Origin of the sequence: Mycolicibacterium chitae (assembly GCF_900637205.1) — a bacterium.
Taxonomy (GTDB): domain Bacteria; phylum Actinomycetota; class Actinomycetes; order Mycobacteriales; family Mycobacteriaceae; genus Mycobacterium; species Mycobacterium chitae.
In genome coordinates this window covers 5,006,322-5,062,504 of sequence record NZ_LR134355.1, presented here as the reverse complement: position 1 = coordinate 5,062,504, position 56,183 = coordinate 5,006,322, and the positions used below count along the sequence as shown (strand labels likewise).

The window sequence follows — 56,183 nt, the reverse complement described above, 5'->3', positions numbered from 1 at the left end:
CGAACGCCAGGAACCCGGTGTCGGGCCCGGAGTGGCCGAAGATGTACTGGATGCGGCCGCGGCCCCGTTCGCGCTCGATCTCGCGCCACCGCGCGCCGCCGGGATGACGGACCCGCGAGGGGGCGGGAGCCCCCGAATCGGCGGGCTTGGCGGCCTTGTCCGGCGGTCGGGGACCACCGCGCGGGGCCCACGAGCGATCCCGAATGGAGTAGCAGTCCACCGGGATACGTTCCCCGTCGAGCTTCAGCTCACCGGTCACGCGCCCCAGCTGGTCCAGGTGCGTGTGTTCCATGAACGGTGGTTCGCCGGGGGTGAAACGGCGGGGATCGTGCACCCCCTCGAACCTGAGCCGAAGGGCGAAGTCCGACGCGTCGTCGGCATAGGCGATCTCGTAGTCGCGCAGCGGCCGGAGCATCGTGACGCTGAAACCGCCGCCGGGCACGGTGATGTCCCGCAGGTCTGGCGTGGGATCGTCGACCGGGATGTCGGTGGCCATCCGGAAGTAGCGCAGGTCGGGCTGGGCGGCGCCGGCGGGATCCCAGACGTAGACCCGCCACGTCACCGTGCCGCGATTGGTGTTGAACTGGGCGTGCAACCAGCCGCCGATCTTGCGTTCCGGCACGTTGAACGACCACCACGTGGTCTCGGCCCAGTACGGATTGTCGTCCGGCGACCGGTGGAAATTGTCGTCGGCGGGTTCGAACGGGGGGTCCGCGCTGATCTGCGTCGCCGCGGACGCCGGCCCGGTCGGGGCTGCACGCACCATTGCGCCATCCTAACGTAGAGGATACTAATTTAGGGATTAGTTGCGAGGATCGCGGAAGGGGCTCAGGCCGCCTTCTCGAGAATGTGGATCCCGCAGGTCGACCCCAGCCCGATCACATGGGCCAAACCGACTCGGGCGCCGTCGATCTGGCGGTCGCCGGCCTCACCGCGCAGGTGCTGGCAGACCTCCCAGACGTTGGCGATACCGGTGGCCGCGATCGGGTGGCCCTTCGACTGCAGGCCGCCGGAGACGTTCACCGGCAGTCGACCGTCGCGCCAGGGGGCGCCGCTGTCGAAGAAGTCGACCGCCCCGCCCGGCTCGCACAGCCCGAGATTGTCGTAGTGCACCAGTTCCGCGGTGGCGAAGCAGTCGTGCAGTTCCACCAGGTCCAGATCCTCGGGACCGACGCCGGCGGCCTCGTAGGCCTGGGTGGCGGCGTTGCGGGTGACGGTGTTGACGTTGGGCAGCACCTGGCACGCCTGTTCCCACGGGTCGGTGGTCAACACCGACGCGCTGACCTTCACCGCGCGACGGCGCTGCTCGGGGGACAGCGTCCGCAGGCGTTCGTCGCTGGCCAGGACCGCGGCTGCGGCGCCGTCGCAGTTGGCCGAGCACATCGGCCGGGTGTTCGGGTAGGCGATCATGACGTCGTTCATGATCTGTTCGGCCGACATCGCTTTGGTGTGGGCGGCCAACGGATTCAACGTCGAATGGAAGTGGTTCTTCTCGCTGATCCGGGCGAACAACTCCAGCGGTGTGCCGGAGTAGGCGTGCCGATGCAGGTACTGCATGCCGATCTGGGCGAACACCCCGGGCATCAGATCGGTACCGATCTGCCCCTCCAGGGTGGTGACCGCGTCGAGTCGACCGCTGGGCTGCCAGCTCTTCGCGTCGCCGCGGGCCTTGTTGCCGGCGCCCAGCATGCCGGCGCCGGCCAGCTTTTCCGCGCCCAGCGCCAGTCCGAGGTCGGCCTCGCCGGCCTTGATGGCCAGCATCGCGGTCCGCAGGGCGGTGGCGCCGGTGGCGCACGCATTGGCGACGTTGAACACCGGGATCCCGGTCTGCCCGAGTTGTTTCTGCACGGCCTGCCCGTAGCCCGGCGAGCCCAGCAGGTTGCCCGCCGCGAAGATGTCGATGTCGGCGACGCTGACCCCGGCGTCGGTGAGCGCGGCGCCGGCCGCGTCGACCCCGAGTCCTACCGCGTCGCGGTCGGGCCGCTTGCCGAACTTCGTCATGGCGATGCCAAGGATCCAAACGTCGGAGCTCATCGCGCGTCCTCTCCCGAAGCGACCGGCCGGAATCCGAACCCGACCGCGGTGCGGCCCTCGTCGTCGGTGCCGATGTCGAAGGTGGTCAGTTGCAGGGGCATTCCGAACCGGACCCCGGCGGTGTTCGGCTCGACGTCGACGATGTTGGCCCGCACCGAGATGCCGTCGCAGTCGACCACGCCCGCGACGTAGGGGACGGCCACCCCGGGGGCGGCCACCTCGACCACGGTGAAGGTCTCCAGCGTGCCGGTGGTCGCCACGGGCTTGGTGGCGAAGGAGGTGCCGAAGCACGACGCGCACGCATCGCGGCGGTCGAAGTAGTAGGCCGCGCAGTTGGTGCAGACCGCGACGTTGAGATGGGGCGGGTCGGCCAGTTCCAGATAGCCGACGATGGGGATGGGCATGGGGATGGTGTCGCTCATGGCGGGTAGTGCTGCCTTCCTGTGTGAAGGGTTCAGACCTGGCGGCCCGCGCCGGCCCAGTAGGAGTCGCGGATCTGGCGTTTGACCAACTTGCCGGCCTCGGTGCGCGGCAGGGCGGCATCGAAGTCGACGGTCCGGGGACACTTGAAGCTCGCCAGTCGGTCCCGGCAGTAGCCGATGATCTGGTCGGCCAGCGCGTCGGAAGGTTCGGTGCCGTCGAGCAACTCGACGACCGCCTTGACCTGTTCACCCCATTCGGGGTCGGGCACGCCGATCACCGCGACATCGGCGATGGCGGGGTGGCTGGCCAGCACGCCTTCCACCTCGGCCGGATAGATGTTGACCCCGCCGCTGATGATCATGTCCTTGGCGCGGTCGCAGATGAACAGGTAGCCGTCCTCGTCGAGATACCCCACGTCGCCGATGGTGAAGGCGGCGCCGCGGTGCACCGAGGCGGTCAGCGTGGCGTCGTTGCGGTACTCGAAGCTCTGCCCGTCGGTCCGTTCGATGTAGACATCGCCGATCTGGTCGGGGCCCAGTTCGTGACCGTCGTCGTCGAGGATCTTCACCCGCACGCCCCGGATCGGGCGGCCCACGGTGCCGGGCTTGGCCAGCCAGCGGTGCGGTTTGGCGACGGTCGCGGGCCCCTCGGTGCCGCCGTAGGTCTCCCAGATGACCGGGCCCCACCAATCCATCATTTCCTGTTTGACCTGGGTCGGGCATGGCGCCGCGGAGTGCACCACCGACCGCAGGCTGCTCAGGTCGTAGCGGTTGCGAACTCCCGCGTCCAGCTTGAGCATCCGGACGAACTGGGTCGGCACCATGTAGGCCGACGTCACGCGGTGGCGCTCGATGGCCGCCAGGGTCTGCTCCGGGTCGAACTTGCCGAGGATCGCCAGGGCCTGCCCGACGTTGAGGGCGCCCAGGTAGAAGCTCTGGCAGCCGGCGTGGTGCATACCGGTCGACACCAGGTGGGCCCCGTCGAAGGGGCGGAAGTCGAATGCGCGCCCGAAGACCGCCAGCGCGTTGGCGGCCTCGCCCGGATCTCGCCCGTCCAGCGGGCGCACGATGCCCTTGGGCTTGCCGGTGGTGCCCGAGGAGTACCGGATGGCGTCGCCCTGGGTGCGCTCGGCCGGCGGTGTCGTGGGCGCAGCGGCCAGGAAGTCCGCCTCGGTGAGGAATCCGGCGGCGGGCCCGCCCACCACGATCTCGAGCCCGATGTCGGTGGGTGCGGCCGTGAATCGGTCGAGGTAGTCGGCGTGCGCGACCAGGGCCACCGCACCCGAATGGGCCAGGATGGCGGCGAACTCCTCGGGGGACAGCGCGGTGTTCAGCGTCAGGTAGCGCAACCCGATCTCGCTGGTGCCCAGTTGCCAGATGACCGCGTCCACGTCGTTGGGCAAGGCGTAGGCGACCACGTCGCCCGGGCGCAGGCCGTGGGACTGCAGCGCGTTGGCCACGCGGTGGGCCGCGGCGGTCAGTTCGGCGAAGGTCAGCGTCCGACCGCTCGGCGACGCGACGATGGCCGGGGCCTCCGGGTGATCTTCGGCGATCCACCACACCCCGAGGCGTCGATCCCACGGATGCTGCATCCACCCTCCTCATTCAATTAGATAGAACAGTATCCTCAACTATCGAATCTGGGAAGACCCGGGTTCGACGGCAGGGTTCGACGGCAGGGCGGCGCGGCGCTCAGGTCGGCGGCGACGCGGTCGCGTTCATGTGCGCCCGCATCCGCATCACGGCCAGCTCGGCGTCACCGGCGCGCAGCGCCTCGGTGATGTCGCGGTGCGCCGGCTCGATGGCCGCCGGCTCCGAGATGGCGTTGACCCGCGGGTTCGCGGTGGCCAGCTGAGAGAAGAACTGCCAGCCCAGCCGCATCGTGACCCGGTGTAACAACTGCAGAGCCGGGTTGCCGGTGAGGCCGCCGAGCACCGAGTGGAAATCCTCGCCGCGGCTGAACGCCAGCGCGAAGCCCAGTTCGGATTCGGCCCGCAGGGCCTGGGTGAGGTCCGCGGCCATCGCCTCGAGCTCGGCGGCCGGGGCGGCGCGCAGCTGCTCGGCCGCACGCTCGGTCACCGCCAGCTCCAGGCCCGTGCGCAGGTCGCTGATGTGGCGCAGTTTGACGCCGCGCCGCCGCAGGTAGATGGCGATGATCTCGGCGAGCGCGGTGCTGTCCGGTTCGGCGACGAACAGGCCGCCGCCGGGACCCCGCCGGGTCAGCGCGATCTGGTGGTACTCCAGGATCCGGATGGCCTCGCGGACCACGGCCCGACTGGCCTGGTGTTTGTCCATCAACGCGGTCTCGGACCCCACGAAGTTGCCGGGGGCGGCGCCGCTGCTGATGATCTCGGTGAACAGCTGACGCGCCAGGGCCTCGCCGCGCTTGTCGCCGAGCGAGCCGGCCAGCGCGACGGCGGGGTCCAGCCGCTGCACGGTGTCGGGCTGGGCGCGGATGAAGTCCGCCTCGGCGCCGAGGTGGCGGCGCATCCGTTCGCGCGCCAGGCCGGGATTGTTGGTCAGGATCGCCTTGGCGATGGCATCGTGCGCCCGGCAGACGTCGCGGACCACCGACTCGGGCAGCGCCGCGCGGTCCGCGAAGTAGAAGTTGCTCACCCGGGCGAAGGTCTCGACGAACAGTTCCAGCACGGGGTTGGCGGTCAGCGCCGCGACGTGCGAATGCAGCAGGCGGTAGTCGGGGACCTCGCCGGCCGCCTCGCGTTCCAGCGTCCGCCGCAGCAGGGCCAGATCGCTCTCGCCGGCCCGCTGCGAGGCCAGTTCGGCGGCCAGTTCCTCGAGCAGGATGCGGGTGTCGAAGATCTGGTCGAGCGTGGCGTCGACCCGCAGCAGGTAGATGATCGCGGGGCCGATGACCGCGTCGATGTCGGGCTCGTCGATCACCAGGCCACCGCCGGTGCCCCGGCGCATGCGGGCCACCCGCTGGTGCTCCACCAGGCGCACCGCCTCGCGCAGGACGGCCCGGCTCACGCCGTACCGTTCCAGCAGTTCCGCCTCCGAGCCGAGGACCTGCCCGACGGGCCAGCCCAGCTCGATGACGTCGGCGACGATCTGCTCGGCGGCCCGCCCGGCGAGTTTGGCCTGCCGCGAATCGATTCGCGGCGCGATCATGTCCTGACTCACTGCGTCACCGGTAGGCCGGCCGCCCGTTGCGGCGCGGCGCGGCCCGCCGCTCGGCCAGCGGGGGGTTGCCGATGTGGGTGTAGGCCATGCCGTTCTGCAGCGCGGTGGAACGCGTCATGTCTAAAGATTCCCATATCGCGCGGATGGTGCCCTGGATCGCTTGCGGGTTGCGCGCCGCGATCTGGCCGGCGATGTCGTTTGCTCGGGCCCACAGATCGTCGCGGGCCACCACCTCCGACACCAGCCCGATGCGCAGCGCGGTCTCCGCCGAGATGCGTTCCTCGGTGCCCATCAGCGCCCAGCGCAGCACCTCCCCGAGCGGGACGCCGCGGTGCAGCATCCCGATCGGCTCCAGCGCGGAGACGATGCTGCCGTTGGCGTGCGGGTCGAAGAACGCCGCGTCCTCGGAGCAGATCACGATGTCGGACTCGTTGATCAGGTACTGGGCGCCGCCGGCGGCCAACCCGTGCACCGCGGTGACCACGGGTTTCCAGCAGCGGTGATGGATCTTCGGGGACACCAGCATCCCCGGGTCGAAGGTGTTCCACACGTTGCTCCGGAAGAACCAGCTGCCGTCGCCCTTGACGTCGACGCCGGTGCAGAACGCGCGGTCGCCGACGGCCCGCAGCACCGCGACGTGGATGTCGTCGGTGTCGCGCACCGTCTCCCAGGCCCAGGTCAACTCGGCGGCCATTCGGCCCGAAATGGCGTTCAGGGCGTCCGGCCGGTTCAAAGTGATGGTGGCGACGTGGTCCTCGACGCCGAATTCGATGGCCTCCAACGAGCCGATGCCCGGGGGTTCGGGGTCCAGTTCGTCGCGGGGGGTAGCGGGAATCATGGAAATCAGTGTACTAATAAACCGACGCCGAATGACGGGTAATGCGGGAGAGCGCGATGGAGCACCGGAACCCAGGGGTCGACAGCCCCAGCCGGCCCACCGCCGCCTACCGCCGGTCGGTCGGTGTACCCGAGGAACTCTGGTGTGGCGATTTCGAACTGAAGAAGGACGTGCGTGAGTTGGGGCTTCGATGGGAGTAACTATGTCCAAACGAGTTGGCACGCTGGAGATCACCCATCTCGGTAGTCGCGAGATGCTCGACACTCCACATGAGCGCTATGCGTATCTGCGTGCGAACGCCCCGGTGTCCTGGGGGACCGCGCCGCTGACGCTGCCCGGTAAGGGTGGCTTCCTGTTGACCCGCTACGACGACGTCAACTTCCTCTTCACCGATGAACGGTTCTCCACCGACATCATCAAGAACACCTCGGCGGGCAAGTACTCGTGGCTGTTGCCCCCGAGCATCCGGATGCTCACCCAGACCATGGTGTTCAAGGACGACCCCGACCACAAGCGCCTGCGCACGCTGGTGCACAAGGCGTTCACCCCGAAGCTCGTCAGGACCATGGCGCCCGATATCGCCAAGATCGCGGAGAAGTTGGCCGACGAGGTGGCCGTCAAACGCGAGGTGGACCTGGTCCACGACTACGCGGTTCGGCTGCCGCTGGCGGTGATCGCCACCATGCTCGGCGTCGCCGACAAGGACCGCGACCGGTTCCACGTGATGGTGGAGAAGTTGGGCACCGACACCGGCAAGCCCAGCGCCAGGCTGCGCAGTGCGGCGACCATGATGAAGCTGTCGAAGATGTTCGCGGAGATGATCGAGGATCGGCGGATCAACCCGGGCGAGGGTCTGATCTCCGAACTCGCGCGGGCCAACGAGGGCGGCGACCGGCTCACCCACAAGGAAACCGTCGCGATGGTGTTCCTGTTGCTGCTCGCCGGCCACGACACCACCGCCAACCTGATCGGTAACAGCGTCCTGGAGCTCGTGCAGAACCCGGATCAGTTGGAGCTGTTGCGGACTCAGCCGGAGTTGTTGGAGACCACGGCGCTCGAGGAGCTGCTGCGCTACACCTCGCCGGTGGCCGACGGCGCCGCGCGGGTGGCCATGGAAGATCTCGAGATCGCCGACGTGCCGATCCCCAAGGGCTCACAGCTGCTGGGGGTCATCACCTCGGCCAACCGCGACGAGGCGCATTTCGAAAACCCCCAGGCGCTGGATCTGACGCGAAAGCCCAACAAGCACTTGTCATTTGCCTCGGGAATTCACTATTGCCTGGGCCATCAGCTGGCCCGCCAGGAGGGCCGGATCGCCCTGGCCGCACTGCTGGAGCGGTTCAACAACTGGGAACTGGCGGTGCCGGCCGAGACCTTGCGCTACAAGCCCACGGTGACGCTGCGGGGCTTGACCAAACTACCGATACGGATGTACTGAGATCACCGGGAAGAGCAGACGATGACGCAGACCGACCAAACCCACGACTTCGATCACGCGATCAAGGACGAGGACATCGAGCGGGCCAAGCTGCTGCTCGGCATCGATGCCCCGATCAGCATCGATGAACATCACCGCGAGCTGAGCACCGACGCCATCCGCCAGTTCGCCATCGGCTACGGCGACGACAACCCGCTGTACGTCGATCCGGACTACGCCCGGGACACCCGCTGGGGTGGTCCGATCGCGCCCCCGATGATCCACTGCGCGCTGTCGCGCAAGATGCTCGGGGACCCGATTCCCGAGGACATCCGCAAGGCGACCCGGGGATTGTTCTCCGGCATCCACCTTTTCGTCTCCGGGCAGGACACCGAGTGGTTCCTGCCGGTGCGGCCGGGTGATCAGCTGTTCGGCTTCGGCGGCATGGAGACCACCGAGGTCAAGAACAGCGAGTATGCCGGTCGCTCCGTCATCCGGATCCGCCGCGTGGTGCGCATCAACCAGCGCGCCGAGGTCGTCGCGATCGAGCGCACCATCCTGATCGCCACCGAACGCAAGAAGTCCCGCGAGCGCGGCAAGTACATGAACCTCGAGCCGGGGACCTACACCGACGAGCAGATCGCCGAGATCGACGAGATCTACGCGGCCGAGGGGCCGCGCGGCGCCGAACCGCGTTACTACGAGGACGTCCAGGTGGGTGAGGCCCTGCCGAAGATGGTGAAGGGGCCGCTGACGCTGACCGACATGATCTCCTTCCATGCGGGCGGCTACGGGTTCGGTCCGTACGGAATCGGCGGCGCCCGAGTGGGTTACAAGAATCGGCAGCGCGTGCCGAAGTTCTACATCAAGAACGCCGCCGGCATCCCCGACGTGGCGCAGCGCCTGCACTGGGAGAACGAGTGGTCGCAGTCGATCGGCAATCCGATGGCCTACGACTACGGCGTGATGCGGGAGTGCTGGCTGACCCACTACCTGACCGACTGGATGGGTGACGACGGCTGGCTGGTGCGCCAGCACGACGAGATGCGCAAGTTCAACTACATCGGTGATACCCAGTTCATCACCGGCGAGGTGGTCGGCAAGCGCATCGAAAACGGTAACGGCGTCGTCGATGTCGAGTTCCGCGCCACCAGCCAACGCGGCGAGGTCACCGCGCCGGCAACCGCGACGGTCGCGCTGCCGAGCCGGGAACTCGGACCCGTCGTGCTGCCACTGCCGGACGAGGCCACTCGCCGCAAGGCCGTGGCGATGATGGAGCGCCACAACGAATTGGCGCACGGTACCAAGCGGTGACCCAGGTGGGCGGGGCCGCCGCGACGGTGGACACCGGCACCGACACGGTGCGGGCCGAGATCGTCGACCGGGTCGGCGTGATCACCCTCAACCGCCCCCACCGGCGCAACGCCCTGCACGTCGAGATCTACGCTGCCGTACCGAGTCTGCTCGAACGGTTCGCCGCCGACGACGACATCGGTGCGGTGCTCATCACCGGCGCCGGCGGGGCGTTCTGCGCGGGCGGCGATGTGCGCGACGGCGGGTCGGCCAAGCTGGTGGCCACCGACGATCCGGAGGACCTGGTGCGCACCCGCGCCGAACTCCTGACCGAGCACGCCCGCATGGTCACGCTGCTGCACGCCATGCCGAAGGTGACCATCGCGGCCCTGCCCGGGGCGGCGGTCGGTGCGGGCATGAGTATCGCGCTGGCGGCGGACCTGCGCATCGCCGCGCGTTCGGCGCGGCTGGTCCCGGGGTGGTCGAAGCTGGCCTTCTCCGGCGATTTCGGCGGTGCCTGGTTCCTCACCCACCTGGTGGGCCCGTCCAAGGCGCTGGAGTTGCTGATCACGGATGCACCGATCGACACCGAGGCCGGCACGCGGCTCGGATTGTTCAATCGGGTGGTCGAGGACGACGAGCTGCCCTCGGCGGCGCTGCGCTGGGCCGCCGAGATCGCCGCCGGCCCCACCTATGCCTACGCCGGAACCAAGAACAATGTGCTCGACGCCCGGCGCCTCCCGCTCGAGGAGGCGTTGCCCCTCGAGAGTGAGCGCATGGTCCGGTGCAGCATGACCCAGGAACACCGCGACGCGGTGCAGCGATGGATGGCCAACTCGGCCAAGACGAAGACGAGGAAATGAGCAAGCAGCCCAGGGTGATTCCGGAGGAGATCCGCACGTGGATCGGCGAGGTCACCGGTGCGCACCGGGTGGACACCAAGCAGGTGTCGGGCGGCGCCAGCCGACAGGCCTGGTTCGTCGACGCGGAGACCGAGGCGGGACCGCGCGAGCTGTTCCTGCGGTATGACCCGCGCGAGCCCACCCCGGGCGGCGCCTTTCATCCGCTGCAGATCGAGGCGGAGATCATCGCCGAATTGCACCGGCACGGTGTGCAGGTCCCGCGCGTGCTGGCCGCGCACCCCGTGGCCCAGGCGGTGCTGATGGAGCGCGTCGGCGGGGACACCTGGTTCCGGCTGATCAAGGATGAGGGAGAGCAGGTCCGCACGGCGCAGGACTTCATCGCCAAACTGGCCGCCTTGCACCGCATCGACGCGGGTGCGCTGAACATCCCCGGGTTGGGCCCCGCCGGCCCGGTCGCCGACCATGTGCGCGCGGAGATCGCGGCCATGCGCGCCCGCGTCGACCGCTATGGCAAGCCGGCGCCGCTGCTGCGGTTCTGCATCGACTGGCTGGAACGCAACATCCCCGACTACGACGGGCCCACCGTCCTGGTGCAGGGTGACACCGGGCCCGGCAACTTCATGTACTCCGGGGGCACCGTCACCGCGATAGTGGATTGGGAACTGGCACATTTCGGCGATCCCATGGATGACATCGCCTGGTTGTCACTGCGCACGGTGCAGGACACCTTCACCGACTTCCCGGCCCGCCTCGCCGAGTACGAGCGGCTCTCCGGGCACCGGATCGACGAAGACCGGGTGTGGTACTACCGCCTGTTCGCCGAGACCCGGCTGGCCTCGATCAGCCCCGCGACCGTCGACGTCCGGGCCTCGGCGCCGGCGGGCTCGCCGGACGCGGGCAACAGCCTGATCTACGGCATGCTGCACCGCCGGTTGCTGGTCGAGGCGCTGGCCCACGTGGTCGGCATCCCCGAGGTCTGGGTCGACCTGCCCGATGACGAGCGCGTCTCGGAGTACACCTCGGTGTACGACGCGGCGGCGGCCGCACTGTCCGGAGCGGTCGAGCGATCCGAGGACGTGCTGGCGATCCGCTACGTCAAGGGTGCCGCGCGCCTGGTGAAGTTCCTCGCTGAGGTGGACCGGGTGGGCGCGGAGGTCGATGCCGCCGAAATCGCCGAATTGGCAGGCTTTTTGAACAGGACACCGGCGTCGGTGTCCGAGGGTCGGGCCGCGCTCGCGGACCTGGCGGGTCGTGGCGCGCTCTCGGAGCACGACTACGTGGCGCAGCTGTGGCGCGGCATCAAGCGCGACGACTATCTGACCCGGACGGCCTCCGGCGCGTTGCGCCGTCGAAGCTGGCCGCCGCTCTCGCACGCAGAAGAATCCACCGAAGGAGATCAGGACCGTTGGGCATCGCAATCACTGAAGACCACCGCGAACTAGCCGACGTCGCACGGGCGTTCCTCGAGGCGCGCAAAGCGCGCAGCTCGGCACGCGCCTTGTTGGAGGCGAAAACCGAGGAACGTCCGGACTTCTGGGCCGAGCTGGCCGGCCTGGGCTGGCTCGGACTGCACGTGCCCGAGGAGTACGGCGGCGCCGGGGTCGGCCTTCCGGAGTTGGTGGCGGTGGTCGAGGAGTTCGGCGGCGCCGTCGCGCCGGGACCCTTCGTCCCCACCGTCATGGCCTCGGCGATCATCGCCGCGACCGGCAGCGCCGAGCAGCGGACGCGGTGGTTGCCCGGCCTGGTCGACGGGACGGTGACCGCCGGGGTCGGACTGGACGCGCAGGTCACCGTCGACGGCGACCGGGTCTCGGGTGACGGGCCGGTGGTGTTCGGTGCCGGCCTGGCGGATCTGTTGCTCCTGATCGCCGGCGACGACGTCCTGGTCCTCGACGCGGGCGCCGCCGGGCTCACCCTCGACGTGCCGGCCAACCTCGACCCCACCCGGCGCTCGGGCCGGGTGGACCTCGCCGGCGTCGCACTTGCCGGCGCCGACGTCATCGAGGGCGGGGCCGCGCTGGCGGTGGCCCTGGTGCGCACCATCGCGGCCGCCGAAGCCGTTGGCGGAGCGCAGGATTGCCTGGCCGCGGCGGTCGACTACGCCAAGGTCCGCGAGCAGTTCGGCCGGACCATCGGCACCTTCCAGGCCATCAAGCACCACCTGGCCAACATGTTGGTGGCCGCGGAGAAGGCCACCGCGACGGTGTGGGACGCGGCACGGGCGGGCGTCGACGGCTCCGGCGACGAGGAATTCGAGCTGATGGCGGCCGCGGCGGCCACCCTGGCCTTCGACGCCTACGTGCACAACGCCGAGCTGAACATCCAGGTGCACGGTGGGATCGGCTTCACCTGGGAGCACGACGCGCACCTGCATCTGCGCCGCGCGTTGACCACCCGTGGCCTGTTCGGCGGCCGGCGCGCCCCCGCCGATGTGTACGAACTGACGGGCAAGGGCGTGGTCCGGGCCAACTCGATCGACCTCCCCCCGGAGGCCGAGGAGGTGCGCAGCGAGACCCGGCGCGAGCTCGCGTCGTGGGCCGACCTGGACGACAAGCGGCTGCGGGAACGGATGATCGAGACCGGCTACCTGATGCCGCACTGGCCCAAGCCGTGGGGCCGGGCCGCGGATGCGGTGGAGCAGCTGGTCATCGAGCAGGAGATGGCCGCGGCCGGGATCACCCGCCCGGACCTCGGCATCACCAGCTGGAACGTCCTCACCCTGATCCAGCACGGCAGTCCCGAACAGATCGAGCGCCTGGTGGCGCCCGCGCTGAGCGGGGAGCAGGTGTGGTGCCAGCTGTTCTCCGAGCCGGGCGCCGGCTCCGACGCCGCGGCGGTGAGCACCAAGGCGGTGCGGGCCGAGGGCGGCTGGATTGTCAACGGGCAGAAGGTCTGGACCAGCGGTGCGCAATACTGCCAGCTGGGTCTGGCCACGGTCCGCACGGATCCGGAGGCGGCCAAGCACGCCGGCATCACCATGATGATCATCGACATGAGCGCACCGGGTGTCGAGGTGCGCCCGCTGCGGCAAATCACCGGGGCCTCCGAGTTCAACGAGGTCTTCCTCACCGATGTCTTCGTGCCGGACCACGATGTCGTCGGCACCCCCAACGACGGTTGGCGGGTCGCGCGCGCCACGTTGGGCAACGAGCGGGTGAGCATCGGCGGGGGCGGGGTTTCCGCCAGCAAGGGTGCGGTGGCCGCGATCGTCGATGTGACGCAGCGCTACGGCGAACGAGTGGCGGGCGCCGCCGAACGGGCGGGGCAGTTCCTGGCCGACGAACATGCGCTGCGGCTGCTCAATCTGCGCCGGGTGGCCCGCAGCGTCGCCGGTTCCGAACCGGGGCCGGAGGGCAACGTGACCAAGCTGCTGATCGCCGAGCACGTGGTGGACCGGGCCCGCCAGACGGCCGAGCTGTACGGACCCGACGTCGCGCTGCTCAACGCTCCCGCCAAGGTGGCCGGCCTGTTGGTGCTCGGTTCCCGGGGGATGACGATCGCCGGGGGCACCTCCGAGGTGACCCGCAATCAGATCGCGGAGCGGATCCTCGGGTTGCCCCGGGACCCGCTCATCAAGTGAGGCCGCGGTGGGTTCAGGGGGCGGGTGCGAAGACCGGGACGAACACCGTGTCGTGCTGTTCGAAGCGCACCCGCACCCGCATGCCCGTGGTGACCGCGGCGGGCTCCACGTCCACGATGTTGGCGACCAGGCGCAGATCGGACTGCTCGTCGAGTTCGACCAGGGCGATGACGAAAGGTGTTGGGACGGCGGGATTGAACTGCTGGTGGGCGACGGTGTAGGTGAACACCGTGCCGTTGCCCGACACCGCCTCGAACTCGAGGTCCGCGCCGCAGTCCCGGCACGTGGCGCGGGGCGGGTGCAGGTAGCGGCGACAGGTGGGGCAATGCGCGATACGTAGTTCGCCCGCGGCACCGGCGGTCCAGAACGGACGGGAGGTGTCGTCGAGTTCGGGCAGCACCCGAGGGGCGGGGGTCAAGGCCGGCGATTCGGGAGAATGCGTCACCCCCATAGAGTACACTGAATTAACTTGATTGACCGTTGAAGGGAATCGATGGTGGGTTCAGCACGAGCCGCCGTGATCTCGGGTACCGGGATCTCACAGGTCAAGCGCCGCAGCGGGATCCCCGCGCTGACGCTGACCGCGGAGGCCGCCACCGCCGCCATCGCCGACGCGGGCCTGACGCCCGCCGACATCGACGGCGTCAGCACGCTGGGGGATGTGCCCGCCGACGAGGCGGCCGCCCACCTGGGTCTCGGCGCGGTCGGTGAGTTCGGCGACCCGTTCGGGCCGAGCGGCCTGCTGCAACCCGTCGTGCAGGCCTGCGACGCCGTCACCGAGGGACGTGCCCGCCACGTACTGGTCTATCGCACGGTGCAGATGATGGGCGGCACCGCCGACGCCGGGCCGCCGAAGCGCGCCGGGGCCAAGTCGGATGCGGCCAAGAAGGCCGCCGCCGGAGCCGGGGAGATCGGCCAGCTGTTGGCCGCCCACGCCTACTCGGCGGCCAACTGGCTGGCCTTGCATTGCCGACGACACATGGATCTTTACGGCACCACCAAGGAACAGCTCGGCTGGATCGCGATCAATGCCCGGCGCAACGCCGCGCGCAATCCGCTTGCGGTGTACCGGGACCCGATCACCATGGAGCAGTACCTGAGCGCCCGCCCCATCTCGTCACCGCTGGGCCTGCTGGACTGCGACGTGCCCGTCGATGGGTCCATCGCGGTCGTGGTGTCCACCCCCGAGCACCGCGCCAACACCCCGCACGGGGCCGTGACCGTCGAGGCCACCGGCGGCGCCCCGGGAACCGGCGGCTGGACGGGCCGGCCGGACTATCCGAAGATGGCGGCCACCGACGCCGCCGCCGACATGTGGTCGAAGACCGACCTGCGGCCCGCCGACGTGGATGTCGCCGAACTCTACGACGGCTTCAGCTATCTGACCCTGGCCTGGTTGGAGGCGCTGGGCTTCTGCGGCGACGGCGAGGGCGGCCCGTTCGTGGCCGGTGGTGAGCGCATCGCCCCGACGGGCGAGCTTCCGCTGAACACCTACGGCGGTCAGCTCTCGGCGGGCCGGATGCACGGCTACTGGGTGCTGCACGAGGCGTGCCAACAACTTCGGGGCCGCGCCGGCCCGACCGCGCTGCCGCGCCGGCCCGAGGTGGCCGTGGTCTCCGCCGGCGGCGGCCCGATCGCGGGATGTGTGCTCCTGTCATGTTGACCGCCACCGTCGCCGACGAGATCCGCGCCGCCGCGCGGCAGTACCCCCGCACGCCCGTGCAGATCCACAGCGCCGTCAACCCCGACCGCACCACCCTGGGCGAGTTGTTCGACGAAAGTCGCCGGATGGCGGCCGGTTTGACCGATCTCGGGGTGCGCCCCGGCGACGTGGTGGCCCTGCAGTTGCCGAACTGGCGGCAGTGCTTCGTCGCGCACGCCGCCACCTGGTTGTGCGGTGCGGTGGTGTTGCCGATCGTGCCGATCTACGGCCCCGCCGAGGTGGCGTTCATCGTCCGGCAGTCCGGTGCGCGCGCGCTGATCCTCGCCCGCGAACTGCGAAACCGGGACGCCGGCGCCACCTTGAGCGCGGTGGCCGAGGCCGGGGGAGTGGACCTGCGCATCCTGGTCGGGGATCCGCTGCCGGGCACGGTGTCCTACGCCGAGTTGACCGACGTCGCACCCATCGGCTCGGACCCGGTGCCCGTCGACCCGGCCGACCGATGTCTGCTCGTGTACACCTCGGGCACCACGGCGCAGCCCAAGGGCGTGCAGCACACGCACGCGAGCCTGCTCGGTGAGATCCGGTCGATGGACGAAATACGCGCGGCCGGACCGGAACTCACCACGCTGTCGCTGTTCCCGTCCGGACACATCGCCGGGACGCTGGGCATCCTGCGGATGTTCTGCCGGGCCAACACCACGTTGGCGATGGATGCCTGGAACCCCGAGTTGGCGGCGCGGCTCATCGACCAGCACGGCGTGGCGGCCTCCGGCGGCGCGCCGATCCATCTCGGCGGCATCCTCGACGTCGCCGAACGGGACGGCCTGGACCTGTCCAGCCTGCGGGAGTTCACCACCGGGGCCGCCGGGGTGGCCGGCGCCCTGATCCGCCGGGCCGACAAGCACGGCGCGGGCGCCTTCCGCTGCTACGGATCCTCCGAACACCCCACCGTGAGTTCCGGCCGACCCGAGGACGCGCTGGACAAGCGCGCCGACACCGACGGCCGGATCACCCCCGGCACCGAGGTGCGCATCGTCGACGATGTGGGGCGCGATGTCGAAAGTGGGTGCGCGGGTGAGATTCTGACCCGCGGCCCCGATCAGTTCGTCGGGTACACCGGCGGGGAGCACACCGCCGCGGCCATGGTCGACGGCTGGTTCCGCACCGGCGATGTGGGCCGACTGGACGCCGAGGGCTACCTGACCATCACCGACCGGAAAAAGGACATCATCGTCCGCGGCGGCGAGAACATCTCCTCGAAAGAGGTCGAGGACGTCCTCAGCAGCCATCCCGCGATCGCCGAGGCGGCCGCGGTGGGCGCGGCCGACGCCACCTACGGGGAACGGGTCTGCGCGTTCGTCGTCGTCAACGCCGGACAGCGGTTCGGCCTGGTCGAGGCCGCCCAGCACTTCACCGAGTGCGGACTGGCCCGGCAGAAGACCCCGGAGCGGATCGTCGTCGTCGACGAACTGCCCCGGACCGCCAGCGGCAAGGTGCAAAAGCACCTGCTGCGCGCGCAATTGCAGGCAAGCAACCAACCAACGAACGCGAAGTGAGGATCTGTCAGATGGGGCGAGTTGAGGACAAGGTCGTACTGGTCACCGGCGCGGCGCGCGGGCAGGGCCGCCGCCACGCCGTGCGCCTCGCCGAGGAGGGTGCGGACGTGATCCTGTTCGACATCTGCGGCGACATCGAACACAACAGCTACCCGCTGGCCACCGAGGACGATCTGCAGGAGGCCTGCCGCGAGGTCGAAAAGGCCGGGCACCGCGTGGTTTCCGCCGCCGTCGACGTCCGTGACCGGGCCGCGCTGCAGGACGCGCTGGCCGCCGCTGTCGCCGAACTGGGCAAGCTCGACGTGGTGGTGGCCAACGCCGGCATCTGTCCGCTGGGCGACGGACAACCGATCGGGGCCTTCGCGAACGCCTTCGACGTCGACTTCCTCGGCGTGGTCAACACCGTCCACACCGCGCTGCAGCACCTGACGGCCGGGGCGTCGGTGATCACGGTGGGTTCGGTGGCCGGTCTGCTGGCCGAAAAGGCCGGGCCCGGCGGGGCGATGGGCCCGCAGGGCACCGGCGGTGCCGGCTACAACCTGGCCAAGCAATTCATCGACAAGTACACGATGGCGTTGGCGGGTCAGCTGGCCCCGCTGTCGATCCGGGCGAACGTGATCCATCCGACCAACGTCAACACCCCGATGCTGCACAACGAGCAGATGTACAAGATGTTCCGGCCCGACCTCGAACATCCGGGCCTCGACGACGCCATCCTGACCTTCCCGATGATGCAGGGCATGCCGATCCCGTTCGTGGAGCCCGAGGACATCTCGAACGCGGTCTGCTACCTGGCCTCCGACGAGTCGCGGTACGTCACCGGTGTGCAACTCAAGGTCGACGCCGGCGCCAGCCTGAAGTTCTGACGGGGCGTGCCGATGAGGTGGGGATTGCCGTGGCCGGGCGCAGAATTGGCCGCCGACGCCGAACGAGCCGGCGCGGAAGCGTTCTGCGCCGGTGAGTTCGCCGACGCCAACGCGTATGTGACGGCCTCCGAGATGGCCCACGCCACCACCGTGGCCCGCTCCGGGCCGGGCATCGCCTACGCCTTTGCGCGGTCCCCGTTCGTGCATGCCGCCGCCATGCGCCAGTTGCACAAGATCGCACCGGGCCGCGTCTTCCTCGGGCTCGGTGCCGGGACGGCGCGGATGAACCGGGACTGGTTCGGCGTGGACTCGTCACACCCGGCGCCGCGGATGCGGGAGCTCGTCACCTGCATCCGTGCGTTCCTCGAGGCCGAGGACGGCCAGCGGATCCGGTTCGACGGCGACTACTACTCGCTGGACGCGGCGGTGCGCGCACCGGTGCTGGGCCGCCTCGAGGTGCCGATCCTGCTGGGCGCCTTCAACATCCACATGCTGCGCACGGCCGGCGCGGTGGCCGACGGGGTGCTGGGCCACGGCCTGTTCACCGACCGTTGGTGGGACGAGGTCGTCGACCCGCAACTGGCCCTCGGTGCGCAGCGGGCCGGCCGCGACGGCGCCGAGTTGTTGCGGTGGGGTTGGGTGATCACCGCCGTCGACGACGAGAACCCCGAGCGCGCGGTCGAGGAAGCCAAGCGACAGATCGGCTTCTACCTGACCGTCAAGACCTATGACGCGTTGGTCGAGTTGCACGGCTGGCAGGACCAGGTGGCGGCCATCCGCGCCGAGTTCACCGGCGGGGACCCGCGCAACCTCGGCCGCCACGTCAGCGACGAGATGCTGCGGGCGATGGCGGTCTGCGGGGACCGCGCGCAGGCCCGGGAGATGCTGGCCGAGCGCACTCGGCTACCCGACCTCGGATTCCTCTCGCCACCAGGGTTTCTGGTGAGCCCACGGCGCCGGAGATTCTACGGCGCACAAACAGCCGAACTGTTCGGACAGATTGGAGCGGTGCAGTGACCACAGAACAAACCACCAGACCCGAGTCGGAGAACTTCGACCGGCTCTGGACCGGCGCCAAGGATGCGCCGCCGATCGTCTGGCTGGCCCGCCTGGGCGCGGTGTTCGTGATCTTCCAGACCTATGTGTATCTGCGGTGGGTCTTCTCCGACCGGTTCGCGCCGTCGCCGAACGGACCCGACGAGATCCCCGGCTCGACGATGGCCTGGATCCGGTTCTGGGAGATCGGCTGTCTGGTGCTCGGCGTGGTCCTGTTCTGGTGGATCATCCGAAAGATGCGCCGCGAGCGGCAGTTCCCCACGCTCGGCGTGTTCGTCTTCGCCTGGCTGCTGGCGGCCTGGCAGGACGTCGGCGTGAACGCGGTCCGGCCCGTGTTCGGCTACAACGGCGGCTTCTTCAACATGGGCACCTGGGGCGAGTTCATCCCGGGGTGGGTGGAGAAGGGCAACGAGAACCCGCAGCCCATCATCTACTTCCTGGCCAGCTACATCGTCCTGACACCGCTGGCGATCATGGGTATCGACAAGCTCATCGAGACGGTGCGCAAGCGGTTCCCGCGGATCAACAAGGCCGGCGTGATCGTGTTCATGATCGCGCTGTTCACGTTCCTGTGCATCACGCTGGAGCAGTTCTTCCATCGGATCGGCGCGTGGCACTACCTGCGGGTCAACGACGACTGGTCGATCTTCACCGGCACCATGTACCAATTCCCGTTGTACGAAGGGGTGTTCTTCGGCGGGGTGGTGACGGTGCTGTCCATCGGCATCTACTGCTTCCGGGACAACGACGGCATGATGATCACCGACAAGGGCATCGACCAGATCCGCTCCACGCGCTGGCTGCCGGTGATCCGGATCCTGGCGCTGACCGCGGTGTTCAACCTGATCATGATGGTGTTCATGCTGGGCTTCAACTTCATCAACCAGCACGCCAATATCCAACCGGCCGAGGATGTTCCGAGCTACGTGCACCACGGGATGTGCGGCATCGACCCGAACCCGCCGTGCCCGGTGCAGCCGTGACCGAGGCAGCGACGCGCTAGCGATGCAGATTCGTCAGTGGGTCGATTCCGGGCGGCCGGCGGTGATCCTGCATCCCGCCGGCCACCGGATCAGCTTCGCCGAACTCGAGGCGCGGGCCAATCGCCTGGCCCATCACTTCCGGGCGGCGGGACTGCGCGAGGGGGACACCGTCGCGGTGCTCATGGAGAACAACGAGCACATGCACGCGGTGATGTGGGCGGCCCGTCGCTGCGGGCTGTACTACACCACCATCAACACTGCCCTGACCGCCGCCGAGGTCGCCTACATTCTGGTCAACAGCGCGGCCAAGGGCATCGTCTCCGCGCGGGCCCGGCGCGCGGTGTGCGCCGAGTTGGCGGCGCACCTACCGGACGGGCTGCCGGATCTGCGACTGTTGGCCGACGACGATCTCGACGGCTGGCAGCGCTATCCGGAATGCGTGGCCCGGCACCCGGATACGCCGATCGCCGACGAGTCCGAGGGCGACCTGCTGCAGTACTCGTCGGGAACGACGGGGCGGCCCAAGGGGATTCGGCGGGAGCTGCCGCAGTGCTCGCCGGAGGCCGCGGGCATCATGCTCAGCCCGCTGCTCAACGCGGCCGGCATCGACGGCGACGCGGTGTACCTGAGCCCGGCGCCGCTCTATCACACCGCGCCGTCGTACTGGTCGATGTCGGTGCAGGCGCTCGGCGGCACCGCGGTGGTGCTGGAACGCTTCGACGCCGAGCAGGCCCTCGCCGCCATCGAACGCTATCGGGTCACCCACGGGCAGTTCGTCCCGACCATGTTCGTCCGGATGCTCAAGCTCGACCCGGCCGTCCGGGACCGCTATGACGTGTCCAGCCTGCGACGCGTGGTGCATGCCGCGGCGCCGTGCCCCACCGAGATCAAGCGGCAGATGATGCAGTGGTGGGGTCCCATCGTCGACGAGTTCTACGGCTCCTCGGAAGGGGTTGGGGCGTCGTTCATCCGGGCCGAGGAGTGGCTGGCCCACCCGGGGTCGGTCGGTCGCCCGCTGGGTGGGCGGGTGCACATTCTCGGCGAGGACGGAGCCGAGTTGCCGCCCGGGGAGCCCGGCGAGATCTTCTTTGAGGGGGCGGCCCGGTTCAGCTACCTCGGGGACGCGGCCAAGACCGCGGCCGCGCACAACGCCGACGGCTGGGTCAGCGTCGGCGACATCGGTTACCTGGACGACGAGGGCTATCTGTATCTGACCGACCGCCGACACCACATGATCATCTCCGGTGGGGTCAACATCTATCCGCAGGAGGCCGAGGACCTGCTGATCAGCCACCCCCTGGTGCTCGACGCCGCGGTGTTCGGCATCCCCGACCCGGCCATGGGACAGTCGGTGAAAGCCGTGGTGCAGACCGTGGATCCGGCGTCGGCCACCGGCGAGTTCGCCGCAGAGCTCGGCGCGTGGCTGCGGGACCGGCTGGCGCACTACAAGTGCCCGCGCTCCATCTCCTTCGCCGCGCAGTTGCCCCGCACCGAGTCCGGGAAGCTGCTGAAGGCGGGTCTGGTGGCGCAGTACGCCGACGAGTTGGTGCCGCAGCGGTAAGGCCACTCAGGCCGGGTCGTCCGCGCGTTGCCGGGCGAGGGCGACGGCCCCCTCCCCGGTGAGTAGCCACAGCGTCGTGAGGCTCTCCACGAGTTCGTCGTGGGTGACGCGCGCGCGGCCGTCGAGGTAGGCCAGCACGGCGTCGGCGGTCCCGCCGATCATGAACGCCGGCGCCACCTGCGCCAGCGGATCGGATTCGAGGCGCACATCGTGCACCGTGCGCGCGTGCCCCACCAGCACCGCCGTCAGGCGGCGGATCACCCGGGCCCGATGCCGATGCTGGGCCGTCGAGCCCACCGCGACCCCGCCGAGCAGCACCCGGGCCCGACGGGGATCCTCGGTCAGCGTGCGCACCACCGCGGCGACCGCGCTCCGCGCCTGCTCCTCGACCTCGTCGGTCGCGCCCAGGGCGGCCAGCGCCGCGGTTTGCACGTCCTCGGCGATGTCGTCGATGGACGCGGCCGCCACCGCGTCGAGGTCGGTGAAGCCCTCGTAGAAGTAGCGCTTGTTCAGACCGGCTGCCGCGCACAGCTTCTCGACGGTCACCAGGCGCCACTCGCCGTCGGTCATCAAGTCGATCGCGGCGTCGATCAGGCGAGCCCGGCGTTCGGCGCGCCGCGCGGCCGCGGGCTGACCGCGATAACTCCGCGCCGCCGGGGCGTCATTCCTTGACAACCGTCTCACCTATCTGGCACCGTTCTGTACCAACAATCTGGAACCGAAATGTACCAGAATTGCGTGACTCGCAGGAGGTCAGCATGACCGCCCTATTGCCACCGGTGAACGCCACGGCCAAGCACCGACTGCAATCCGCCGCGGCCGCGGTGACCGCGCGCTATCCCAGCCACGAACGTCCGCTGGCCGCGCCACCCCCGGGATCGGGGCTGCGGCCGGTGCTGGGCACCTACGGTTTCCCGGTCCTCGGTCACATCCTGAGCACGCTGGCCGATCCGCTGCAGTTCGCCCGCGATCGCTATCAGCGCTACGGCCCGGTGTGGTGGGCCGGCGGGGTCGGTTTCCGGGTGGTCTCCCTGATGGGGCCCGAGGCGCTGGAGACCGCGTGGATCAACAAGGATAAGCCTCGTTCCACCGATGAACTGGCTGGTCATGGGGTGTCGGAATGAGGAAAGTGCCCTCTGAACTGTGATGATGAGTGTTCCTTACGCACTTATCGGCACAACTCGGAAAGGCACTTCCGGTGCAAGTGTCCCACAGGTTCACCGCGTCGTCGGCGGTCTTCGATGATGCCCATCTCGTGTCGTGTGCAGGGTTGGTGCCGGTGATGACACTGGCCACCCAGACCGGGCTGTCAAGGCTGCTGGCCGACAAGGTTCGCATCGCCGAACCGCGAATCAAATCCGGGTCGGCAAACCCGGCGCCGAAGCTGACGACGCTGATCGCCGGGATGTGCGCCGGCGCTGACGGTATCGACGACCTCGATATCGTGCGCTCAGGCGGGATGAAGACGTTGTTCGACGGTGTGTACGCACCCTCGACCATCGGAACCCTATTGCGGGAGTTCACCTTCGGCCATGCCCGACAACTCGAATCAGTTCTGCGGGAGCACCTGGCCGAACTGTACCGACGCGTCGATCTGTTGCCCGGCGCCGAAGAGCGGGTGTTCATCGACGTCGATTCACTGCTGCGCCCGGTCTACGGCCACGCCAAACAGGGCGCCTCCTACGGACACACCAAGATCGCCGGGAAACAGATCCTGCGTAAAGGCCTCTCGCCACTGATCACAACGATCAGCACCGCCACCGCCGCCCCGGTGATCACCGGGGCACGGCTGCGCGCAGGCAAGACCAACTCCGGCAAGGGCGCAGCCCGCATGATCGCCCAGGCCGTGGCGACCGCCCGCGGCGCCGGGGTCACCGGCCAGATCCTGGTCCGCGGTGATTCCGCCTACGGCAACAGCACCGTCGTGGCAGCCTGCCGCCGTGCCGGCGCACGGTTCTCACTCGTGCTCACCAAATCGACCACCGTCGCTGCGGCAATCGCCTCGATTCCCGACGATGCCTGGACCCCGGTCAAATACCCCGGCGCCGTCCGCGATCCTGACACCGGCGCATGGATCTCTGACGCCGAAGTCGCCGAAACCACCTATACCGCTTTTGGTTCCACCAACCATCCGGTCACCGCCCGGCTGATCGTGCGCCGCGTCAAAGACGCCCGCTACCCAGATGCACTATTCCCGGTGTGGCGGTATCACCCGTTCTTCACCGACACCGACGAACCCGTCGACACCGCCGACATCACCCACCGCCGCCACGCCATCATCGAGACCGTGTTCGCCGACCTCATCGACGGACCCCTGGCCCACATGCCCTCAGGACGCTTCGGGGCGAACTCGGCCTGGATCCTGTGCGCCGCGATCGCCCACAACCTGCTGCACGCCGCCGGCATCCTGGCCGGCGGCGCCCACGCAGTCGCACGAGGATCAACGTTGCGGCGGCGCCTCATCACCATCCCCGCCCGACTGGCCCGCCCCCAACGCCGGCCGATCCTGCACCTACCACAGCATTGGCCGTGGGCACAGCACTGGCTCACACTGTGGCGCAACACCATCGGATACAGCCCACCTGCACCCACATCAACCTGATCATCTGCCGAAAGGCCCAACCGGAGCACACAGGAAAAGCTGGAGCAGACCAGCCGATACCACCTGCTCACCGCCAAAGTCGACCATCAACAGCCACCCCCAGCACAGCCACCCAATCCATCAGTGGATCGAGGATAAGGCGTTCTCCAGCACGAAGGGCTGGGCACCGGTCATCGGACCGTTCTTCCACCGCGGCATCATGCTGCTGGACTTCGACGAGCACCGCGACCACCGCCGCATCATGCAGCAAGCCTTCACCCGCAGCGCCCTGGACGGCTACCTGGACCTGATGCGGCCCGGTATCGTCCGGACCGTCACGAGTTGGCCCAGCGCCCAACGCTTTCCGTTCTACCCCTCGGTGAAGCGGCTGCTGCTCGACCAGTCCGCCGAGGTCTTCGTCGGCGCCCAGATCGGTGCGGAATCGGAGCAACTGGCGGCCGACTTCCACGCGACCGTGTGCGGCGGTCAGGCCATTGTCCGCGCCGACGTCCCGGGTGGTGCCTGGGCCCGCGGCCTGCGGGCGCGCGAACGCCTCGAACGGTACTTCGGTGACCAGTTGCCCGCCCGCCGCGCCGGCGACGGGACCGACCTGTTCTCCATGCTGTGCCGCAGCCGCGACGAGGACGGCGAACGCTTCACCGACGCCGACATTGTCAACCACATGATCTTCCTGCTGATGGCGGCGCACGACACCAGCGCCATCGCCCTCTCCATGCTGGTCTACGAACTGGCGCGAAACCCGCAGTGGCAACACCACCTCCGCGACGAGGTGCTCGACAACGCCGACGACGAGATCGACATCGACTCCCTGGCGCGCTATCCGGTGCTCGACGCGGCCGTCAAGGAGATCCTGCGGATGTACGCCCCGGCCGGCACGCTGTTCCGGCAGGCCGTCAAGGACACCGAGGTGGTCGGTCACTACATCCCGCGCAACACGCAGGTGGCCATCAACGTCTACGGGTCGATGCGCCTGGCCGATTGGTGGCCGAACCCGGATCGGTTCGATCCCGGCCGGTTCCTGGCCGGCGCCGACGCGAGCGCGGTCCACCGGTACGCGTTCGCGCCGTTCGGCGGCGGGGTGCACAAGTGCATCGGCCAGCACTTCGCCGACATGAACGTCAAGAAGATCATGCATCAGCTGCTGCGGCACCACGAATGGCGCGTGCCCGACAGCTACCGGATGCAGCTGACCTGGGGGACCGGGCCCACCCCGGCCGACGGCCTGCCGATCACGCTGCGTCGCCGCGGGGTTTAGAGTCCCGCATTCCCGGACATACGCCGACCATGCCAACGATGAGGTTGCGGTGGGTTGGCGCGGTCGTTGCGGCTGTGGCGCTGGGCGCGGCGGGTTGCGGATCGCCATCGGACACCGAAGAGGAAGCATCGCCAAACGCCCTGCAACCGGCGGAATTCGAAAAGCTGGGGACCGTCGACGAGCGATACCAGTCCTACAACGTCGAGATGCTCGAGGTGACCGGCGGCGCTTTCTGGAAGCCCTACGGTGCGACCGCCGACGCCTCGCCCACCACCTCGGCGACGCCGGCCCCGGCCTACACGCCCGAGGGCATGGACCCGGACATCTACCAGTACCGGCCGCCGCTGGACCTCGGTGATCCCCGGCTGCGCACCCTGGCCGCCGCGCTCGGACCGGCCTACGTCCGGGTCAGCGGCACCTGGGCCAACACCACCTACTTCGCCGCCGAGGAGCAGCCGCCCGAGCAGCCGCCCGAGGGTTTCGACGGGGTACTCACCCGCGACCAGTGGCGCGGCGTGGTCGACTTCTCCGACGCGGTCGACGCCGACATCCTGACCTCGTTCGCGGTCAGCCCGGGCACCCGCGACGCGGACGGCACCTGGACGCCGGAGGTGGCCCAACGCTGGCTGGACTACACCCGCTCGGTCGGCGGGCAGATCGCCGCGGCCGAGTTCATGAACGAACCGAACGCGGCCGCCATGGGCGGTGCCCCGGCCGGCTACGACGCCGAGGCCTACGGACGGGACTTCGACGCCTTCCAGGACTTCGCCGCCCGCAGTGCGCCCGATATGACGGTCGTCGGCCCCAGTTCGGTCGGGGAGACCCCCGCGCCGTGGGGCATGACCTACGGCGTCAGCGGCACCATTCCCACCGAGGATCTGCTGGCCGCGTCCGGTCCCGGCCTGGACGTGTTCTCCTACCACCACTACGGCGCCGCATCGCAACGCTGCGCCGAACAGGGCATGGCGCAGACCACGCCCGAGGACGCGCTGAGCGAGGAATGGCTGGCCCGCACCAGCCAGACCCGCGAGTTCTACGGCGGCCTGCGGGATCAGCACGCGCCGGACAAGCCGCTGTGGAACACCGAGACCGCCGACGCCGCCTGCGGCGGAAATCCCTGGGCCTCAACCTTCCTCGACAGTTTCCGCTACCTGGATCAGCTCGGCCGGCTGGCGAAGGAGGGGGTGCAGGTGGTTGCGCACAACACGCTGGTCGCCAGCGACTACGGGCTGCTCGACGACACCGACTTCACGCCCAAGCCCAACTACTGGGCGGCGCTGCTGTGGCAGCGGCTGATGGGACCGACCGTGCTGGACTCCGGGATGCCGATCGAACAGGGCATGCACCTCTACGCCCACTGCCACCCCGACCGGTCCGGCGCGGTGACCCTGCTGGCGATCAACAACGACCGCACCGCCGCATCGACCCTGGACCTGCCGGTCGCCGGGCAGCGCTACACGCTGGCCGCGGACCCGCTCGACTCCCGGACGGTGGACCTGAACGGGCAGCCGCTGGCCCTCGGCCCGAACGACACGCTGCCCGACTTGGCGGGCGCGCCCGTCGAGGCCGGTGAATTGGCCCTGGACCCGGCTACGATCACCTTCGTGACCATCCCGACCGCCGACAACCCCGCATGCGGATCATGAGGAAGGAACCGAGATGGCCACTCCCGAGGAGTTCCACGCCGGTCACATGTGCGGCTGGGACCAGGTCAGGCTGGTACCCAAGATCCCCGTCCTGGCACCCCGATTCGTCTCGCGCCGCCAGGTGTTCGGCGGCGTCGGCGTCCTATCGGTCGCGGCGTTGCTCGCCGCTTGTGGCTCTGAGCAGTCGTCGACCTCGGGTGCGAACGGCGACTCCCCGGCCGGCGCCGCGCCCTCGGTGGACCCGTCGGTGACCCCGGCCAAGCTGGGCAACGCCACCAACGGGATCGACGAGATCCAGGGGTGGCAGGAGGAGTTCTACAAGGACCTGCACCGACATCCGGACGTGTGGGGTGAGGAGGCGCGCACCGCGGCGAAGGTGACCGCCAAGCTCGAGGAGATCGGCGCCGACGAGATCCTGCAGATCGGCGGTGGCGTGGTCGGCATCTTCCGCAACGGTGAGGGCCGGCGCGTGCTGTTCCGCGCCGACATGGACGCGTTGCCGGTGACCGAGGCGACCGGGCTGGACTACGCCTCCACCGAGGAAGGCAAGATGCACGCCTGCGGCCACGACGCCCACGTGGCGTCGGCGCTCGGCGCCGCCGCGCTGCTGGCCAGTAACAAGAGCGAATGGTCGGACACCTACCTGGCGCTGTTCCAGCCCGGCGAGGAGACCGGCAAGGGTGCCCAGGCCATGGTCGACGACGGGCTGGTCGACAAGCTGGCCGGCGACAAACCCGACGTCTGCCTGGCCCAACACGTGCTGACCGCGCCGGAGGCCGGGCACGTCGCGACCCGATCCGGGCCCGCCCTGTCCGCCGGCGACAGCCTGAAGGTGACGGTGTTCGGCAAGGGATCGCACGGCTCGATGCCGGAACTCGGGGTCGACCCGGCGGTGCTGGCGTCGGCGATCGTGCTGCGGTTGCAGACCATCGTCTCCCGAGAGATCGCCCCCGCCGATTTCGGTGTGCTCACCGTCGGATCCGTGCAGGTGGGCAACTCGCCCAACGTCATCGCCGACCGGGCCGAGCTGCTGCTGAACATGCGGACCTACGACCCGGCGGTGCGCGACACCATGCTGGGCGCGGTCGAGCGGATCGTGCGCGGTGAGTGCGAGGCCTCCGGTTCGCCGCGGGAACCGATCATCGAAAGCATCGCCACGTTCCCGCTGACGTCGAATGATCCGGCCGTCACCGACGCCGTGACGACGGCGTTCACGCAGGCGTTCGGCGAGAACCGGGTCCACGAGTTGGAGGCGGTCCCGGCCTCGGAGGACTTCAGCCGGATCCCGGACGCCTTCGGCGTGCCGTACACGTTCTGGGGCAACGGCGGTTTTCTTCCCGGGATGAACGTCGTCGGGAACCACAATCCGGAATTTGCGCCCGCGATCCAGCCGACGCTGCGCACGGGCACCGAGGCCGCGATCGCGGCCAGCTTGGCCTATCTGAGCTGAGTCAGGCTGGGCTGAATCAGGCGCAGTCGGCGCAGATCGGTTGGTCGTCGACCCGGCGTGCCAGCCGATGGCTGTGATGCACGAGGAAGCAACTGCTGCAGGTGAATTCGTCGGCCTGCTTGGGAACCACCCGCACCGTCAACTCTTCACCGGAAAGGTCGGCGCCGGGCAGTTCGAAGCCCTCGAAATCGGCGGACTCGTCGACGTCGATCACGGCCGTCGCGGCGTCCTTGCGGCGGCTCGCCAGAGCCTCCAGGGACTCGTCGACCGTCTCTTCGGTTTCCTTCTGGCGGGGTGCGTCATAGTCAGTGGCCATCTCTTGTCCTCTCCATGTGCACTTGGCCTCGGTCCCACAACGTCGGCAATCTCAGTCTTGTTCCCCGGCAGGCGCCGGATGAAACCGCACAGCAACGCAGCACTGTACGCGGTCGCTCGGCGCGGTGCACCGCCAGTGGTGACGAGCCGCGGTTTCACGTCAGCCCGCGGCGGATGAAAGGTTCGGCGCGCCCGCGCGAGACGGCCTCGTCGTGCTTGGCCGCGGCCCGGTCGAGCAGGTCGATCAACGCCGCCTCGTCGCGCACCATCTGGCGGTACTTCGGGCCCAGCTCGAGGATCCGGTCGCGCTGTTTGAGCAACTCGCCGAAGATGCGTTCGCGTTCCCCCGCGTCGTGGGTGTATTCCGAATCGAGGTAGGCGGTGGCGTAGCGGCGCGCATTCGAGATCGCCGTCTGCGCCTTGCCCTTGGGGCTGAGCAACGAGGCGGCCACGGTCACCACCAGCACGCCGATGATCACCGTCAACGACATGCTCGTGCTGATCTCGATGACCGTGACCGGCTCGCCGTCGTTGATGAACGGCACGTTGTTCTCGTGCAGCGCGTGCAGGATCAGCTTGACGCCGATGAAGCCCAGGATCGCGGCCAGGCCGTAGGACAGGTAGATGAGCCGGTCCAGCAGGCCGTCGATCAGGAAGTAGAGCTGGCGCAGGCCCAGCAGCGAGAACGCCGTCGCGGTGAAGACCAGGTAAACGTTCTGCGTGAGACCGAAGATCGCCGGGACCGAGTCCAGGGCGAACAGGATGTCCGTGCCGCCGATGGCGACCATCACCAGCAGCATCGGCGTCAGCATCCGCTTGCCGTCCACGACGGTCGTCAGCTTGTCGCCGTCGTAGTGCTCGCTGGTGGGGATCAGCTTCTTGGCCGCGCGGATGACGAAATTGTCGGCGCCGCGGGACTCCTCGCTGTCGTCGGGCTTGAGCAGGCCGCCGGCGGTCAACAACAGGATCAGGCCGAACACGTAGAACACCCAGGCGAACGTGTTGATCAGCGCGGCCCCGAGGAAGATGAAGCCGGAGCGGGCGATGAGCGCGAAGACGATCCCGAACAACAGCACCTTCTGCTGGTCCTCGCGGGGCACCCGGAAGCTGGCGATGATGACCAGGAAGACGAACAGGTTGTCCACCGACAGGGCCTTCTCGGTGACGTAGCCGGCGAAGTACTCCGAGCCGGGCTCCACCCCGCCGAAGACCAACACCCCGACCCCGAACAGCACCGCGATGCCGACGTAGAGCGCTGACCACACCGCGGCCTCACGCAGCGTGGGGACGTGCGGCTTGCGCACGTGGAAGACGAAGTCGAAGGCGAGCAGGCCGGCAATTCCGGCGATCGTCAGAGCCCACACCCAGCCAGGAACATCCACCGCGCAACCGCCCTTCTCCGGCAGCCGGTTTCCCCGGATTCCCGGTAGTTGAAACTAGCGCGCGGCGGCCACCAGTTCCCGGACCGCCGGCGCCACCTCGGCGGCGTAGCGCTCCGTGGTGGCCGCGTCGTCGGAGGCCAGGATGAATCCGCTGGTGCCGTACGTCAGGGCGACCTCGGTCAACTGTTCGGCCCACTGCCGCGGTGGTCCATCGAGAAAACCGCCGCCATCGGAGGCGAAGCGGCCGCCGATGTTGAGCAGTCGGCGCACGGCCGTCGGGGCGCGGTCGGCCTGCCGGGCCGCCTCGTCGATGCGCGCGTTCATCGCCGCGAGGTCGGCCACGCCGTTGTCGAGGTACTGCACGGACGGCAGCCAGCCGTCGGCGAGGCGCCCGATCAGCCCGAGCATCCGGGGCTGGTAGCCGCCGATCCAGATGCCGATGTCATGCGCCGGGGCGGGACCACGCTTGGCGCCGCGTACTTGGTAGTGCTCCCCGTCGACCGCCAGCACGTCGCGGTTGTCGTCGTCCCAGATGCCGCGGATGACGGCGAGGGCCTCCTCGAGGGCTTCGATGGACTCTCCGGGGGTGCGTCGCGGCCCGCCCATCGCGGCGACACCATCCCAGAAGGCGCCGGCACCCAGGCCCAGTTCCACTCGGCCGCTGCTGAGCAGATCCAGCGATGCGAGGCTGCGGGCCAGTACCGCCGGCGGGCGCAGCGGCAGATTGGTGACGTTGGCGGCCAACCGGATTCGCTGCGTCAACGCGGCGACATAGGCCAGCAGGGTCGAGGTGTCGTGGAACTTCGGCACGTACGGGTGGTCCTGGAAGGTCACCAGGTCCAGGCCCGCCCGATCCGCGAGCACCGCGAGTTCGACGGCCTGCTGAGGGGGTCGGTTGATGGGGGTGACGAAGGTGCCGAACAGGAGGTCGTGTCCGTAATCGCCCATCGAAGGGGTGCCTCCTGGTTCGGCTCGCTGCCTACCGGTCCTGTCCGGCCAGCTCGAGGTCCTCGTCGTGGTGGTCCTCGGGGGACACGTTGCGCTGCCGGGAACGCAGTGTCAAGGTCGCCAGCGCGGCGATGGCCAGCGGCACGGCGATGAAGCCGAAGTAGCCGCCCACGCCGACGCTGCTCAGCAGCGCGCCACCGAGCGAGGAACCGATGATCGAACCCGTGCGCCCGACACCGATGGAGAAACCGGTTGCGGTGCCCCGCAATTGCGTCGGATAGGTCTCGGCGATCAGGTAGTTCAGCACCAGCTGCTGGCCACCGATGCCGAAGCCGGCCAGGGCGATCAACAGGAAGGTCAGGGTCCAGTTCGAGCCGCTGACCGAAAGGCCCAGCGCCACCAGGATGCCCACGCCGAACATGCCGAGCAACAGCGTCCGGATCGCCACCCGGGACAGCAGCGCGGCCACCAGGAACGAGAACAGGATGAAGGCGCCGTTGACCACGATGGTGCCGGAGGCGGCCTGCTCCTTGGACAATCCGGCCTGGTGCAGCGCGGTCGGGGTCCACTGCAGCAGCAGGAACCAGGCGACCCAATTGGCGAGATAGATCGCGCAGATGGTGATGGTCGAGTTGCGGTAGGTGCTGTCGAACAGGGCGCGGATGGATCCGGCGTTCTCGTCGTCATCCTGATCGGCCTGCAAGACGGTGCCCGCGGGGATGGCCGCGCCGGTCATGCGCTGTAACAGGTTGCGCGCCTTGGTCTGGCTGGCGGCATCGCCGCGGGTGGCCAGGTAGCTCGGGGACTCGGGCAGGGCCAGCACGACGACCAGCAGCAGGATCAGCGGCAGCACACCGCCGAGCAGGAAGATGCCGCGCCAGCCGAGCACGGGCAGCCAGGCCGCGGCGACCACGCCGCCGAGCATCGCGCCGCCGGGCAGGCCCAGCAGCACCAGCGTCATCGACATCTTGCGGGACTGCACGGGGCTGTATTCGGCGGCCAGGGCCAGCAGCGACGGGGTGGCGCCGCCCATTCCGAGGCCGATGAGAAAGCGCAGCAGGATGATCTGCCACGGCGCCTGGGCGAAGGCACCGAGGAAGGAGAAGAACCCGAAGATGGTCAGCGCCAACAGGATTGCGCGCTTACGTCCGATCCGGTCGCCGACCGAGCCCAGGGTGATCGCGCCGAGTGCCATGCCGACGGTACTCGCGGTGATCACCGCCGTCATCGCGGCGGTCGACATGGCGAATTCCTCGGCGATCGAGGACCCGATGAACGCGATCGACTGGGTGTCGAAGCCGTCCAGCAGGGCGATGACGAAGCAGAGCGCGACAACGCCCCAACGCTTCACATTCATTGGCGTGTCATCGATGACCGACTGCACGCGAATCGGCGGGGCGAGTGTCATGGGAGCCTTCCTCTGCACACGACGGGGGTCGGGTTACGACCACCTGTCGCGGCGTAGGGACTCAGTGCAGATCTCGCGCGGCGCCTACTGCGGGCCGGGGGCTCTGCCTGTGATGGTCGACACTAATGACGGTAAGTGTCGGATCCATCAAGGACAAGAACACATTTACGTGCGATTGATCGATTTGATCAATGAATGTTGGCGCGAATGTGCGCAGAACCGGTGTTGGGCACGGTGTGTCGGCCGGGGACGCGCCCGGTCGCGGGGGAGCCCGGCCTGGTCGCGGGGGAGCCCAGCCCGGTCGCGGGGAGTCTCAGCCCGGTCGCGGGGCGCGGGGGGTTGGCGCGGCGGATGCGTCGATTGAGTACCCGTCGTTCGCGCGGGGTCAGCGCGCGATGGCGTTCGGCGACGAGGGCCAGCTGCTGCCAGCTGAGCCCGTCGAGATCGCCGTCGGCGTCATGGGTGGCGACCACGACGCTGCCGCGCAGTAGCGGCACCGACTTGGCGCTGAATGTCGATGTGGTCAAAAGGAGTTCGGTGGCCGCACGGTTGACGCGACGTTGGCAGCCGCGCGTGCTCGGGCTGAACCAGAAGTCGAACTGGCGGTCGGTGCTGGTCAGGCTCTGTAGACCCTGATCGCGGATCAGTTGGTCGATGTCGGCGGCGGTGTAGGCGCTGGTCTCATAGATCGCGCCGTTGACGCGGTAATACAGAACGGTGTTCATCGTGATGTTCCATTCGTCGCTTTCTTCGGTCCGAAGCAGTGCGGCTGTGCACTGTGACCAGAGTTACCCGTGTGACAAATGGGACAAACGTTGATAACGGTGACGTTATTCCGTCGGTAGCGTCACGCAGCGCCGGATTCAGCCGCCGGCGGGCACCGGATCGCGGTCGTTGACGTCGGCGTTGGTGTCCTTGCGGGCGCAGTGCGCACAACAGAAGATGCCGTCGTCGGTCTCGATGCCGTGGCCCAGGATGCGGCAGCCGCAATGGCCGCACTCGGGGGCCAGGTGCACGGCGGCACATTCCACGCTGTCGAAGGTCGCCTCCTTGCCGTCGTGCCAGGTGACCGTGAAGGCCTTGTCGTAGTCGTTGCCGCAGGTCGCGCAGATGCTCATCTCAACTCTTCTCGTCGGTGTCTGGGTTCGAGTTCCCGCCCCGCCCGGGGACAAACACCGCCGGCGGTGCCCACGCCGACGCCGTCCTACACCGGATCGAGGGCAATCTCACACCGGGCAGATCCGGTTAACGCCGCCCGCGCGTCGGGTAATCGGACAGACGAGGGCCCCAGCTCGCAGAGCCGGCGGTACTGACGACAGAAAACTCGATCCCAAGGGGTGGAACACGAATGGCCACGAGCACGAAGAACACAACCACGCAGATCGACACCGCGACCCTGCTGGCGCAATTGCGCACGGTATTGGACCTGACGCACACCGAGATCCAGGTCGCCGAGACCCGGGTGGCGCAGGCGCGCACCGAGGCCGTGCGGACCGAACTCGAGCAGAACGCCCACAACGGTCGTATCCGCGCCGAGGCCATCGAGAAGGCCATCCGCGACCTGGGTGGCTTCCCGGACGTCATCGGACCCTTCCTGGGCCGGGCCGCCGCGGCGGTCAAGGCGCTGACCGAGCAGGCCGAGCCGTTCGACGAGGCGCTGCTGGGCGACCTCGCGCTGGAGAACCAGCTGCTGGACCGGTCGCGCTACGTCAAGGCGCTGGCCGTCGCCGGCGGCCACAAGGACATCGAGGCGCTCGCGGAGCGGCTGATCACCGCCCACTCCGCGACCGTCGACTGGCTGACGACCGTGCTGGCCGAGGACGCCCTGGGCGGTCCGGCCGCGCTGCGCCGGACCCCGTTGCAGGCCGCGGCCGGCGGGGCGGTGAAGCTGGTGAACCTGCCGCTGACCTGGTCGGCGCGCGGCGTCGAGCGGGCCGCCGAGGCGGTGCGCTCGGTGCGCCCGGCCATCGCCGACCTGGTCGACCGCGGGTCGCGCACCGGCGATATCGCGGCAAAGACACTGGCCGGGGCGCGTGATTCGGCGCTGAACACCGCCGAGAAGATCACCCGCCGCGAAGGTGCCGACGGCGCCGCCGACGTCATCCACTCCGCGCGGGGTGCGGTCGGCGTGCTGGACGCCGACGAATTGCCGATCGCCGACTACGACGACCTCAACGTCAACGAGGCGGCGACCGCGGTCAAGGAGCTCACCGAGCCCGCCGACATCCGCGTGATCATCGCCTACGAGGAGGCGCACAAGGAGCGCGCCCGCGTGGTCTCGGCCGCGCAGACCCGCCTGGCAGCCATCGCGCAGGAGGTGGTCGGCATCAGCTGACCGACGCGCTTTCGACCGGCCCGGGCGTCCCCGCCCGGGCCGGTCGCCGTTTGACCTGCGGGGATTCGGGTAATCGGCCGGTATCTTCGAATCGGCATCGGGCCGCTGAGTGCTGGGAGGCGTGAGCGTCATGGTGTTGATGGCGGGCCGATGCTGAAGGCCCTCCTGTTCGGCTTCGGTGCCTCGAGCGCGCTGATCATCGGCGCGGCCATCGGGGCGCGGTGGACCCCGCCGCGACAGCTGGTCCGGGTGCTGCTGGCGTTCGCGAGCGGCGCGCTGATCGCCGCGCTGGCCTTCGAACTGTTCGACGACTCCTTCAAGATGGGCGGGCCCTGGCGGGCCGGCCTCGGCCTGCTCGCGGGCGCGGCGACGTTCATCGCGATCGACTGGCTGCTGGAACGCCGAGTCGAGAACCAGAAGTCCGGTGGGAAGTCGGCGGCCCGCGGGGGCGTCGGCCTGGCGCTGCTGGCGGCGGTCACCCTGGACGGCGTTCCCGAGAACCTGGCACTCGGTGTGACGTTGGTGGGCGGCGCGTCGTTCGCGCTGCTGGTGGCGATCTTCCTGTCGAACTTCCCGGAAGCCCTCGCCGGCAGCGTCGAGATGCGCAAGGGCGGGATGAGTGCGAAGGCGGTGATGATCACCTGGTCAGTGGCCGCGGCGCTGCTGGCCGCCGCCGCGATCGGCGGCTACTTCGTCGCCGGGGTGTTGCGCCCCGAGACCGTGGCCCTGGCGCTGGCGTTCGCCTGCGGAGCAGTGCTGGCCTCGGTCGCCGACACCCTCATGCCCGAGGCCTTCGAACACGGTCAGCCGCTCAACGCGTTCGCCACCACCGGCGGCTTCTTCCTGTCCTACGTGCTGTCCTCGCTGTGAACCGCGCGTCAGTCCAGTTCCTGCGGCCCGAGCCGCTCGGCCAGGGCCGCCAGACGCCAGGTGCACTCCCGGTTACGGATGCGCACCGCGAGCTCCGCGAGCTTGTCCGGCACCAGGTTGGCCGGTCCCTGCGCCGGGACCTCGTGCATCTCGATCTCGCAGCCGCCGTCGTCGCTGTCGCGCAGTTCGAGGGTGACGCGGGCCGCGCCGAGTGCACCGAACTTCGCCAGCAGCACCAGGCGCTCACCCGGGATCGATTCCTCGACCACCGTCTCGTCGTCGATGACGGCGGGCCACACCCCGACCGAATGCTTGATGGCCGCGCCGGGGGCGGGCCAATGCGGGTCGACGGCCCGCATCCGGCTGTTGCCGACCACCCACTGCGAATAGGTCCAGCCGTCGGCCATGACCGCCCAGACCCGGTCCCGGCCGGCCGACGACTTCCTGATTACAGACACTGTCCTGGTCCCCTCGCTCGAACTATTCGGCAGATACCCCAAGGCTGATCTGGGCAAACGCCTGCGCGCGATCGACGGGGCGACTGAAATTGACGTTTGATCGCCTCCGAGAGGGGGCATTTGGGAGTAATGATTCGGCATGACGAAAGTGAGCACCGGTGACGACCGCGCGAAGTGATCTCTGGCCTTCAAATGTGCCCGCAGAAGTCTATCCGCCGCAGGAGGATTCACAGCTGCTCATCGATACCGCCACTGAGAGCGGTATTCTGGCCCAGGCCGGCGTCGCCGACCTGTGCACCGGATCGGGCGTCGTGGGCATCGCCGCCGCCGCTGCGGGGGCCGGCAGCGTGCGGGCCTTCGATCTGTGTCCGCACGCGGTGCAGGCGGCCAAGTCCAACGCCGCCGTCGCCGGCGTCGACGTCGCGGTGCACCTGGGACCGTGGACCCGCGCGGCCGAGTTCGGGCCCTACGACGTGATCCTGAGCAATCCGCCCTACGTGCCGGATTTCGACGACGAACGCGAGCAGATCCCGCCGGTGGCCGGACCCCCGCTGTCCTACAACGGTGGGTTCGACGGCCGCAGCATCCTCGACCCGTTGTGCCAGACCGTCGCGGAGTTCCTGGCCCCCGGCGGTTCGTTCTTCCTGGTGCACTCGGAGTTCTCCGGCGTGGACCGGTCGCTGCAGCAACTGCGCGACGCCGAACTGGACGCCGATGTCGTGGCGCGACAGGCCATCCCCTTCGGACCCGTGCTCACCGCCCGGGCGCCGTGGCTGGAGCGCACCCGACTGCTCGAGCCGGGGCGACGGACCGAGGAACTGGTCGTCATCCGCGCGGACAAGTCGTGACCGCCGACCCCCGTCGGACCGTCCGGATTGTTCCGGGCGGTCCGATCATGGTGGAGGGACCGGTGTGCATCGAGATGCCGGACGGCAGCACCGTCGAATCGGATCGCTTCATGGTGGCCATCTGCGCGTGCCGGCGCAGCAAGAACTACCCGCTGTGCGACACCAGCCATCGTCGCCGGGCCAAGCCGGCGAGAACCGTGACCGCGCAGGCCGATAACGCCGTCGCCAACTGAGCGGCCGTCAGGCCAGCGGCCGCAGCAGCGAGGTCCGGCCGTCGGCCCAGCTGTCCAGTAGATGCCGACCCAACCGACCCTCGACCGCATCGCGGGCCCGGATCCCGAACACCACGTCGCGGTCCAGCCGCGGGTCCACCTCGACCATGGTGCCCACCACATCGGTACGCACCACCTGCTCGTGCACCGCGTCGGCCTCGACGTGCTCGCGGTAGAACAACGCGCAGGCATCCGGGGCGCCCAGGCGTTCCATCGCCTGGACCAACCGCGCCGATCCGGGCGGCGAGGTGATCTCGGTGGCGGCGAAGTGCCCGACGGCCGCGGCGCGCCACCGCCGGTGCAGCCCGAACAGCGACATCAGGTTCACCACCGCCAGCGTCACCCCGGGAACCTCGCCCAGATAGCCCAGATAGCGGGAATCCAGGCCCGCGGCGTCCATCAGATCGGCGAACAGCTGCTGATGCAGTTGGTGGCCCCGGCCGCTGCCGAACTCATCGAACTCGATGGCCACGAAGGAGGCCTTGGCCTGCCCCGTGAGCCGGGGGATCGCAAACGCGTGCGGGTCGCCCTCCTTGAGGTGGTACAGCGAGCCGTGCACGAAATACTCGCGCAGCTGATCCCAGGTTCCGGTGTCGCGCAACAGATATGACACGCCGGTTTCTTCGGCCGGCTCGATCGCGAGCTTGGCCATCTCGTCGGCGGCGGTGGCGCCGTCCTCGACGGGGCCGACCTCGTCGCGCACCGCGGACAGGAACCGACGCTCGAGTTGTCCGCGCAGTCCCAGCAGCGCCGGATTCCACTCCCACTCCGGATCGATGTCGGCGAATCCGCGGTAGTGCAGCTCGTAGCACACGTAGAGGGCCAGCTGCAGATCCAGCCCGTACGGGTCGGCATCGGCGACCGCCGCGCCCAGTTGGCCGAGCCGACGTTCGCCGTCGGTACCGCGCAGCGCGTCGAGGATTTCTGCCGAAACGACGCCGGCCGCTTCGGGCAGGCGGGGATCAACCGTGGTGAGCATGTGCAGAAAGATACCCAGATCGGCGCTTCCGAAACGCCATAACCGGCGGTGAACAGGCTGTTGTCACGCGTCGCGGCCTTGTCGGCTGCTGCGGTAGGCGCGCCGGCGCACCGCCGTCAGCCAGCGCGGCAGCAGCTCGACACCGGGGGCGACGTTCAGCGTCGGGTCGAAGGCCACGTCCTCCGGCGGCCACTTTCCCTCCAGCGCGCGGTCGAATTCCAGCACCGCCATCCGGGTGAACTCGCCGCGGCCTCGAGCCTGCTCGACCTCGAAGGTGATCGGCGCGGCGTGCAGGTGCTCACGGACCACGTCGAGGCCCAGCCCCGCGACGTCGGTCGGCGACGTCATCCGGGCCCGCAGCCAGTACACCTCGTCGTCGTAGCCGTACGGCATCAGCGTCGAGAACTCGGCGGAGGTCCAGGAGGTGGTCGGCCGCAGCAGGACACGCGCGTTGGCCGACACCATCAGGACGTCCCAGGGCCGACCGCCGGCGACCGAGCGGGTCCGCCACGCCAGACCGGCGAAGTCGGGCACCCCGCCGGGTGTGCCCACTCCCTTCGAGATCCGGCCCACCACTTCACCACCGGCGATCGGCAGGCCGTCGCCCTCGTCGGCGACCCGGCGCAGGTGGCCGCCGCACAGCACGCCGTCGGGATGGAACACCCGCGCGTGCCGCAGGGCGGCCCCCGCGCGAAACGGGAGTGCGGCGATCTCGGCGGCGTTCATCGGCGCGAACGTTTGGCGGCCGCCGCGGGACGGACCGGCGGCGCGGTCGAGGCGAGCACCTGCTCTTCCCGCTCCCAGACCCGGTGCAGCCCCACCGCACTGGTCAGCGCATCGATGAAGCCACGGTCGGCTTCCTTGGCGACGAGCACCCCGGGATCGTCCTTCGTGATGCCGGCCGCGGTGAGCAGATCCAGCCCGGTTCCCCAGGCGCCCAACGCCTTGCAGTGTCGGTAGGCCTGCTGCAGGAGCAGCACCACCTTGATGTCGGGCGCGCTGGCCATTCCGCCGGCGACGACGACGGCGTCGAACTCGATCGACCGGGCGGTGAGGAAGGACCGCTCCACGATGACGCTGCGGCGACCGCTCTTGAGCGTGCCGCCGGCCGGCGCGGTCACCAACGGCACCGCGCCCAGCTTGGACAACGCCTTGACCAGTTGCGAGAGCTCCGCGAGATCGCAGCCCGCGTCGGCGATGATGCCGATCTGACGGCCCATGATCGGGCCGGGTTCGGCCGGGACCTGGGAGAGCGCGGGCGACAGCGTGACGTCGGCGGGCGGGGCCCCGTTGGGCGCCGGCAGACCGAGCCCGGCGGCCACCTGTTGGCACAAGTCGGCGTCGACGTTGGCCAGCACCTCGAGTTCGCGTTCCTTGACCGACTGCTCGTAGCACTTGCCCAGTTCGAAGGTGAACCCCTCGACGAGGTGGCGCTTCTCGACCTCGGTCAGGCTGCGGTAGAACGCAGCCGGTTGGCTGAAGTGGTCCTCGAACGAGGCGGGCTGCGCGCGCACCACCGGCCCGCTGACCTCCCGCGGGGTGGGCACGTAGGCGCCGTCGGCGGCGGTGGCGACCTCCGGCAGCCCCTTGTCGAGGCTGTTGGGCCGGTACGGCGCCACCCCGGTGTGCACGCCCATCTGGTGCATGCCGTCGCGCAGCATGTCGTTGACCGGGCAGTGCGGCCGGTTGATCGGCAGCTGCGTGAAGTTGGGTCCCCCCAGCCGGATCAACTGCGTGTCCAGGTAGGAGAACAGCCGCGCCTGCAGCAGCGGATCGTCGGTGGGCTCGATACCGGGCACCAGGTTGCCGATGTGGAAGGCGACCTGTTCGGTCTCGGCGAAGAAGTTCGTCGGGTTGCGGTTGAGGGTCAGCTTGCCGATCGGCTGCACCTCGGCGAGTTCCTCCGGCACGATCTTCGTGGGGTCCAGCAGGTCGATGCCCGCAAAGGTGTGGGTGCCGTCGTCGGGCAACACCTGGATGCCCAGTTCATACTCGGGGAACGCGCCGGCTTCGATGGAGTCGGCGAGGTCACGGCGGTGGAAGTCCGGGTCGAAACCGGCGGCCAGTTGCGCCTCCTCCCAGACCAGCGAGTGCACCCCGGCGGCGGGCTTCCAGTGGAACTTCACCAACGTGGTCTCACCCTTGGCGTTGGACAACCGGAAGGTATGGACGCCAAAGCCTTCCATCGTCCGGAACGACCGAGGGATGCCGCGATCGCTCATCTGCCAGAACACGTGGTGGGTGGCCTCGGTGTGCAGGGAGACGAAATCCCAGAACGTGTCGTGGGCGGACTGGGCCTGCGGGATCTCGCGGTCCGGGTGCGGTTTCGCGGCGTGGACGACGTCGGGGAACTTGATGCCGTCCTGGATGAAGAAGACCGGCATGTTATTGCCGACGAGGTCGAAATTGCCCTCGTCGGTGTAGAACTTGACGGCGAATCCCCGGGTGTCCCGCACGGTGTCGGCCGACCCGCGGGACCCGACCACCGTCGAAAACCGGGTGAAGACTTCGGTTTTGGCGCCCTTGGTCGCGAGGAACGCGGCGCGGGTGTACGGCGCGGCGGTGCCGTAGGACTCGAACACGCCGTGCGCGGCGGCCCCGCGCGCGTGCACCACCCGCTCCGGGATGCGCTCATGGTCGAAGTGCGTGATCTTCTCGCGCATGTGGAAGTCTTCGAGCAGCGTCGGTCCGCGTTCGCCGGCTTTGAGCGAATGGTCGGTGTCGGGGATGCGGACGCCCTGCGCGGTGGTCAGGACGCGACTGTGACCGGAACCGACGGCACCCTGGGCATCGATACCCGGTTCGACGGCGTCGGGATCGGACGCGGAATTCTGCTTGGCGGGCATTTTTCCTCCAGATGGTGGTGCGGGTCGCCGACGCATCGGCGCCTTGGGGCTGAGGGCGCGCCGCGGCGACGCCTCGTGGCCGGATACCCGTCTGTGCGCTGGGCAAACGCGTCAGTTTCGGGATGTCGCGGCGGGCGCGAAAACGGCTGTCACCGTGCGATTCCTGCACCGGTCCCCGGCCGGTTCAGTTCTGCGCGGTGCCCTCGGTGAGCCCGGTGGTCATCAGGATGTGGTCGACCGTCGTGCGGTCCACCTCACCGATCACGGGCTGGAGCACCAGCTTCTCGATGAGTTGTTCGCAGAGCGACCGGAGTTTATGTTGGTGTGCTGGGAACGCCACCGGAGAATGTCGAACGCCCGGTCGGCGGGAATGTTGTAGATCAGCATCAGCATGCCCTTGGCCTGCTCGATGACCGCGCGGTGGGTGCTGAAGTCGGCCACGGCCGTATTGAGGGCGTGCGCCAGTTGGTCCTTGGCCGCCCCGGTCACGTCGACGTAGAAGCCGTCGGCGCCGACAACGGCGCCGGTCTCGTCGAGCAGACGGGTGCTGGCCACCAGGACGTGGTGGACGTGGCCCCGGCGGTCGATGATCCGGTGCCGGCTGGACAGTGGCACCGCCGAGGTGGACAACTGGTCCAGCAGGGCGGCGAACTTCGGACGATCCTCCGGATGCTTGTGGGAGAGTGCGAATTCCGTTGTCACCGTCATGGTTTCGCGGGGATACCCGTGCATCGCCGCGATCTCCGGTGACCAGTTGAACACGCCGTCGTCCAGGCGCAGGCTGAAGTTGCCCACGCGTGCGGGGGATCCGTCATCGTCCAGATCCCCCGACGCCGTCACCGGAACCTCCCTTGCGGTTGTGCGCCATCCGCGCGCAAGCGGCGGCGATGAGAATGTCGGGTTGATATTCGTGGGTCGACGATGACGGCGGGTGGCCCTCGGCCGAAGCCGAGGGGCACCCGCCACCGTGACTTGTTAGGTGTCGGCGTCGACCGTTGCGGGTTCGATGGATCTGGCGTCGCCGGCGTGGCTGACTTCGATGCGTCTGGATTTGGCCTTCTCGGCCAGCGGTATCGTCACCGTCAGAACACCGTTTTCGTATGTCGCGCTGATCTTTTCGGAATCGATACCGTCGCCCAGGGACAGTTGGCGCCGGTAGGTGCCGAAGAACCGCTCGTTGGACAGCCACTGGACGGTTTCCTCGGAGCGGGCCGTGCGGTGCGCGGTGAGCGTCATGGTGCCGTTGTCGACGTTCACATCCACAGAACCGGGATCGACACCCGGCAGGTCGGCGGTCAGCACGTAGTGATCGCCGACTTTGTAGAGGTCCATCGGCATGAAGCGGGGGGTTCGACTCGATCCGGTCTGGCTCGACAGTAGCCCCCGGGTCATGGCATCAAGGTCACTGAACGGATCAAAACGAAGCACAGCAGTCCACCTCCTCGAACACTCGGGCCTGCCCCCGTGGCGGGCCTCTTACTGCGCTACGCCGCCCAGATTAGCACTCCGATGCTGAGAGTGCTAACACTTTTTTCCGCTATTCTTCAGCTGCCGCGGGCGTCCGGGAGGGGCTCTAATGCACTCCCCGACACCACCTTTAGGCTTCGTCGCGCGAGTAGCGGGTGAAGAGGTAGCCGTCGTGGATCAGCGCGTGACGCAGCCGTAGCTGGCTCGGGACGGAGAGCCGACTGGGGGCGGCGCTTCCGACGGGTTGGCTGCCCGCCAGTTGTGGTGCCAGCGTCACGCAGATCTCGGTGAGCAGGTCGGCCTCGACGATCTCGTGCAGCAGCGTCGGCCCACCCTCGCACAGGACACGGGGCATGCCCTGGTCGGCAAGGGCCGCGAGGGCCGCGGCGATGTCCACCGTGTCCCGGCCCGCGATCAGCACACGGCGGCGCGAGTCGGTGATCAACCGATGTTGCTCGGCCGCAACGGCGCTGGTGATCAGGATCGCCTGCTGGGTGGGGTCGGTGAACATGCTGTCGGGCAGTCGGCCGGTCTGGCTCACCACGGCGATGGGCGGCAGCGCGGGCCGTCGCTGTGCCCGACGCTCGGTCAGCAGATCCTCGGAAAGCCGGACGGGACCGTACCGCTCGGCGCGGACCGTACCCGCCCCCACCAGGACCACGTCGGCGTACCCGCGCAATTCGCGCAGCAGCCGTTGGTCGGCCGGCGACGACAGCGGCCCGGCGCGGCCACCGAAGGCCGCCGCCCCGTCGGCGCTGAAGATCATGTTGGCCCGCACCCCCGCGGGGGCGTCCCGGTAGAAATCCCGCAACTCGGCGCTCGCCTCGACGTGCGCGGTCTGCAGGTCCGTCATGCGTCGTGACCAGGATCGAGGTCGCGGACGTCGGCGAAGGTCACCCAGTCCTGCAGTCCGTCGGGCGATTCGCCGGCCATCGGCCGCAGCAGGTGGCCGACGTGGTCGCCGAGATCGAAGCGCTCGGAGATCTCGCCAACGAACCACGCGGCGGCGTCGTCGAGGATCGGTAGCCCGGCGGGTCCCTCGTGCCAGGTGCACCGGGCGAACTTGTCGGTGCGGTCGCCGGTCTCGGTGCCGAACAACTCCGACAGGCCGAGGTGTTGGCGCGCCACGAGGTGCACGGCCAGGTGGGTGGCGTCTTCGGCCAGTCGGAAGGTCGCGTTCTTGCGGGACAGGCCGACAAGAAACTTCGGCGGGTTGATGCTGGTCTGGGTGGCGAAGCCGACGAGGCAACCGCCGCGCGTCGTGCCCGCGCGGGTGGTCACGATGAACATCGGATAGTCGAGCGCGGCGGCGATCTTTTCGAAGGGTCCGTGGTCGTCGCTCACCGGGGGACCCTGCTCGGCTGGTTCATATCGTGGCGGTGTACCCCGGCGACTGCGCGGCGTAACCTCGGGCCGTCAGCCGGCCGAGGCGATGCGACGTCGGTACTGCGCCACCTGGTTCAGCCGCGCGATCGCCAGGTCGACGTCCGAGCACAGCGGCAACTCGCCGTTGGTGTCGCAGATGCCCAGCAGCCGACGTACCGGCGGGCTGCCCACCAGCATCCAGTCGACGTCGCGTCGCGTGGACTGCACGCTGATGTAGTACAGGGCGGTGAACCCGGCTGTTCCGAAGAAGTCGACGGCCCGCAGGTCGAGGATCAACTGCTGGGAGGCCCCGGTGTGGGCCTCGACGTAGTGGCCCAGCGCGCGACCGTTGACGGCGTCGACGTCGCCGCAGGCCGCGATGCGGATCCGGTTCGTCGAGACGGGGTGCACGGAAAAGGTGGCCCGGCCGCAGCGTTTGGATTCCCGGATCGATCCCGGGTCGGGCCGATACAGCCGGATGGTGCCGGTGGGGCTGGTCATCGGAGACCACCGGACCGAATATTCAAATGAGCCATCGTCTGAGCCACCCCTCATTGCCCTGCGCGTAAGCCTGTGAAATGGGCCGCGACGGCACTGGCCTGCCGGGTGCGGCACGGACGTTCGTTGCGACCCACGGCTGTAAGCTCAACCAAGCCCAGATTACTACTGATTTCGCATCGTGGGCAGGCTTTGGTGCGGTGAATATCCCCGCAGTTCGGGGGCCGTGGAGGTTCGCTGGAACGGACCGCACCGCCTTCTGCGAGGGGTTTCGGCGACGGATTTCGTTGTGACCTCGCGCTGAGGTTGCGGTTCTCGTCGGCGTCGGTCCCGAGCGCCACGGATTGGTCGGCTCCGCATGAGATCGCCGCATCGGGGTACTCCTTGCCGTGGTCGGGTTGCTCTCAGGAAGGACACATGACCTCAGCAGGTATGCAGCTCGGCCAGCGCGACTTGGCCGAGGCACAACGCGTCGTCAACGCCGTGGCCTCGTCGTTCGCGGCGAAGGTCGTCGGTCAGGGGCACCTCCGGGAGTCCATGCTGGTGGCGTTGCTCGCCGGTGGGCACCTGCTCATCGAGAGCGTGCCCGGGCTGGCCAAGACCACCGCGGCCCGCGTCGTCGCCGAATCCATCGACGGGGAGTTCCGGCGCATCCAGTGCACCCCGGACCTGCTGCCCAGCGACATCATCGGCACGCAGATCTACGAGGCGGCCACCAACTCGTTTGTCACCCAACTCGGACCGGTGCACGCCAACATCGTGCTGCTCGACGAGATCAACCGGTCGAGCGCCAAGACGCAGAGCGCCATGCTCGAGGCGATGGAGGAGCGGCAGACGACGATCGCGGGCGTCCAGTACCCGATGCCGCGTCCGTTCCTCGTCATCGCCACCCAGAATCCCGTGGACCAGGAGGGCACCTACCCGCTGTCGGAGGCCCAGACCGACCGGTTCATGCTCAAGGAACTGGTCAGCTATCCCTCGGTCGACGACGAGGTGGAGGTCATCGCCCGGATGGACGCCGGGGTCTTCGACCCCGATCGGCCCGCGCCCCCGGTGGTCGGCGTGGCGGACATCCGGCGGGCCCAGGAGGTCACCCGCGCCGTGCACATGGCCCCGGATCTGGTCCGGTACGCCAGCACGCTGGTGTCGGTCACCCGCCATCCCGACGAGCACCTGCCGGCGCAGCTGGCCCGGCTGGTGGAGTACGGTGCCAGCCCCCGCGCCACGATCGCCTTCTGCCGCACCGCGCGCGCCATGGCCGTGCTGCGCGGCCGCAATCACGTTGTGCCGGAGGATATTGCGCGCCTCGCGCACCGGGTGCTGCGGCATCGCTTCATCCTGGGCTTCCAGGCCGCCAGCGAGCGGGTGACGCCGGATGTGATCGTCGACGCGGTGCTGCGCGCCGTGCCGGTGCCCTGAATCATGGGCACCCACCTCGACCGCGCCCGGGTCCATTTCGGACGCGACACCAGTGGCTTCCTGGAGGGCGGGCGCTACGCGCTGATCCACACCCGCAGCCTGGAGTTCGACGAGTTGCGGCCGTATGTGCCCGGCGACGACGTCCGCGACATCGACTGGAAGGCGACTGCCCGCTCCGGTCACACCTTGATCAAGCGGTTCGTCTCCGAGAAGCATCACAAGATCCTGGTGGTCGCCGACGCCGGGCGAAACCTCGCCGCGGTCACGCCCTCGGGTGAGCGAAAGCGAGACGTGGCAGCGCATCTCATCGGCGCCATGGGGTTGATCACCCTGCAGCGGTCCGACGAGATCGGCATGGTCTTCGGCGACGCCCGCGGTTGCGTGGACATCCGGCTGCGCCGCGGCGAGACGCACCTCGAGAGCATGCTGCACCGGTTCCACGACCATGGCCGGGGCCGCCCCGGGCCCAGCGCCGTTGTCACGCAACTCGATTGGGTGGCCCATCACTACCGCCACCCGATGCTGGTCCTCGTCGTCTCCGACGAACCGGACGTCGACGACCGCCTCGGGGCGGTGTTACGCCCGCTGACCGCCACCCACGACGTGATCTGGGGTCTGGTCATCGACCAACCGGCCGTCACCTCGGTCTCCGACGATCGGTACGGGTACGACCTGGGCAGCGGACGACGGGTGCCGGGCGGGGCGGTGCTGGGTTCGACGGTGGTCGAAGCCTACCGGCGCGCGGAGAAGGAACGGCGCCGATCGCTGTCGGAGTTCCTCCACTCCTGCGGCGTGCCGCACGCACGACTGGGTGGCAGCGGCGACATCCGCGCCGCCCTGACCACCATGACCGGGGTGCTCGCCCGTGCCCGATGAGCTGTTGCAGTACCTCATCGCCCCGTCGCCCTATTCGGCGCGGTGGCTGTGGTTGGCGATCCTGCTGACCCTGGGGCTGATCGCCTGGTATGGCGCGGTTTTCGCGCTGACCGGCCCGGGTCGACGGCTGGCCGAGGTGCCGGTGGTCGGGGCCCTGCGCGGTGAACTGCTCAAACGGCGGGCCGTCGGCGCGGTGCGGGGGATCGGCCGCCGCCACCGCGCCGGCGAACTGGACGCCGCCCAGGCCGGGGCCGCGCTGAGCCGGGAACTGCGCGAGTTCCTGCATCAGTTCACCGGCGTTCGCGCCCGGCACCTGCAACTGTCCGATCTCGCCGCCGGCGAATTGGCCGCTGCCGCACCGCTGCTCGCTGATCTCAACGACGTGCAGTTCAACGCCGACTCCGACGTCGACGTCGCGGCCGCAGGGGCGAGCGCCGAGGAGTTGATCCGCGCATGGACCTGATGTGGTGGGGCGTCGTCATCCTCGGCCTGGCGCTGCTCGCGGGTTGCGTGGCCGCGGCGATGCTGCTACCCGACGCCGCCGACCGGCGCGAGCTTCGACTCCTGGCGCACGTCGACCGGCTGACCCGGCTCCCGGAGTACGTGCGGGCCGTGCGCCGGCGGCGGGTGTCGTTGGTGGTCGTCCTCGCGTTGGTCGCGGTGGGCTTCGCGGCCGCGCTGGTGGCCACCGCCCGCCCGTCCGGATGGCCACACCTCGGCGGCACCTCGGCCGCGGCGCAACCGGAGGACATCATGGTCTGCGTCGGGGAATCGCCGGACGAACCGGCCGTCGCCCGCGCCCTCGACCATGTCGCCGAGCGCATCGGGACGCTCGGGACCGCGCGCATCGGGTTGACCGCGGCCAATATGCGCGTGGTGCCGCTGACCCGCGACTATCAGTACGCCGCAGCGCAATTCACATCCTATGCGGGCAGCGAGGCCGCGGTGTCCCCGGTGTCGTATGTCGACTACACCCCCACCGTCGAGGACGTGCTGGCCATGTGCCTGACCGGATTCCCGTCGTTCGAGGAGCCGGCCGGGCAGCGCCGGTCCCTGGTGTACGTGGGCCCGGGCAGCTTCGGGGCCACCGGAACCACGCCGTCGCTGCTCAGTGCGGAGCGGTTGCGTGAACTGGCCACGACCGCGGGTGTGCAGGTCAACGTCGTGTACACCGGCGACCCGAGCGCCGGCCTGGACGCCCTGGTCCGGGACACCGGCGGGCTTTCGGCCGGTCCGACCGGCGATGTGGCCCCGCGGCTGGCCGAGATCAGGGACAACCGGCCGGCCCCGACCGCGGCCGACGACGCCGGGACCGCGGTGGGCGCCGAGACCCCGGACGTCGCGCTGGTGCTGGCGGTGCTGGCCCTGGTGGCGTTGGCGCTGTGGCCGGTTGTGCGGCGATCATGAGCGTGCACCCGGTGTTGCCGGCGCTGGTGATCGCCCTGCTGGCGGTCGTCTTCCTGGGCGCCCGATTCCGCGTGCTGCCCCGAAAAGGGCACGGCGGCAGCCGGAGCGCGCTGTGGCGGTGGGCCGCGGTGACGGCGGCGGGAGTCCTGCTGTTGGTCGCCGCGCTGCGCCCGGTAGTCGGGGAGGAGCCCGCGGCCGCGCGCGCGGCCGGCGCCGATGCCCCCAACGTGTTCGTGCTGCTCGACCGGTCACCGGGGATGGCGGCGCCGATGGCCCAGGCCCGCAACGATATCGACGTGCTGCTCGACCGTCATCCGGGCGCACGTTTCGCCGTCATCGAGTTCGACGCCGAACCCGACCTGCGGTGGCCGCTGTCGGCGGACACCTGGAGCCTGCGCCCGGTGCTGGACGCGGTACGCCCGCAGCCGCGCACCGCGGAGAACATCGCGCGGGCCAACGCGGGCGCGGCCGGCACCGTGCTGCGCTACCAGTTGATCAGCGCCGCCCAGCAGTACCCCCGCGCCGACAACCTGGTGTTCTACCTCGGGGCGGGGGCGCCGGAAGCCGAAGTGCCGCAGCGGGAGATCGTGCTGCCGGAGGATGCGGTGGACGGCGGGGCCCTGCTCGGCTACGGTGCCGGCGCGCAGGCCGCGAACCCGGCCGGGGGCACCTTGCGCGCCGTCGCGGCGCAGATCGGGGTGCCCTACCTGGCGCGCGCGGCGGACACGCCGCTCGACGCGGCCGCGCTCGGCGACGGCGCCGGTCGGGACGCGGAGTCGCCGCCGAGCACCGCGGAACGCACCGAATTGTATTGGGTCCCGGCCGGACTGGCGGCGCTGCTGCTGTTGGCCGAGCTCTACCTGGTGCTGCGGGGGCTGCGCCGCGAACTGGGCGCCTCCGCGCCGATGCCCACCGACGAGGAGGTGCGGGCATGACGGCGACCCGGCGACGTCTGCTCGTCTACTCGGCCCCGGTGGCGGTGCTCGTCGTGCTGGTCGTGCTCAAGTGCGTCTCGGTGGTGCTCGCGGGCAACTCCGCGGTGTCGAGTTTCGAGCGCCGCGACGCGGCCGCGCTGAGCACCGACGCCCGGATCCTGTCGGTGCTCAACGTGATCGAGCCGGCGCGGGCACACTTCGCGGCCGGGGCGCAAGCCGTGCTCGAGGACCGCCTCGAGGACGCCGAGCGGTCGTTCGCCGATGCCCTGGCGCACACTCCGGCCACGGCGGACTGCCCGGTGCGGGTCAACCTGGTGCTCGTGCAGGAGAGCCGCGGCGATCGGGCGGGATGGGCGCGCGACGACCGAGCGGCGACCGCGCTGTACTCGCAGGCCCGGGAGGTCGCCGAGCAGGCACCGCCGGGCTGCTTCGCCGACAACGCCGATCCGGATCCGCAGCGGCGTGCGGTGCGCCACGACACCCTGCCGCGGCTCGAGGCCAAGCTCCGCACGGTGGCGGTGCCACTCGTGCCACCCCCGGTACCGCCGCCACCCCCGCCGGCCGGCGGGTCGGCCGGTGCCGGTGGCGCCGAGGAGAACGCGCCCAGCGAGCGGCGGTTGCACCCCGAGTCCGGCGACCCGCTGGACCGGCTGCAGCAGATCCTGCGCGACGGGGCGTACCGCTAGGCCGGGTCCGGCCCGGTGCCCAGGCACGTCGACGCCGCCGGTAGTTCCTCGGCCAGGAACACCGTCTGGGCCATCATCCGGTAGCCCGACATCTGCTCGCGGAGCACCTCCAGGGATTCCTCGGGGTGCACCGAATCGATGACCGCGTGCGGACCCACCGCGTTGAACTGATGGCTGACCCCGCGCGGAACCTGCATGTCGACAAACGAATTCGGCGGCACGATCACGTTGTACCGGGTCCGGCGAACGGCATCGGCTGCGCCGTCGGAGATCTCGTCGACGAAGCTCTCCGGAACGAACGGCGTGACGCCGGGGACCTCGGTGACGCGGAACGGTGACAGGCTGCCCACTCGGATGTGCGTGTCCGGGCCGGTCATCAAGCGGACGAACCGCAGACCGGTGTGCCAGTGCATCCGCGAGCAGATATCGCGTTCGGTCACGTCGTAGAAGTCCATGATGTAGCGGTCGGCGAAGTAGCCGTCGAACGGCTTCTCCACCATGTAGACGTCGCCCTCCTCGAACGTCTGGGAGCGCACGATCCCGTCCTCGTCGGGGGCACAGGCCGCCGGGCTGGCCTTGGCGCGGGTGACGATGGCGGCAAACGTCTCCACGACCACCTGCGCCACCTCGGGCGGGAACTGCGCCACCGGCGTCACGACGTTGCGCCCGGCGTCGGTGAACGTGGCGAGGTCGTGGACCTCGTTGCCGTCGTCCGGATGGATCTTCATGCCCTCGGGCATCGCACCTCTTCTGGTCGAACTCTTGTCAATTGCGTGGGTGTCCGGTGGTTCTCACGGTTGAACGTCGTAGGCCCGCAACCACATCTCCAGGGTGAGCACCAGCCAGACCTTGCCGCCCTGGCGGGGCAGCAGGGTGCCGTCACCGCGCAGCCAGGCCCGCAGGGTGTCGGCGCGGAAGATGTCCCGGGTCCGCGCCGACGGCCCGAGCAGCAGGTCGTGGCTGAGGTCGCGCAGCGGACCGGTCAGCCACTGCTGGACCGGGACCCGCATCCCGCTCTTCGGTCGGTCCACGATGGTCGAGGGCAGCAGATCACGCACCGACTCCTTGAGGATCCACTTCTCCTCGGTGCCGGCGAGCTTGAACCGCGGCGGGATGCTGAACGCGTAGTCGATCATCGCCGCGTCGAACAGCGGGGACCGGCCCTGGACCCCGGCGGCCGCGGTCAGCCGCTCGACCTTGGGCAGGATGTGGTGCGCGCCCTTGGTGCGTAAGTTGGTGTGCAGCAGCTGATTCAACAGCGTTTTCATCCGGCCCGGTTGCAGGTAGGGCAGCAACACGTCGGTGAGCGGCGGCGCGTGCTCGAGTTCGGTCAGCGCGCCCGCGGACAGCAGGACCGGGACGTCGTCGAGGCATTTGCGGTAACTGTCCAGGTAGGCCCGGGCCCGCGCCGTCGGGGCGGGGTCGTCGCGGAACAGTTCGAAGATGAGCATCGGCAGGTTCTTCGGACCGCCGAACACCGGGTCGCCGCCCTCGCCGTTGAGGATGGTGTCCAAACCGTCGTCGGCGGCGGCCCGCGCCAGCATGAGATTGGGGACGGTCAGCGGGTCGCCCACCGGGCAGTCCAGCAGGGCCACGGTCTGCGCCAAGCGCGCCGCCACGGCGTCGCCGGACACGGTCAGGACGCGGTGGTCGGTGTGGCAGTGGGTGGCGACGAGTCCGGAATAGGCCAGTTCGTTGGGCGTCGTACCGTCGAAGGCAATCGAATAGGTGTGTACGCGTTGGTCGTGGAGCTTGGTCGCCAGCGCGGTGACCAGGCTCGAGTCGATGCCCCCGGACAGCAGCACCCCGGCGGGGCCCGCCGGCAGCCGGCGCACCGTCGCCTCCTCGAGCAGCTCACGCAGCCGCAGCGCGTGTTCGGCCGCGGTGCCCGGCGCGTCGGCTTCCGCCGGCTCCCAGAAGGTTTCCTCGGTCGAGGTGCCGTCGGGGCGCAGCCGCACGCAGCGGCCCGGCAGCACCTCGTGCACGCCGCGCAGCAGGGTCGCCCGGTCCGGCAGGTACGCGAAGGTCAGGAAGGACCGCACCGCCGGCAGGTGCAGCCCCGTCCGCAACTGCGGCCAGCGCCGCAGCGCCCGCAGGGACGTCGCGGCCGCCCACGCCCCGCCGGCGCGGGCGACGAACAGCGTGCGCGCCCCCACGTGGTCGCGGATCAGCAGCAGGTCCCGGCCGTCGGCGACGGCCAGGGCGAACATGCCGTCGGCGGCCGCGAGCCCTGCGGTGCCCAGCCGGGCGTAGCAGTGCAGCAGCAACTCGGCGTCCGGGCAGTCCGCCGGGGGCGCATCGGCGCCCAGCAGTGTGCGCAGCCGCGCCCGGTTGTAGAGGGTGACCTCGCCGACGGCCGTGAACCGCCCCACGCGGTGCGGCCCGGTGGCCGCGCCCGGCTCGTCGAGCAGGCCCAGTCCGTGGTCGCCGGCCGCGGTGACCGCCGCGGCGCCCACCGCCCGCAGCTGGTCGGCCGGATCCGCGGTCGTCAGGAATGCGCACCATCGAGACATGGTTCTCCTCAGCCGAAGTCGCCGCCGCCGTCGTCGCCCGGGCCACCCCAGTCCCCGTAGTCGCCGGAGCCGCCGTCGCCGCCCGCGTCCGCCGCGGTCTCGTCCCGCAGGGCCTGCTCCTCCTGCGGGGTCAGCGATTCCGGCGGCAGGACCAGACCGCCCACCACGACCGCGCCGGTGACCGCCGCCAGGATCCCGCCGAGGCGACCGCCGAAGGACGATCGGTTGACGGTCAGGGTGCCGTCGCGCCACAGGGTGCGACCGAACCCGGCTTCGCGCCCGTAGGCCACCGAGCCGTCGGAGAAGGTGCGCTTGATCAGTTTGTCGCCCAGCGGTTCGTCGACCCCGCTGCGGCCCTGATCATCTCGCCACGGTACGGCGCCGCCGGGGGTGCGGGTACGCCACTCCTGACGGCCGTCGGAGTAGCGTCGGTGCACGGTACCGCCGGCCAGCAATTCGTCGGCGTAGCCGATCTCGCGGGCGTCCTTGCCACGTTCGGGCACTGTCGGCTCCTTCATCCGGTGGGCCAGGTCAGAAAGCCCGCGTGCCGGGCGCGTTGCAGATCGACGAGTCCGGTGCTGGGCCGGGCCACGCCCCGCACCAGCCGGTGCACGCTGCGCAGCAACACCGCCGGGGGCACGGCTTCCACCTCGACGGTCCGACCTCGCCGCAGCCAGGCCTGCTCCTTGGGATCCGCCGCCGCGGCGTACCCGGCCGGGCCTGGTTGGTGCGGCAGGTGCAGCGGCCAGACCTGCGCCGGCCGCAGGCCGATCGGGACCACCCTGGCGGTGTCCGGAATGTCGGTGAGCCGGGGCAGTTCTCCCGGCAGCGCCAGTCCGGCGACGCCGGCATCGTGCAGGACGTAGACGGTGGCCGTACCGGCCTGCCGCAACATCCGAGTCAGGCCGGGATCGGCGGGCAGTTCGGCCGCGCTGAGCACGGGGCACGCCGATTCCATCGGGATCCCATTGGCGCGCAACATCTCCGCGACCGCGTGGGACTGGCAGACCAGCAGCCGGGGTAGGCCGTAGTCGAACAGGTCCGGCTCGGGGGTGTGTCGGCCGAGTGGCCGCGGCGCCGCGGCGAGGGGGGTGAGCAGGCCGTCGATGGGTCCGTGGCGGTGCACGGCGTCCCGGAAGACCTCCGGGGACAGCAGCGTTGGCGGGGAGTACCCGATCCGGCGGGGCAGTCGGTGCGCCGGCAGCAGGCCGCGGCACATCTCGTAGAACAGCTGTCGCTCGGTGAAGCGCAACCGGCCCGGGGCGCCCGCGCGGCGGATCGCGCCGCGCAGCAGGCGGTCGGCAAGTAGGCGTCTCATGCCGCCGGCCAGGACAGGAAGCCCACCCGACGGGCCTGGGCGCGTTCCGGGTCCCACTGCGCGTCGATCCGCTCCACCGCGCGAGACACCGCGCGCAGTAGGGCCGCGGGCGGCATCGCCGCCACGGGCGACCACCAGCCGGCGGCCAGCCACCGGACCTCGCGCTCCGACACCGGTTCGCCGGCCAGGAAAGCCCGGTCGGCCCGGCGAGTGGGCCGCTCCCGCAACCGGATCGCGCCCTCGTTGTCCATCACCATCTTTGGGGCGATGCCCAGCACCCGCGCCCGCGGGCCGAACCACTGCCGCGCGTCGCGCGCCAGGGCCAGGCCCGGCAGGCTGGCGTTGTGCAGCACCAGCACCGGCAACCCGGCGGGCACCTGTCGGGGGTCTTCCAGCAACGCCATGTCGTAGGCCGCCGGTACACCGTTGGCGGCCAGGCAGGCCAGCACGCTGCGATTCGGGCACACCAGCGCGTACCGGGGCGAAGCCGGCATCGGGATAGGCACCTGGTCCTCGTCGATCATCCCCGGGGGCCACTGCTGGTAGACCTTCTGCCAGGGTTCGAGCACGTCGGTGACCAGGCGTTCGGCGGTCAGCGGCATGCGGACGGTGGTCAACCGCCGCAGCACCGGGCGCGCCGCGAGGTTCAGCGCGATGCCGCCGACCAGCAACGCCACCCCGATGCCGATCACGGTCAGCACGGCCAGGCCGCTGACCAGCGCCAGGATGAACGTCCCCCAGAGGAGCACCCCACACCAGATGGTGAGTGCCCAGTTGGCGACCCGGTTCAGTTCGGGGAGCCGTCGGCGGGCCGCGGCGTAGCGGAACTGGGTCAGCGTGTAGCGCAGGTCGCGACCGTCACGGAGGCGGTCGCTGAGCGCACGCACCCGCAGGTCGTGTAGCCGCAGCGGGGCTCCGCGGGGTTCGAGGGCGAAGCGCTTCCTGCACCTGGCGCATCTGCCGTCGCCACGACTGCGATACAGCAGTTCGATGCTGCAATGCGGGCAGATCACGGAGCGTCCCTTCTGCGACCCCCGCGATTGCGCCTGCGGTAGCTGTCATACCCCGGTTTTCATGATCAGCCGTTCTCTACAATTATCACGACCGCGGGTCGGCCGCGAGATGGCCGGTGGTGGGCGGGTCAGACGCGGGCGGGCATGCTGTCCCAGCCGCGCACGGCCGACGACGAGGAGAACACCGCGTTGTCCAGGTCCACCTCCCAGTCGGGGAAGCGGTTCAGGATCTCGTCGAGGGCGACTCTGCCTTCGATGCGCGCCAGCGCGTTGCCGAGGCAGTAGTGGGCGCCGACCCCGAAGGTGATGTGCTGCTTTCCCTTTCGGGTGATATCGAAGTTCTCGGCGTTGTCGCCGAAGCGGCGCTCGTCGCGGTTGGCGGCACCGATCAGGGTGAGGATGGCGCTGCCCTGGGGGACCACCTGGCCGTGGATCTCGACGTCCTGGGTCACGTAGCGCGCGGCCTGCAGCGCCGGCGGTTCGTAGCGCAGGATCTCTTCGATGGCGCTGCCCAGCAGCGAGCGGTCGGCGGCCAGCAGGCGGCGCTGATCGGGATACTCCGACAGCAGCTTTCCGGTCCAGCCGATCAGCCGGGTGGTGGTCTCCGCCCCCGCCACGGCCACCACGTTCATGAACATCAGCAACTCGTCGCGGCGCAGCCGACGCACCACCCCGGTCTCGTCCTCGAACTCGGCCTCGAGCAATTCCGAGGTCAGGTCGTCCGACGGGTTGGTGGCGCGCCAGTCGATGAAGTCGGCGAACACCTCCCCGTTGGTGATGGCGCCGTCGGGATTGTCGGTCATCTGGCCGCCGCGTTCGGTCCGGACGTGGCGGTCGCCGTCCTCCTGCACCCGCTGCTGGAAGTGCTCCGGGATGCCGAACAGCATGCTGACCACGCGCAGCGGCATGATTGCGCCCAGGTGCTTGACGAAGTCGAAGGTGCCGCCGGCCGGCACCTGATCCAGGCACCGTGCGGTGAACTCGCGGATCATCGGCTCCAACGCGTTGATCTTTTTCGGCGTGAAGGCGCGCGAGAGCAGGTTGCGGTGGATGTCGTGGATCGGCGGATCCTCGAAGATCAGCACCCCGGGCGGGATCTCCATGCCGGACTTCAGGATCTCCAGGACGACGCCGCGCGCGGAACTGAAGGTGCGGTAGTCCACCAGGGTCCGGTTGACGTCCTCGAAGCGGCTGACCGCGTAGAAGTCGTGCGGCTCGTTGTAGTACAGCGGCGCCTCGTCGCGGAACCGCTTGAACATCGGGTAGGGATCCGCGTTGAGCGCGACATCCCACGGGTCGTAGTACAGGTCGCGTGCCGTACTCGTCGTCATTACCGTCGACCGCCAATCACAGTGTCTCCAGGGGGCGCTTTTCGAGGGGCTGTGGCGCAGCGCACACGAGCAATATACAGAACTGTATCCGACATACAAGGTTGGATTTGAGGGAGCGTGGCGTGCTGCCCTGTGGCGGTGACGGTCCTGGGAGGATGGGCGCGTGGCTGAACGGTGGACGCGGGAACGGCGGGTCGAACACACTCGGAACCTGCTGCTGGACGCGGCCGAGGAGGTCGTCGCCCGACAGGGCCTGGCCGGGGCCTCGCTGGAACTGATCGCCGACGCGGCGGGCTACACCCGCGGGGCGATCTACTCCCATTTCGGCACCAAGGAAGCGCTGTTCCTGGCGGTGATGGAGCGTCAGCTGCAACGGTTCCTCGACGGATTCACCGACATCGTCGAGTCGTTCCATTCGCTGGGTGACCTGGACGTCGACAAGCTGGCCCGCCGCTGGCAGGAGCTGAG

At 69.4% G+C, this 56,183-nt stretch carries 56 protein-coding genes (2 of these 56 cut by a window edge); 27 read left to right on the top strand and 29 right to left on the bottom strand.

Translation table 11 applies throughout. The annotated features are described in order from the left end of the window. From EL338_RS24210 to EL338_RS24185, 6 genes are all read right to left on the bottom strand, one after another. Positions 1 to 766 carry the 5' portion of a DUF7064 domain-containing protein gene (locus EL338_RS24210; protein WP_126336064.1) on the bottom strand. It extends 347 nt beyond the left edge of the window, so only the first 766 of its 1,113 coding nucleotides appear in the window; the start codon lies at positions 764 to 766; its stop codon lies off the left edge, out of view. A 62-nt stretch (positions 767 to 828) separates the two neighbouring features. Further along, entirely contained in the window at positions 829 to 2,034 is a 1,206-nt protein-coding gene (locus EL338_RS24205; RefSeq protein ID WP_126336063.1) for a thiolase family protein, read from the bottom strand. Further along, a complete protein-coding gene (locus EL338_RS24200; protein ID WP_235666280.1) occupies positions 2,031 to 2,456 on the bottom strand; it encodes a Zn-ribbon domain-containing OB-fold protein in 426 nt (141 codons plus the stop codon). The genes EL338_RS24205 and EL338_RS24200 overlap by 4 nt, the downstream gene beginning before the upstream one ends. A 32-nt stretch (positions 2,457 to 2,488) precedes the next feature. After that, positions 2,489 to 4,048, bottom strand: coding sequence for an AMP-binding protein (locus EL338_RS24195; protein ID WP_126336062.1), 1,560 nt, complete (start codon positions 4,046 to 4,048; stop codon positions 2,489 to 2,491). A gap of 100 nt (positions 4,049 to 4,148) precedes the next feature. Next, complete coding sequence (locus tag EL338_RS24190) at positions 4,149 to 5,585, bottom strand: FadR/GntR family transcriptional regulator (RefSeq protein WP_235666279.1); 1,437 nt, start codon at positions 5,583 to 5,585, stop codon at positions 4,149 to 4,151. Between the two features lie 16 nt (positions 5,586 to 5,601). After that, positions 5,602 to 6,435, bottom strand: coding sequence for an enoyl-CoA hydratase/isomerase family protein (locus EL338_RS24185; RefSeq protein WP_126336060.1), 834 nt, complete (start codon positions 6,433 to 6,435; stop codon positions 5,602 to 5,604). Positions 6,436 to 6,637: 202 nt separating this feature from the next. Here EL338_RS24185 and EL338_RS24180 point away from each other — a divergent pair, with 202 nt between their 5' ends. From EL338_RS24180 to EL338_RS24160, 5 genes are read left to right on the top strand one after another with little or no spacing between them, the layout of a single operon-like run. After that, on the top strand, positions 6,638 to 7,873 hold the full coding sequence (locus EL338_RS24180; protein ID WP_126336059.1) for a cytochrome P450 family protein: 1,236 nt from the start codon (positions 6,638 to 6,640) through the stop codon (positions 7,871 to 7,873). A gap of 21 nt (positions 7,874 to 7,894) precedes the next feature. Next, on the top strand, positions 7,895 to 9,166 hold the full coding sequence (locus EL338_RS24175; protein WP_126336058.1) for an FAS1-like dehydratase domain-containing protein: 1,272 nt from the start codon (positions 7,895 to 7,897) through the stop codon (positions 9,164 to 9,166). Continuing rightward, a complete protein-coding gene (locus tag EL338_RS24170) occupies positions 9,163 to 10,008 on the top strand; it encodes an enoyl-CoA hydratase/isomerase family protein (RefSeq protein ID WP_235666278.1) in 846 nt (281 codons plus the stop codon). The genes EL338_RS24175 and EL338_RS24170 overlap by 4 nt, the downstream gene beginning before the upstream one ends. Continuing rightward, on the top strand, positions 10,005 to 11,450 hold the full coding sequence (locus EL338_RS24165) for a phosphotransferase family protein (protein ID WP_126336057.1): 1,446 nt from the start codon (positions 10,005 to 10,007) through the stop codon (positions 11,448 to 11,450). The genes EL338_RS24170 and EL338_RS24165 overlap by 4 nt, the downstream gene beginning before the upstream one ends. After that, entirely contained in the window at positions 11,414 to 13,588 is a 2,175-nt protein-coding gene (locus tag EL338_RS24160) for an acyl-CoA dehydrogenase family protein (protein ID WP_126336056.1), read from the top strand. Before EL338_RS24165 ends, EL338_RS24160 begins: the two co-directional genes overlap by 37 nt. A gap of 13 nt (positions 13,589 to 13,601) precedes the next feature. Here EL338_RS24160 and EL338_RS24155 read toward each other — a convergent pair whose 3' ends face one another. Next, a complete protein-coding gene (locus tag EL338_RS24155; RefSeq protein ID WP_126336055.1) occupies positions 13,602 to 14,039 on the bottom strand; it encodes a Zn-ribbon domain-containing OB-fold protein in 438 nt (145 codons plus the stop codon). Between the two features lie 45 nt (positions 14,040 to 14,084). Here EL338_RS24155 and EL338_RS24150 point away from each other — a divergent pair, with 45 nt between their 5' ends. From EL338_RS24150 to fadD4, 6 genes are read left to right on the top strand one after another with little or no spacing between them, the layout of a single operon-like run. Continuing rightward, complete coding sequence (locus EL338_RS24150) at positions 14,085 to 15,251, top strand: thiolase family protein (RefSeq protein WP_235666277.1); 1,167 nt, start codon at positions 14,085 to 14,087, stop codon at positions 15,249 to 15,251. Further along, complete coding sequence (locus tag EL338_RS24145) at positions 15,245 to 16,807, top strand: class I adenylate-forming enzyme family protein (RefSeq protein WP_126336053.1); 1,563 nt, start codon at positions 15,245 to 15,247, stop codon at positions 16,805 to 16,807. The genes EL338_RS24150 and EL338_RS24145 overlap by 7 nt, the downstream gene beginning before the upstream one ends. An 11-nt stretch (positions 16,808 to 16,818) precedes the next feature. After that, entirely contained in the window at positions 16,819 to 17,673 is an 855-nt protein-coding gene (locus EL338_RS24140; protein ID WP_126336052.1) for a mycofactocin-coupled SDR family oxidoreductase, read from the top strand. A 12-nt stretch (positions 17,674 to 17,685) separates the two neighbouring features. Continuing rightward, positions 17,686 to 18,690: an LLM class flavin-dependent oxidoreductase gene (locus tag EL338_RS24135; protein WP_126336051.1), complete on the top strand. Its 1,005-nt coding sequence runs from the start codon at positions 17,686 to 17,688 to the stop codon at positions 18,688 to 18,690. Then, positions 18,687 to 19,712: a spirocyclase AveC family protein gene (locus tag EL338_RS24130; RefSeq protein WP_163791916.1), complete on the top strand. Its 1,026-nt coding sequence runs from the start codon at positions 18,687 to 18,689 to the stop codon at positions 19,710 to 19,712. Before EL338_RS24135 ends, EL338_RS24130 begins: the two co-directional genes overlap by 4 nt. A 22-nt stretch (positions 19,713 to 19,734) precedes the next feature. Further along, positions 19,735 to 21,273 carry a fatty-acid--CoA ligase FadD4 gene (gene fadD4 / locus EL338_RS24125; protein ID WP_126336050.1) on the top strand — a complete coding sequence of 513 codons (1,539 nt, stop codon included), beginning with the start codon at positions 19,735 to 19,737 and terminating at the stop codon, positions 21,271 to 21,273. Positions 21,274 to 21,279: 6 nt separating this feature from the next. Here fadD4 and EL338_RS24120 read toward each other — a convergent pair whose 3' ends face one another. After that, positions 21,280 to 21,957, bottom strand: coding sequence for a TetR/AcrR family transcriptional regulator (locus tag EL338_RS24120; protein ID WP_435404880.1), 678 nt, complete (start codon positions 21,955 to 21,957; stop codon positions 21,280 to 21,282). A gap of 74 nt (positions 21,958 to 22,031) precedes the next feature. On the opposite strand from EL338_RS24120, the gene EL338_RS24115 reads away from it, so the two are divergent. From EL338_RS24115 to EL338_RS24095, 5 genes are all read left to right on the top strand, one after another. Further along, the gene (locus tag EL338_RS24115; RefSeq protein WP_235666276.1) at positions 22,032 to 22,397 is read left to right on the top strand and encodes a hypothetical protein; all 366 of its coding nucleotides are present in this window, start codon (positions 22,032 to 22,034) and stop codon (positions 22,395 to 22,397) included. A 74-nt stretch (positions 22,398 to 22,471) separates the two neighbouring features. Further along, entirely contained in the window at positions 22,472 to 23,875 is a 1,404-nt protein-coding gene (locus EL338_RS24110; RefSeq protein WP_126332676.1) for an IS1380 family transposase, read from the top strand. A gap of 199 nt (positions 23,876 to 24,074) precedes the next feature. Continuing rightward, complete coding sequence (locus tag EL338_RS24105) at positions 24,075 to 25,130, top strand: cytochrome P450 (RefSeq protein ID WP_126336048.1); 1,056 nt, start codon at positions 24,075 to 24,077, stop codon at positions 25,128 to 25,130. 38 nt (positions 25,131 to 25,168) lie between these two features. Then, positions 25,169 to 26,776 (top strand): glycosyl hydrolase family 79 N-terminal domain-containing protein, encoded by a 1,608-nt coding sequence (locus tag EL338_RS24100; protein WP_197721906.1) that lies wholly within the window; start codon positions 25,169 to 25,171, stop codon positions 26,774 to 26,776. Positions 26,777 to 26,789: 13 nt separating this feature from the next. Then, positions 26,790 to 28,226, top strand: a complete 1,437-nt coding sequence (locus EL338_RS24095; RefSeq protein ID WP_235666275.1) for an amidohydrolase — start codon at positions 26,790 to 26,792, stop codon at positions 28,224 to 28,226. A gap of 16 nt (positions 28,227 to 28,242) precedes the next feature. Here EL338_RS24095 and EL338_RS24090 read toward each other — a convergent pair whose 3' ends face one another. From EL338_RS24090 to EL338_RS24065, 6 genes are all read right to left on the bottom strand, one after another. Next, a complete protein-coding gene (locus tag EL338_RS24090; RefSeq protein ID WP_126336046.1) occupies positions 28,243 to 28,542 on the bottom strand; it encodes a DUF4193 domain-containing protein in 300 nt (99 codons plus the stop codon). Positions 28,543 to 28,696: 154 nt separating this feature from the next. Continuing rightward, positions 28,697 to 29,923 (bottom strand): TerC family protein, encoded by a 1,227-nt coding sequence (locus tag EL338_RS24085; RefSeq protein WP_126336045.1) that lies wholly within the window; start codon positions 29,921 to 29,923, stop codon positions 28,697 to 28,699. Positions 29,924 to 29,977: 54 nt separating this feature from the next. Next, entirely contained in the window at positions 29,978 to 30,871 is an 894-nt protein-coding gene (locus EL338_RS24080; protein WP_126336044.1) for an LLM class flavin-dependent oxidoreductase, read from the bottom strand. Between the two features lie 31 nt (positions 30,872 to 30,902). Then, positions 30,903 to 32,279 carry an MFS transporter gene (locus EL338_RS24075; protein ID WP_179967128.1) on the bottom strand — a complete coding sequence of 459 codons (1,377 nt, stop codon included), beginning with the start codon at positions 32,277 to 32,279 and terminating at the stop codon, positions 30,903 to 30,905. A gap of 188 nt (positions 32,280 to 32,467) precedes the next feature. Beyond that, positions 32,468 to 33,004, bottom strand: a complete 537-nt coding sequence (locus EL338_RS24070) for a hypothetical protein (RefSeq protein WP_179967127.1) — start codon at positions 33,002 to 33,004, stop codon at positions 32,468 to 32,470. Between the two features lie 138 nt (positions 33,005 to 33,142). After that, the gene (locus EL338_RS24065) at positions 33,143 to 33,397 is read right to left on the bottom strand and encodes a metallothionein (protein WP_126336043.1); all 255 of its coding nucleotides are present in this window, start codon (positions 33,395 to 33,397) and stop codon (positions 33,143 to 33,145) included. Between the two features lie 230 nt (positions 33,398 to 33,627). Between EL338_RS24065 and EL338_RS24060 the strand changes: the two genes are divergently transcribed. Together EL338_RS24060 and EL338_RS24055 are read left to right on the top strand one after the other, a co-directional pair. Continuing rightward, complete coding sequence (locus EL338_RS24060) at positions 33,628 to 34,614, top strand: ferritin-like domain-containing protein (RefSeq protein WP_126336042.1); 987 nt, start codon at positions 33,628 to 33,630, stop codon at positions 34,612 to 34,614. Between the two features lie 150 nt (positions 34,615 to 34,764). Further along, positions 34,765 to 35,484, top strand: a complete 720-nt coding sequence (locus EL338_RS24055; protein ID WP_126336041.1) for a ZIP family metal transporter — start codon at positions 34,765 to 34,767, stop codon at positions 35,482 to 35,484. Positions 35,485 to 35,492: 8 nt separating this feature from the next. Here the strand turns inward: EL338_RS24055 and EL338_RS24050 are convergent, their stop codons facing one another. Further along, entirely contained in the window at positions 35,493 to 35,942 is a 450-nt protein-coding gene (locus EL338_RS24050; RefSeq protein WP_179967126.1) for an SRPBCC family protein, read from the bottom strand. A gap of 158 nt (positions 35,943 to 36,100) precedes the next feature. On the opposite strand from EL338_RS24050, the gene EL338_RS24045 reads away from it, so the two are divergent. After that, positions 36,101 to 36,790: a HemK2/MTQ2 family protein methyltransferase gene (locus EL338_RS24045; protein WP_126336040.1), complete on the top strand. Its 690-nt coding sequence runs from the start codon at positions 36,101 to 36,103 to the stop codon at positions 36,788 to 36,790. 47 nt (positions 36,791 to 36,837) lie between these two features. Then, positions 36,838 to 37,023 carry a CDGSH iron-sulfur domain-containing protein gene (locus tag EL338_RS24040; protein ID WP_126337087.1) on the top strand — a complete coding sequence of 62 codons (186 nt, stop codon included), beginning with the start codon at positions 36,838 to 36,840 and terminating at the stop codon, positions 37,021 to 37,023. Positions 37,024 to 37,030: 7 nt separating this feature from the next. Here the strand turns inward: EL338_RS24040 and EL338_RS24035 are convergent, their stop codons facing one another. The 8 genes from EL338_RS24035 to EL338_RS24000 all read right to left on the bottom strand — a co-directional run bounded on the left by EL338_RS24035 (position 37,031) and on the right by EL338_RS24000 (position 44,220). Further along, positions 37,031 to 38,041, bottom strand: a complete 1,011-nt coding sequence (locus EL338_RS24035; protein ID WP_126336039.1) for an iron-containing redox enzyme family protein — start codon at positions 38,039 to 38,041, stop codon at positions 37,031 to 37,033. A 63-nt stretch (positions 38,042 to 38,104) separates the two neighbouring features. Continuing rightward, positions 38,105 to 38,767, bottom strand: a complete 663-nt coding sequence (locus EL338_RS24030; RefSeq protein WP_126336038.1) for a phosphodiesterase — start codon at positions 38,765 to 38,767, stop codon at positions 38,105 to 38,107. Beyond that, on the bottom strand, positions 38,764 to 40,887 hold the full coding sequence (locus EL338_RS24025; protein WP_126336037.1) for a catalase: 2,124 nt from the start codon (positions 40,885 to 40,887) through the stop codon (positions 38,764 to 38,766). Before EL338_RS24025 ends, EL338_RS24030 begins: the two co-directional genes overlap by 4 nt. Positions 40,888 to 41,148: 261 nt before the next feature. Beyond that, positions 41,149 to 41,727, bottom strand: coding sequence for a PAS and ANTAR domain-containing protein (locus tag EL338_RS24020; RefSeq protein WP_126336036.1), 579 nt, complete (start codon positions 41,725 to 41,727; stop codon positions 41,149 to 41,151). Positions 41,728 to 41,862: 135 nt separating this feature from the next. After that, on the bottom strand, positions 41,863 to 42,315 hold the full coding sequence (locus EL338_RS24015; RefSeq protein ID WP_126336035.1) for an Hsp20/alpha crystallin family protein: 453 nt from the start codon (positions 42,313 to 42,315) through the stop codon (positions 41,863 to 41,865). A gap of 169 nt (positions 42,316 to 42,484) precedes the next feature. Continuing rightward, complete coding sequence (locus EL338_RS24010; protein WP_126336034.1) at positions 42,485 to 43,207, bottom strand: pyrimidine reductase family protein; 723 nt, start codon at positions 43,205 to 43,207, stop codon at positions 42,485 to 42,487. Beyond that, positions 43,204 to 43,644 carry a flavin reductase family protein gene (locus EL338_RS24005; protein ID WP_126337085.1) on the bottom strand — a complete coding sequence of 147 codons (441 nt, stop codon included), beginning with the start codon at positions 43,642 to 43,644 and terminating at the stop codon, positions 43,204 to 43,206. Before EL338_RS24005 ends, EL338_RS24010 begins: the two co-directional genes overlap by 4 nt. A 126-nt stretch (positions 43,645 to 43,770) precedes the next feature. After that, positions 43,771 to 44,220 (bottom strand): STAS domain-containing protein, encoded by a 450-nt coding sequence (locus EL338_RS24000; protein ID WP_126336033.1) that lies wholly within the window; start codon positions 44,218 to 44,220, stop codon positions 43,771 to 43,773. A 414-nt stretch (positions 44,221 to 44,634) separates the two neighbouring features. Here EL338_RS24000 and EL338_RS23995 point away from each other — a divergent pair, with 414 nt between their 5' ends. From EL338_RS23995 to EL338_RS23970, 6 genes are read left to right on the top strand one after another with little or no spacing between them, the layout of a single operon-like run. Then, the gene (locus EL338_RS23995) at positions 44,635 to 45,636 is read left to right on the top strand and encodes an AAA family ATPase (protein WP_126336032.1); all 1,002 of its coding nucleotides are present in this window, start codon (positions 44,635 to 44,637) and stop codon (positions 45,634 to 45,636) included. Positions 45,637 to 45,639: 3 nt separating this feature from the next. After that, positions 45,640 to 46,512 carry a DUF58 domain-containing protein gene (locus EL338_RS23990; protein WP_126336031.1) on the top strand — a complete coding sequence of 291 codons (873 nt, stop codon included), beginning with the start codon at positions 45,640 to 45,642 and terminating at the stop codon, positions 46,510 to 46,512. Beyond that, entirely contained in the window at positions 46,502 to 46,975 is a 474-nt protein-coding gene (locus EL338_RS23985) for a hypothetical protein (RefSeq protein WP_126336030.1), read from the top strand. Before EL338_RS23990 ends, EL338_RS23985 begins: the two co-directional genes overlap by 11 nt. After that, entirely contained in the window at positions 46,966 to 47,919 is a 954-nt protein-coding gene (locus EL338_RS23980; protein WP_126336029.1) for a hypothetical protein, read from the top strand. Before EL338_RS23985 ends, EL338_RS23980 begins: the two co-directional genes overlap by 10 nt. Continuing rightward, positions 47,916 to 48,854 carry a vWA domain-containing protein gene (locus EL338_RS23975; RefSeq protein WP_126336028.1) on the top strand — a complete coding sequence of 313 codons (939 nt, stop codon included), beginning with the start codon at positions 47,916 to 47,918 and terminating at the stop codon, positions 48,852 to 48,854. Before EL338_RS23980 ends, EL338_RS23975 begins: the two co-directional genes overlap by 4 nt. Continuing rightward, positions 48,851 to 49,540: a hypothetical protein gene (locus tag EL338_RS23970; RefSeq protein ID WP_126336027.1), complete on the top strand. Its 690-nt coding sequence runs from the start codon at positions 48,851 to 48,853 to the stop codon at positions 49,538 to 49,540. The genes EL338_RS23975 and EL338_RS23970 overlap by 4 nt, the downstream gene beginning before the upstream one ends. On the opposite strand, the gene EL338_RS23965 is transcribed toward EL338_RS23970, so the two are convergent. From EL338_RS23965 to EL338_RS23940, 6 genes are all read right to left on the bottom strand, one after another. Then, entirely contained in the window at positions 49,537 to 50,280 is a 744-nt protein-coding gene (locus EL338_RS23965; protein WP_126336026.1) for a hypothetical protein, read from the bottom strand. The two genes, EL338_RS23970 and EL338_RS23965, sit on opposite strands and share 4 nt — an antisense overlap. 51 nt (positions 50,281 to 50,331) lie before the next feature. Next, positions 50,332 to 52,053, bottom strand: coding sequence for an asparagine synthetase B family protein (locus EL338_RS23960; protein ID WP_126336025.1), 1,722 nt, complete (start codon positions 52,051 to 52,053; stop codon positions 50,332 to 50,334). 8 nt (positions 52,054 to 52,061) lie between these two features. Continuing rightward, positions 52,062 to 52,556: a hypothetical protein gene (locus EL338_RS23955; protein WP_235666273.1), complete on the bottom strand. Its 495-nt coding sequence runs from the start codon at positions 52,554 to 52,556 to the stop codon at positions 52,062 to 52,064. Positions 52,557 to 52,567: 11 nt separating this feature from the next. After that, positions 52,568 to 53,371, bottom strand: a complete 804-nt coding sequence (locus EL338_RS23950) for a hypothetical protein (RefSeq protein ID WP_126336023.1) — start codon at positions 53,369 to 53,371, stop codon at positions 52,568 to 52,570. Then, positions 53,368 to 54,258: a hypothetical protein gene (locus EL338_RS23945; protein WP_126336022.1), complete on the bottom strand. Its 891-nt coding sequence runs from the start codon at positions 54,256 to 54,258 to the stop codon at positions 53,368 to 53,370. Before EL338_RS23945 ends, EL338_RS23950 begins: the two co-directional genes overlap by 4 nt. Positions 54,259 to 54,512: 254 nt before the next feature. After that, complete coding sequence (locus EL338_RS23940) at positions 54,513 to 55,715, bottom strand: cytochrome P450 (RefSeq protein ID WP_126336021.1); 1,203 nt, start codon at positions 55,713 to 55,715, stop codon at positions 54,513 to 54,515. A gap of 163 nt (positions 55,716 to 55,878) precedes the next feature. On the opposite strand from EL338_RS23940, the gene EL338_RS23935 reads away from it, so the two are divergent. Continuing rightward, a protein-coding gene (locus EL338_RS23935; protein WP_126336020.1) for a TetR/AcrR family transcriptional regulator crosses the window boundary here: on the top strand, positions 55,879 to 56,183 show its 5' portion. 295 nt of this gene lie beyond the right edge of the window; only the first 305 of its 600 coding nucleotides appear in the window; it begins with the start codon at positions 55,879 to 55,881; its stop codon lies off the right edge, out of view.

Excerpts from the sequence above, each read along its gene's own strand:
- EL338_RS24205 (WP_126336063.1), bottom strand. The coding sequence starts at position 2,034 with ATGAGCTCCGACGTTTGGATCCTTGGCATCGCCATGACGAAGTTCGGC.
- EL338_RS24200 (WP_235666280.1), bottom strand. The coding sequence starts at position 2,456 with ATGAGCGACACCATCCCCATGCCCATCCCCATCGTCGGCTATCTGGAA.
- EL338_RS24195 (WP_126336062.1), bottom strand. The coding sequence starts at position 4,048 with ATGCAGCATCCGTGGGATCGACGCCTCGGGGTGTGGTGGATCGCCGAA.
- EL338_RS24190 (WP_235666279.1), bottom strand. The coding sequence starts at position 5,585 with ATGATCGCGCCGCGAATCGATTCGCGGCAGGCCAAACTCGCCGGGCGG.
- EL338_RS24185 (WP_126336060.1), bottom strand. The coding sequence starts at position 6,435 with ATGATTCCCGCTACCCCCCGCGACGAACTGGACCCCGAACCCCCGGGC.
- EL338_RS24180 (WP_126336059.1), top strand. The coding sequence starts at position 6,638 with ATGTCCAAACGAGTTGGCACGCTGGAGATCACCCATCTCGGTAGTCGC.
- EL338_RS24175 (WP_126336058.1), top strand. The coding sequence starts at position 7,895 with ATGACGCAGACCGACCAAACCCACGACTTCGATCACGCGATCAAGGAC.
- EL338_RS24165 (WP_126336057.1), top strand. The coding sequence starts at position 10,005 with ATGAGCAAGCAGCCCAGGGTGATTCCGGAGGAGATCCGCACGTGGATC.
- EL338_RS24155 (WP_126336055.1), bottom strand. The coding sequence starts at position 14,039 with ATGGGGGTGACGCATTCTCCCGAATCGCCGGCCTTGACCCCCGCCCCT.
- EL338_RS24145 (WP_126336053.1), top strand. The coding sequence starts at position 15,245 with ATGTTGACCGCCACCGTCGCCGACGAGATCCGCGCCGCCGCGCGGCAG.
- EL338_RS24140 (WP_126336052.1), top strand. The coding sequence starts at position 16,819 with ATGGGGCGAGTTGAGGACAAGGTCGTACTGGTCACCGGCGCGGCGCGC.
- EL338_RS24135 (WP_126336051.1), top strand. The coding sequence starts at position 17,686 with ATGAGGTGGGGATTGCCGTGGCCGGGCGCAGAATTGGCCGCCGACGCC.
- fadD4 (WP_126336050.1), top strand. The coding sequence starts at position 19,735 with ATGCAGATTCGTCAGTGGGTCGATTCCGGGCGGCCGGCGGTGATCCTG.
- EL338_RS24115 (WP_235666276.1), top strand. The coding sequence starts at position 22,032 with ATGACCGCCCTATTGCCACCGGTGAACGCCACGGCCAAGCACCGACTG.
- EL338_RS24105 (WP_126336048.1), top strand. The coding sequence starts at position 24,075 with ATGCTGCTGGACTTCGACGAGCACCGCGACCACCGCCGCATCATGCAG.
- EL338_RS24100 (WP_197721906.1), top strand. The coding sequence starts at position 25,169 with ATGAGGTTGCGGTGGGTTGGCGCGGTCGTTGCGGCTGTGGCGCTGGGC.
- EL338_RS24095 (WP_235666275.1), top strand. The coding sequence starts at position 26,790 with ATGGCCACTCCCGAGGAGTTCCACGCCGGTCACATGTGCGGCTGGGAC.
- EL338_RS24090 (WP_126336046.1), bottom strand. The coding sequence starts at position 28,542 with ATGGCCACTGACTATGACGCACCCCGCCAGAAGGAAACCGAAGAGACG.
- EL338_RS24080 (WP_126336044.1), bottom strand. The coding sequence starts at position 30,871 with ATGGGCGATTACGGACACGACCTCCTGTTCGGCACCTTCGTCACCCCC.
- EL338_RS24075 (WP_179967128.1), bottom strand. The coding sequence starts at position 32,279 with ATGACACTCGCCCCGCCGATTCGCGTGCAGTCGGTCATCGATGACACG.
- EL338_RS24070 (WP_179967127.1), bottom strand. The coding sequence starts at position 33,004 with ATGAACACCGTTCTGTATTACCGCGTCAACGGCGCGATCTATGAGACC.
- EL338_RS24065 (WP_126336043.1), bottom strand. The coding sequence starts at position 33,397 with ATGAGCATCTGCGCGACCTGCGGCAACGACTACGACAAGGCCTTCACG.
- EL338_RS24060 (WP_126336042.1), top strand. The coding sequence starts at position 33,628 with ATGGCCACGAGCACGAAGAACACAACCACGCAGATCGACACCGCGACC.
- EL338_RS24055 (WP_126336041.1), top strand. The coding sequence starts at position 34,765 with ATGCTGAAGGCCCTCCTGTTCGGCTTCGGTGCCTCGAGCGCGCTGATC.
- EL338_RS24040 (WP_126337087.1), top strand. The coding sequence starts at position 36,838 with ATGGTGGAGGGACCGGTGTGCATCGAGATGCCGGACGGCAGCACCGTC.
- EL338_RS24035 (WP_126336039.1), bottom strand. The coding sequence starts at position 38,041 with ATGCTCACCACGGTTGATCCCCGCCTGCCCGAAGCGGCCGGCGTCGTT.
- EL338_RS24030 (WP_126336038.1), bottom strand. The coding sequence starts at position 38,767 with ATGAACGCCGCCGAGATCGCCGCACTCCCGTTTCGCGCGGGGGCCGCC.
- EL338_RS24025 (WP_126336037.1), bottom strand. The coding sequence starts at position 40,887 with ATGCCCGCCAAGCAGAATTCCGCGTCCGATCCCGACGCCGTCGAACCG.
- EL338_RS24010 (WP_126336034.1), bottom strand. The coding sequence starts at position 43,207 with ATGACGGACCTGCAGACCGCGCACGTCGAGGCGAGCGCCGAGTTGCGG.
- EL338_RS24005 (WP_126337085.1), bottom strand. The coding sequence starts at position 43,644 with ATGTTCATCGTGACCACCCGCGCGGGCACGACGCGCGGCGGTTGCCTC.
- EL338_RS24000 (WP_126336033.1), bottom strand. The coding sequence starts at position 44,220 with ATGACCAGCCCCACCGGCACCATCCGGCTGTATCGGCCCGACCCGGGA.
- EL338_RS23995 (WP_126336032.1), top strand. The coding sequence starts at position 44,635 with ATGACCTCAGCAGGTATGCAGCTCGGCCAGCGCGACTTGGCCGAGGCA.
- EL338_RS23990 (WP_126336031.1), top strand. The coding sequence starts at position 45,640 with ATGGGCACCCACCTCGACCGCGCCCGGGTCCATTTCGGACGCGACACC.
- EL338_RS23980 (WP_126336029.1), top strand. The coding sequence starts at position 46,966 with ATGGACCTGATGTGGTGGGGCGTCGTCATCCTCGGCCTGGCGCTGCTC.
- EL338_RS23975 (WP_126336028.1), top strand. The coding sequence starts at position 47,916 with ATGAGCGTGCACCCGGTGTTGCCGGCGCTGGTGATCGCCCTGCTGGCG.
- EL338_RS23970 (WP_126336027.1), top strand. The coding sequence starts at position 48,851 with ATGACGGCGACCCGGCGACGTCTGCTCGTCTACTCGGCCCCGGTGGCG.
- EL338_RS23965 (WP_126336026.1), bottom strand. The coding sequence starts at position 50,280 with ATGCCCGAGGGCATGAAGATCCATCCGGACGACGGCAACGAGGTCCAC.
- EL338_RS23960 (WP_126336025.1), bottom strand. The coding sequence starts at position 52,053 with ATGTCTCGATGGTGCGCATTCCTGACGACCGCGGATCCGGCCGACCAG.
- EL338_RS23950 (WP_126336023.1), bottom strand. The coding sequence starts at position 53,371 with ATGAGACGCCTACTTGCCGACCGCCTGCTGCGCGGCGCGATCCGCCGC.
- EL338_RS23940 (WP_126336021.1), bottom strand. The coding sequence starts at position 55,715 with ATGACGACGAGTACGGCACGCGACCTGTACTACGACCCGTGGGATGTC.